The sequence below is a fragment of the Citrobacter sp. Igbk 14 genome, assembly GCF_028069825.1.
Classification (GTDB): domain Bacteria; phylum Pseudomonadota; class Gammaproteobacteria; order Enterobacterales; family Enterobacteriaceae; genus Citrobacter.
Genome location: NZ_JANEWM010000008.1, coordinates 1 through 57,671, shown reverse-complemented (window position 1 = coordinate 57,671; position 57,671 = coordinate 1). Strand labels below are relative to the sequence as shown.

Genomic DNA, 57,671 nt, shown 5'->3' with positions numbered 1-57,671 from the left:
CTGCGCAATCTCAGCCGTCGGGGCAAATACCAGAACATTAATCTGTCGCTGCACGGCGGCGAGATAGTTTCCATTGTGGGTCTGCTGGGTGCCGGACGTACCGAACTCTGTCTGAGCCTGTTCGGCATGACGCATCCTGAAAGCGGTGAAATCCGCATTAACGGCCAACCAGTCCGGCTTAACAATAACCATGATGCGATTAAGCACGGAATCGGCTACGTCTCTGAAGATCGCCTGACGCAGGGGCTTATCATGGAGCAGTCGATCTATGACAACACCATCGTCACGGTATTTGACCAACTGCACACCCGCAGCGGCCTGCTCGATCATCGCAAAGCGCAAAAGCTGGTCGCTGACCTGATCCGCGAGCTGAACATTAAAGTCTCCGATCCACATCTGCCGGTTAAAACACTTTCTGGTGGTAATGCCCAGCGTATCGCCATTGCTAAATGGGTGGCGACCAATCCGCGCATCCTGATCCTCGACTCGCCTACCGTTGGCGTGGACATTGCCAACAAAGAAGGCATTTATCAGATAGCCCGCGATCTGGCGGAACAGGGAATGGCGGTACTGATGATTTGCGATGAAATCCCGGAAGCGTATTACAACAGTCATCGTGTGCTGGTGATGCGCCGCGGCAAACTGGTGGCGGAATTTAATCCTCATCACTGCCGTGAAGAGGAGATTGCTGAAGTAGTCGAGGTAATCAATGAATAGTCTGCGTCTCTCCCGTTTAATCGGGCAACATGAATTCTGGCTGGGCCTGCTGGTCGTGGCGCTCGCCGTCGGGCTGAGCGTCAGCACCGACGAGTTTTTGTCGCTGGGGAACCTGACGGATGTGGCCACCAGCTACGCGATTCTTGGCATCCTTGCCTGCGGTCTGTTTGTGGTACTGATTTCCGGCGGAATCGACATCTCCTTCCCGGCGATGACCGCCATTGCCCAATACGCGATGGCCAGTTGGGTGATCGGCCACGGCGGCAACTTCGCACTGGCGCTGGCGATTGCGGTTGCAGTGGGTCTGCTGCTCGGACTCATCAACGGTTTCCTGGTCTACTGGCTGCGCGTTCCGGCGATCATCATTACTATCGCCACATTGAACGTTTATTACGGCCTGCTGGTTTACACCACTAAAGGCACCTGGCTGTATGGCTTCCCCGACTGGTTTATGAACGGCATTAACTGGTTCTCGTTCACCGCAGCGGACGGTTACGACTACGGTTTGACCCTGCCCTTGCTGTGTCTGGCTGCGGTGATCATCTTTACCGCCGTACTGATGAACTATACCCGTCTTGGCCGTCAGGTTTACGCCATGGGCGGCAACCGTGATGCGGCCTCGCGTCTGGGACTGAACCTGCTGAAACTGCATTTCTACGTCTATGGCTACATGGGCATTCTGGCGGGCGTTGCCGCCGTGGTGCAGGCACAAATCACTCAGTCTGTGGCCCCCAATTCACTGCTTGGTTTTGAGTTGACGGTGCTGGCGGCGGTGGTGCTCGGCGGAACCAGTATGAGCGGCGGACGCGGTACGTTAACCGGAACCCTGCTCGGCGTGGTCCTGCTGGCCTTCTTACAAAACGGCCTGACGCTGCTCAGCGTCTCCTCTTACTGGCATACCGTGTTCAGCGGCGCCATTATCCTGGTCAGCATCAGCGCCACGGCCTGGAACGAAAAACGCAAACTGGCAAGGGAGCTTTGAGATGAAAACAATCGCCAGATTTTTACCCGGTGATGCCATCATTCGCCTGCAATGCGTCATTATTGTGGTCGTCGCACTGGTCTTCTCGGCCCTGCTCGGCAGCCGTTTTTTCAGCGTCGCTAACTTCCAGTCCATCGGTTCGCAGTTACCGATCCTCGGCATGCTGGCCCTGGGGATGGGCATGACCATGCTGACCGGCGGCATTAACCTGTCGATTATTGCCGGGGCGAACGCCTGCTCGCTGGTGATGGCGGCGATTATCGTCACCCATCCGGATAACCCTCTGTTTCTGGTGCTGGCACTGCTGGCAGGCGCTGCCGTCGCGGTTGCCATTGGTACCCTGAACGGTGCGCTGATCGCCTGGGTCGGTGTATCCCCCATTCTCGCCACGCTCGGCACCATGACGCTTATCTCCGGGCTGAATATTCTGCTGTCTAACGGGACGGTCATCTCCGGCTTCCCGACGGCGATTCAATATCTTGGCAACGCAACGATTGCCGGGGTTCCGGTGGCGCTGTTGCTCTTTTTCCTCGTGGCGATCCTGCTGTGGGTACTGCTCGAACACACCACATTAGGGCGCAGCCTGTATCTCGTCGGCTCCAATGAACAGGCAACCCGCTACAGCGGCGTGAATACCCTACGAGTACAAATTTCCGTGTACGTCATTTCGGCACTGCTCGGCTGGGTCGCCGCCATTCTGATGATGGCGAAATTCAACTCGGCGAAAGCCGGATACGGCGAATCCTACCTGCTGGTCACCATCCTTGCCTCCGTACTCGGCGGCATCAACCCGGATGGCGGCTTCGGGCGCATTATCGGCCTGGTGCTGGCACTTATCGTGCTGCAAATGCTGGAAAGCGGTCTTAACTTGCTGGGGGTCAGTAGCTATCTGACGATGGCGCTGTGGGGCGCGGTGCTGATCCTCTTTATCGCATTACAGAATCGTAAAGCCTGATTTCAGGAGAAAAAATTATGGCAAGTTACTTTATTGGTGTGGATGTCGGAACCGGAAGCGCCAGAGCAGGCGTATTTGATCTTAACGGCAGGATGGTCGGTCAGGCCAGTCGGGCCATCGAGATTTACCGCCCGCAGGCCGATTTTGTTGAGCAGTCCTCCGATAACATCTGGCAGGCAGTGTGTAACGCGGTTCGCGATGCCATCAACCAATCAGATATCAACCCGATTCAGGTGAAAGGGTTAGGCTTTGATGCAACCTGTTCTTTGGTGGTGCTGGATAAAGAGGGTAACCCCCTGACCATCAGTCCCTCCGGACGTAGCGAACAGAATATCATTGTGTGGATGGACCACCGCGCCATTACCCAGGCCGACCGCATCAACGCCCTGCATCATCGGGTGCTGGACTACGTCGGCGGCATTATTTCTCCGGAAATGCAGACGCCAAAACTGCTGTGGCTGAAACAGCATATGCCCAATACCTGGGCCAATGCAGGTTACTACTTTGATTTGCCAGACTTCCTCACCTGGCGTGCGACCGGAGACGACACGCGTTCGCTGTGTTCAACGGTCTGCAAATGGACCTATATGGGCCATGAAGACAAATGGGATGCCAGCTACTTCCGCCAGATCGGGCTGGAAGATTTACTGGAGCACGATGCGGCCAAAATTGGCCGCTACGTAAAAACCATGGGTGAACCGCTCGGTCATGGGCTGTCAGCACGCGCCGCCAGCGAAATGGGGCTGATTCCTGGGACCGCGGTCAGCGTATCGATCATCGATGCGCACGCTGGCACCCTCGGCACACTCGGCGCCTGCGGCGTTTCCGGCGAAGTGGCGGATTTCGACCGTCGTGTCGCACTGATTGGCGGCACCTCCACGGGCCATATGGCCATTTCCAAAGAGCCGCGTTTTATCAGCGGCATTTGGGGTCCTTACTACTCAGCGGTGCTGCCGGAATACTGGCTCAACGAAGGCGGGCAGTCGGCTACCGGGGCGTTAATTGACCACGTTATTCAGTCGCATCCGTGCTATGAAACACTACTGGCGCAGGCGAAGTCCCAGGGACAAACCATTTACGAAGTGCTGAATGCACTGCTGCGTAAAATGGCCGGTGAGCCGGAAGATATCGCGTTCCTGACCCGCGACATGCATATCCTGCCCTATTTCCACGGCAACCGCTCACCGCGCGCCAACCCAACGCTCACAGGGGCGATCACCGGGCTGAAGCTATCCCGCACGGCGGAAGATATGGCGTTGCAGTATCTGGCGACTATCCAGGCCATTGCCCTGGGGACACGTCATATTATCGAAACGATGAATCAAAGTGGTTACACCATCGATACCATTATGGCCAGCGGCGGCGGTACAAAGAACCCGATCTTCGTTCAGGAACATGCCAACGCCACGGGTTGCGCAATGTTACTGCCAGAAGAGAGCGAAGCCATGCTGCTGGGTGGCGCGATGATGGGCACCATCGCGGCAGGTGTTTTTGACACCCTCCCGGAAGCCATGTCGGCGATGAGTCGTATTGGTAAGACGGTCACCCCACAAACTAACCGTATTAAGCAGTACTACGATCGCAAATACCGGGTATTCCACGAGATGTATCAGGACCACATGAAATACCGCGAGCTGATGCAGGAGGACGCATGAGTAACTCCTGGTCTCAGGCCACCAGCGTATTTCAGCTCTATAGCGATGCCCTGGCGAGTCTGGGGCAGCATCTGACTGAACCTGTCTGGCAGTCGTTGATGGCGGAGCTACGCGGTTGCCGGGGGAAAATCGTCGTCACCGGCGTGGGCACCTCCGGCATTGCCGCGCGTAAAGTGGCGCATATGCTTGCCTGCGTGGAACGTCCAGCGATTTACCTCAATGCCACCGACGCCGCACATGGCGACCTGGGGTTTTTACGCGCCGATGATCTGGTCATCATGCTGTCACGCGGGGGCAATTCGGATGAGCTCACCCGGCTGCTACCCGGACTGGCAGCGAGAAATGTGCCCATCCTGAGCATCACTGAAAACGCCGCTTCAGCCATTGCTAAAGCATCGAGACTGGTGATTTCCACCGGCGTACAGCGCGAAGCCGATCCGCTAAACATGCTGGCGACCACGTCAATAATGCTGGTACTGGCAATCTTTGACGCCGCCTGCGCCTGCCTGATGAGCGAAAGCGGCTACTCAAAAGAGACGCTGTTATCTGTGCATCCAGGCGGTGATGTGGGATTAACGCTGAGCCGTGGGCAGGCGTGATGGAGAACATGTGATTCCGGCTCAGGGTTCCGTTCACCTCAGCGCTATGACTTTCAGCTATATCCTTTTTGCTGTTCAAACATGTTCAAATAAAAATACAGATGGTCAGGCGGGGCTGGTCCGGCTGAAAATTGCCGACGTGTTTCCGTAAGGCCGGGAGAGCCAGCATGGATGCTGGCTCAGGGCGCGCTCTACAGGGACGTTACATCGCGCCCGGCCCGGTAGCCTGGAGGAATAAGCGGAGGGAACCGCGGAGCGGCAATTTTCCCGCCTGGAGCCGGGATTGTTAAGGGTGCGGCGATAGCACCCTTAACACGTTCACTGGCGTTCAGTGTACAGAAAAGCGATGAACATGAGGTGAACGGAACCCTTTCTCTGAGAAAGCATATTCATATGCTCAGCCAACATATGTTAATGCCGAAGCGTTAACAGGGCGTCATTGCGCAATCTGCCGATTTTTATATATCTAAACAAAAGATAAAACAGTGAAAAAGCGGATTAACGCGCTGCGTTCAACTACCGCTATCTGTTCCGCACGTTAAAAATTCTGTGACGCTCTCCAGCATTCCTGGCGGAAAGCATTCCATTCTCCATTTCAATAAGCAAACTTTAGCTATTCTTATCAAACATACTTACGGGAGATCCTACAGATGATGTCAACGCTTGCTCCGCCATCTGTACTATCCGCTCCCCAGCGCCGTTGTCAGGTGCTTCTGACGCTTTTCCTGCCAGGGCAAGTTGCCACTGCGCAGACTTTCAGCACGCTGAACGGGGTCGATGATGCCACGGTTCGGGAAGATATTATCGGTGCCGGACTCGAAATCCAGCGCTATCACCGACTCGCCATTACCACCGCTCAGAATGGACATTATGCAATAGAAGGAACCCCGCTCAATCAGCGTCTGTGCCTGTTACAGTGGCTGCGCCGTGGCCTGCGGATTTGTCCAACATTTATTGCCCAGCAGTTTACCCCGGCGTTAAAAATGGAACTTAAGCAACGTGGTATTGCGCGAACGCTGTATGACGACACCAATCTGCATGCGCTGATCAACCTGTGTTCCCGACGCTTGCAGAAGCCGTTTGAGTGCCGTGATATCCAGTTCCTGCGGCTTTATTTACAGTACTGCCTGCTACAGCATCACGCAGGGATCACCCCGGAGTTTAATCCTCTGCAACAACGCTGGGCGCAAGCTTGTGCCGAATACCCACTCGCTGAGGAAATAGGCCGCCACTGGCAACGGCACGTTATGCAGAGTGCGCCGCTGGGGGAATCGCTGTTTATGGCGCTGCTGTTTTCGATGATCCGCATCCCCGACCCGATTCGTGATAACCACCAACAGGATCGTCGTCTGCGCCTTGAGATTGCCCGGTTAGTGCTGCGTTTTCGTGAATATGGCAACGTCCGCTTCAGCGATGAACAGGGGCTAAATGACCAACTGTATGTACATCTGGCTCAAGCACTGAACCGCAGTCTGTTCGCCATTGGTATTGATAACACCCTGCCGGAAGAGTTCAGTCGGCTGTATCCCCGGTTAGTACGCACCACGCGTGAAGCGTTACACGGATTCGAAGAGGAATACGATGTGCGTTTTTCCGAGGAAGAGACCGGGCTGGTGGCCGTCATTTTCGGCGCCTGGCTGATGCAGGAAAAGGATTTACACGAGAAGCAGATAATCCTGCTGACCGGCAATAACGAACAACGTGAGGCACATATAGAGCAACAGCTGCGGGAACTGACGCTGCTGCCGCTCAATGTAAAGCATATGCCAATGCAGGACTTTCAAAAAGAAGGTTCACCGCGTGGTGTGGCGCTGATTATTACACCGTACACCACGCCGCTACCGCTGTTTTCACCACCGTTGATTCATGCGGACCTGGCGCTTACGCAACATCAGCAGCAGCAGATCCGCAAAATCCTCGAATCATGATGCCGCTGGTTGCGCCACCACTTTTGGTCGCAGGACAATCGCGGGAAGCGCCACCAGCGCCATCACCCAGAATACGCCACTGCCCAGATTTTGATACAGGTAGCCGGCGAACACGGTCATGATGGCGATACTCCCCCCCATCGCCACCGCGGAATAAACCGCCTGCAAACGAATGACTTCGCTGCCCTGTCGCGTCGCGATATAGCGCATCGCCGCCAGGTGACAGACGGTAAATGTGCCGCAATGCAGGATCTGCACCACAATCAGCCACGGCAGTTCGGTACTCCAGCCCATCAATCCCCAACGCACCACGCCGCAAACGGCAGAGAGCAGCAGCAGATCGCGAGCGCTAAAGCGGCGGAATAGCTTGTGGCTGAGCGCAAAAATAATCACTTCCGCCACCACGCCGAGCGACCATAAGTACCCTACCGCCGAGGCAGAATATCCAGCCGACTGCCAGTAGAGGGCGCTAAAACCGTAATAGGCCGCATGAGCCCCTTGCAGCAGGCTTACGCAGGCGAGAAAACGCCAGCTTTGGGCTATCAACGTGCGCCAGGCCGGCCATCCCGCACTCTCCTGCTGACGGTTTTCCCCCGCAGGCTGAACGCTCGGGCGGATCATCATCCCCAGCAGCATCGACGCGACCCCAAGCGACAACAGTACAAGGATCATCCGGTAATCAAACAGGCTCACCAGTTTACCGGTTAGCGCGGAGCCGATGACAAATGCCACGGACCCCCACAGGCGCACCCGACCATAATCCATGGTTATTTGTTTTTGCCAGGTGTTGGCCAGCGCGTCGGTCAGCGGCACCAGCGGTGAGAAAAACAGGTTAAAACCGACCATCACCACCATCAGCCACGCCACGTTAGTGCCCGCCCAGAAAGCCAGCGCAAAGACCAGCGTCAGGAGCGCCAGGATACGCAAAGCAGAGATCAGGCGAGAGGGATCACTCACGCGCGGCGCAATCAGCAAACTCCCCAGAAAACGAGCAATCAGCCCAGCGCCCAGCAGCACACCAATGGTTTCCGGCGTCAGCCCCAACCCTTCGAGCCAGACGCTCCAGAAAGGCAGAAAAATACCGTAGCTAAAGAAATAGGTGAAATAACTGAGCGCCAGCCAGCGCGTGGAATGCAGAGCCATGAATCCCTCCCGTTTGGAGGCGATAGTCTGGCGACAAACGCAGGCTGGCGCAAGAGAGCATTAACAGACAAATAACATGATTTTCGCCCTATTCGATACAAATTTGCAGCGAAAAATGGCAACGTTCCCCCTGAGCCAGAACCTGCAATCCCGGCTGTCCCTGCATGTGGTGGGCTTTTACCGGATGCGTCTGCGGCTCAAGACACAAGAACGACTCACCCGACATTCTGAACAGCATCAACCATGGAGTTTGCGCTAAAATCGTGACCTTTATCACATCGCGTTGAATGACGGCCCGCCCACTCCAGCCCGAATAGCCAACGTTGAGCCGCTGATGGGGATTGGCTATCTGTATGTGGAATCACAACTGAGCGAACAGTAACGATTACTCCGTCAGACTCACCTCTAAACGTCCCTGTACCGTGGCGATAAAATCAGCAAGCGCGGGTTTTATCGTCCCCTTTTTCCACGCCATCAGCAGTGAAATGGTCGGGATATCGCCGACAATTGGCCGGAAAACCACCTGACCGGTATTAAAATTATTCATATAACCGGGTATCAAAGTTACCCCCAGTCCCATACCGACCAGGTTCATGGTCACCAGAATATTGGTAGCCATCTGTACAATATTGGGCTGGCTTTTTTGCTGCTGGAACCAGTTTTTGACAATCATCGCTAACGCACCGGAATAAGCAGGATCGGTGCTGACAAAATTTACACCGTTCAGTTGCTGTGCCGATATTGCCTTTTCACTGGCTAACGGATGGTTAGCCGGTAGCACCACCACCAGCGGCTCATGGAAAAGTTCCAGATAGTCCAGTTCCGGGCTGTAAACCGGATGGCGCATTAAGCCCACATCCAGCTCCCCACGCAGGATCTTCTCTTCCTGTTCCGTAGTTATCAGACTCACCAATTCAATGTGTGTATCCGGTTGTTTTAAACGAAACAAAGGCAGCACCTTAGGCAGCAGATTTACCTCTGCTGAAGGAACAAAACCAATTGTAAAATGCTTATCTTCCTGCACCGTTTTACGGGCGCGAATTTTCGCGCTCTCCGCCTGTTCGAGGATAGCCAGCGCATCCTGTAAAAAGCACTCTCCCGCCGCTGTCAGAGCCACTTTTCGCTTATCGCGTACCAGCAACGGAACACCCACACAGGCCTCCAGATCGCGGATCTGGCTGCTCAACGACGGCTGAGAGGTATGCAGCTTTTCTGCCGCACGGGTGAAATTCAGCGCCTGAGCCACCGCGACAAAATAGCGTAAGTGCCTCAGTTCCATGCCCTTCTCCTTGTTATCGAAAAAATGTCTCAACTGGTAGAAATTTACTATTTCACAGATTGATAACTAACCAGCAACATCCTTATGGCACAAAAAAAGAAGGTCAATACATCTTAGCTTTCAGGATTAAAAAATATGACCACACCCTCAAATTTAGACATCTACCAACTGATTGATACCCAAAACGGTCGCGTAACGCCACGGATTTATACCGACCCTGAAATTTACCAACTGGAGCTGGAACGGATCTTCGGACGCTGCTGGTTATTCCTCGCGCACGAAAGCCAAATTCCAAAACCGGGTGACTTTTTTAACACCTACATGGGCGAGGATGCGGTCGTGGTGGTGCGTCAGAAAGACGGCAGCATCAAAGCCTTTCTCAACCAATGCCGCCACCGCGCAATGCGGGTCAGTTACGCCGACTGCGGTAACACCCGTGCCTTTACCTGCCCATATCACGGCTGGTCATACGGTATTAACGGCGAGCTCATCGATGTCCCGCTGGAGCCGCGCGCCTACCCACAAGGGTTGTGCAAATCCCACTGGGGGCTGAACGAAGTGCCATGCGTCGAAAGCTACAAAGGGCTGATTTTCGGTAACTGGGATACCACCGCGCCGAACCTGCGCGATTATCTCGGCGACATCGCCTGGTATCTGGACGGCGTGCTGGATCGCCGCGAAGGCGGCACTGAAATCGTCGGTGGTGTACAAAAGTGGACTATTGACTGTAACTGGAAATTCCCCGCCGAGCAGTTTGCCAGCGACCAATATCACGCCCTGTTTAGCCATGCATCTGCCGTTCAGGTACTGGGCGCGAAAGATGACGGCAGTGATAAACGCCTGGGGGACGGACAAACCGCCCGTCCGGTGTGGGAAACCGCCAAAGATGCGCTGCAATTCGGTCAGGACGGTCACGGCAGCGGATTTTTCTTTACCGAGAAACCCGATGCCAACGTCTGGGTCGACGGTGAAGTCTCCAGCTACTATCGCGATACCTATGCAGAGGCCGAACAGCGGCTGGGCAAAGTTCGCGCTCTGCGACTGGCGGGCCATAACAATATCTTCCCAACGCTGTCATGGCTAAACGGTACTGCCACGCTGCGTGTCTGGCATCCACGTGGACCCGATCAGGTAGAAGTGTGGGCATTTTGTATTACCGATAAGGCCGCTTCAGATGACGTCAAAGCGGCATTTGAAAACAGCGCTACCCGTGCCTTCGGCCCGGCTGGGTTCCTTGAGCAGGATGATTCAGAAAACTGGTGTGAAATTCAAAAGCTGCTGAAAGGCCACCGGGCGCGCAATACCAAACTGTGTCTGGAGATGGGATTGGGCCAGGAAAAACGCCGTGAAGACGGTATTCCGGGGATCACCAACTACATCTTCTCAGAAACCGCCGCCCGCGGCATGTACCAGCGTTGGGCCGATCTGCTCAGTAGCGAAAGCTGGCAGGAAGTGCATGAGAAAACCGCCGCTTACCAGCAGGAGGTGATGAAATGAGTACCTTAGTCTCCCTGGAGCTTCATCATCGCATTGCGCAGTTTCTCTACCATGAGGCCAGCCTGCTGGATGACTGGAAGTTTCGCGACTGGCTGGCACAACTGGACGACGACATTCGCTACACCATGCGTACCACAGTCAATGCCCAGACCCGCGATCGTCGCAAAGGCGTGCAGCCGCCGACGACGTGGATTTTCAATGACAACAAAGATCAGCTTGAGCGCCGGATCGCCCGCCTCGAAACCGGTATGGCCTGGGCGGAAGAGCCGCCATCGCGCACTCGTCATCTGATCAGCAACCTGCAGATCAGCGAAACGGGCCAACCCGACGTGTTCGCGGTGCGCCTTAACTACCTGCTGTACCGCGCGCAAAAAGAGCGAGATGAAACCTTTTACGTTGGCATGCGCGTAGACAAAGTACGCCGTCTGCCGGGTGATGAGTGGCGTTTACTGGAGCGTGAGATCGTGCTGGATCAGGCGGTGATCACCTCCCATAACCTGAGTGTACTGTTCTGATGAGCCGTATTTATGCCTGCCCCGTAGGGGATTTGCCGGAGGGTGAAGCTCTCCGGCTCGACACGTCGCCCGTCATCGCGCTGTTTAACGTCGGCGGCGAGTTTTATGCCATTAACGATCGCTGCAGCCACGGCAATGCCTCGATGTCGGAAGGTTATCTGGAAGACGATGCCACCGTGGAATGCCCGCTGCATGCGGCCAGTTTTTGTCTGAAAACCGGCAAAGCGCTATGCCTGCCCGCCACCGATCCGCTGACTACCTATGCCGTGTATGTGGAAGGTAGTGATGTGTTTGTTGATATTCCCGGAGGGGCCTGATGAGCGATTTACGCGACAACATCATCTTTATTACTGGCGGTGGTTCTGGCCTCGGTCTGGCTCTGGTCGAACGCTTTATCGAAGAAGGTGCAAAAGTTGCCACGCTGGAACTGTCGACAGCCAAGGTCGCCAGCTTGCGCCAGCACTTTGGCGAACACGTGCTGGCGGTAGAAGGGAATGTCACCTGTTATGCCGACTATCAGCGGGCGGTGGATCAGATCCTCACGACGTTCGGCAAGCTGGACTGCTTTATCGGTAATGCCGGGATTTGGGATCATAATGCTTCGCTGATCAGTACCTCCGCCGAGGCGCTGGAAAGCGGCTTTCATGAGTTGTTCAACGTTAACGTGCTGGGCTATCTGCTGGGTGCGAAAGCCTGCGCACCGGCACTTATTGCCAGCGAAGGCAGTATCATTTTTACCCTTTCCAATGCCGCATGGTATCCCGGCGGCGGCGGCCCGTTGTATACCGCAAGCAAGCACGCCGCAACCGGACTCATTCGTCAGTTAGCCTACGAATTAGCACCGAAAGTTCGTGTCAACGGCGTAGGGCCGTGCGGTATGGCAACCGACCTACGCGGCCCGCAGGCGTTGGGTCAGAACGATACATCAATTATGCAATCACTGACGCCGGAAAAAATCGCCGCTATCCTGCCGCTGCAGTTTTTCCCTGATCCGGCAGATTTTACCGGTCCATACGTGATGCTGGCATCAAAGCGCAATAACCGTACGTTGAGCGGCGTGATGATCAATGCCGATGCTGGTCTGGGTATTCGCGGTATTCGCCACGTTGCCGCCGGACTGGATCTCTGAGGAGGCGTTATGCACAACAAAATTATTGCTATCGTCGGCGGTGGACAGGCCGCAGCGATGGCGGCGGTAGCACTGCGCCAGCAAGGGTTTGACGGCGAGATACATCTGTTCTCCAATGAGCCGCATCTGCCGTACGAACGCCCTCCATTGTCCAAAGCCATGCTACTGGACGACACCCCACAGCTACAGCCGGTACTCAACGCGGCCTGGTGGCAGGAAAATAATGTTCATCTGCATCTGAACGTGACTATCCAGACGCTTGGTCGCCAGACACATCAGCTCGAGCTGGCTGACGGCCAGGTTTATCCGTGGGATCAGCTACTGATTGCCACGGGAGCGGCTGCCCGCCCTCTTCCACTGCTGGATAAACTGGGCGATCGCTGCTTTACCCTGCGCCACGCAGACGACGCGACTCGTCTGCGAGATGCATTACTCCCCGGTAAATCGATTGTGATTATCGGGGCGGGCACCATTGGTCTGGAACTGGCGGCCAGTGCGACCCAGCGCGGCTGCCGGGTAACGGTAGTGGAGCAGGCTCCAACGGTGATGGGCCGCAATGCGCCTGCCCCAGTGCGTGACTATCTGCTAGCACGCCACCAACAGGCGGGTGTGCAGGTACGGCTCAACAGCACCATCGAGCACGTCGAAAGCGGTGAGTTACTTACCCTGACGCTGCAAAATGGTGAAAGCGTCACTGCCGATGCGGTGATCTACGGAATTGGTATCGTGGCGAATGACGCACTGGCCCGCGATGCAGGACTGGAGACGGCGAACGGCATTATCGTTGATACCGCTTGTACCACCTCCGATCCGGCGATTTTTGCTGCCGGCGACGTGGCACTGACGTGTCAGCCCGACGGTTCGTTGGCGCGTGTCGAAAGCTGGGAAAATGCCAATATCCAGGCACAAATTGCCGCTGCCGCAATGCTCAATTTACCGTTGCCGGAGAAGACATCTGGCTGGTTCTGGACTGACCAATACCAGGATAATTTGCAGTTTATTGGCGAAATGCAGGGAGATAGCTGGCTTGTGCGCGGTGATGCTGATGCGCAGAAAGCGATATGGTTTAACCTGCAGGATGGCGTGATAGTCGGCGCAGTAACGTTGAATCAGGGACGAGAAATACGTTTATTGAGGAAATGGATTCAGGCCAGGAAAAAGCCGCCAATGGCGGCTTTAGTCGATGAAGCAATCGTGCTTAAGTCGATATAACGGCTGGAGGATGCTGCGTTTATCCGGCCTACAAATCACTCGTATGTAGGCCGGATAAGGTGTTTACACCGCCATCCGGCAATCCGTATTACTTACGCGTAAACCGGGAAGCGTGCACAGATATCCAGCACTTTACCTTTCACACGCTCAATAACAGCTTCGTCATTGATGTTGTCCAGAACGTCACACATCCAGCCAGCCAGTTCTTTCACTTCTGCTTCTTTAAAGCCACGACGAGTCACAGCCGGAGAACCAATGCGGATACCAGAAGTCACAAACGGGCTCTTCGGATCGTTCGGCACGCTGTTTTTGTTAACGGTGATGTTAGCACGGCCCAGCGCGGCGTCAGCTTCTTTACCAGTCAGGTTTTTATCAACCAGATCCAGCAGGAACAGGTGGTTTTCAGTACCGCCAGAAACCACTTTGTAACCACGGTTCAGGAACACTTCCACCATCGCTTTGGCGTTTTTAGCAACCTGCTGCTGGTAAACTTTGAACTCTGGCTCCATCGCTTCTTTCAGCGCTACCGCTTTTGCCGCGATAACATGCATCAGCGGGCCGCCCTGCGCGCTTGGGAACACCGCGGAGTTCAGTTTTTTGTACAGCTCTTCGTCACCGCCTTTCGCCAGGATCAGGCCGCCACGTGGACCCGCCAGGGTTTTGTGGGTGGTGGTGGTCACAACGTGTGCGTGTGGAACCGGGTTCGGGTAAACGCCTGCGGCAATCAGACCCGCAACGTGCGCCATGTCAACGAACAGGTATGCGCCGATGCTATCAGCGATTTCGCGCATTTTTGCCCAGTCAACCACACCGGAATAAGCAGAGAAGCCACCGATGATCATCTTCGGTTTGTGCTCTTTGGCCTGCTTAGCCATATCTTCATAGTCAATTTTACCGGACTCATCAATACCGTAAGGGATGATGTTGTACAGTTTGCCGGAGAAGTTTACCGGGGAGCCGTGAGTCAGGTGGCCGCCTTGTGCCAGGTTCATACCCAGAACGGTATCACCCGGTTGCAGCAGTGCGGTATAAACAGCGAAGTTAGCCTGAGAACCTGAGTGCGGTTGGACGTTAGCGTAATCAGCGCCAAACAGCTCTTTCGCGCGGTCGATCGCCAGTTGCTCAACGATATCAACGTATTCGCAACCGCCGTAATAGCGCTTGCCCGGATAACCTTCAGCGTATTTGTTGGTCAGCTGAGAACCCTGTGCCTGCATCACGCGCGGGCTGGTGTAGTTTTCGGAGGCGATCAGTTCGATGTGCTCTTCCTGACGTACTTTTTCCTGCTCCATAGCCTGCCACAGTTCGGCATCATAATCGGCAATGTTCATTTCACGCTTTAACATCCGCATCTCCTGACTCAGCTAACAATAGAATTTCGGCCTAAAAAGGTTGTCCCTAGGACTTCGGCCAACAGTATAACCGAATCATTCTTCGATAACAGGTCTTGACAAAGGATTTTACGCAAACGATTACCTTCGCGGTACACAAGGCTTTTTGGAACAAAGCTCTGCTGAATTTCAACGGATTTCTTTTCAGGTTTGTGATGCAGATTTTTCACGTTGTAACCTTTACAACGCAAAGTTACAAAGAACCATTTACAATGCAGGGGTATTTTTTATAAGATGTATTTGACATACATCATTAAAGTCTCAGATAAAGGAAGACCGTATGCTTGACGCACAAACCATCGCTACAGTGAAAGCCACCATTCCCTTGCTGGTTGAAACAGGTCCGAAACTGACCGCTCATTTCTACGATCGCATGTTTACGCATAACCCAGAGCTGAAAGAAATTTTCAACATGAGTAACCAGCGTAATGGCGATCAGCGCGAAGCGTTGTTTAACGCCATTGCCGCGTATGCCAGCAATATCGAAAACCTGCCAGCGCTACTGCCAGCGGTCGAGAAAATCGCCCAGAAGCATACCAGCTTCCAGATTAAACCCGAGCAGTACAACATCGTGGGTGGTCATCTGTTGGCAACGCTGGATGAAATGTTCAGCCCAGGCCAGGAAGTGCTGGATGCGTGGGGCAAAGCGTATGGGGTGCTGGCTAACGTCTTTATCAACCGTGAGGCGCAAATCTACAGCGAAAATGCCAGCAAAAATGGCGGCTGGGAAGGCACCCGTCCTTTCCGCATCGTGGCCAAAACCCCGCGTAGCGCGTTAATCACCAGCTTTGAGTTTGAACCGGTCGACGGCGGTGCGGTCGCAGAATACCATCCGGGGCAGTATCTGGGCGTTTGGCTGAAGCCAGAAGGCTTCCCACATCAGGAGATTCGTCAGTACTCACTGACTCGTAAACCGAACGGCAAAGGCTACCGTATTGCCGTTAAGCGTGAAGAAGGTGGTCAGGTCTCAACCTGGTTGCACAACCACGCAAATGTGGGTGACGTTGTTCATTTAGCTGCACCTGCTGGCGATTTCTTTATGGATGTCGCCACCGATACTCCTGTGTCTCTGATTTCCGCAGGCGTCGGTCAGACCCCAATGCTGGCCATGCTGGACACGCTGGCAAAAGCGAATCATACCGCGCAGGTTAACTGGTTCCACGCGGCTGAAAACGGCGACGTGCATGCCTTTGCCGATGAAGTGAATGAACTAGGCAAAACGCTGCCACGCTTTAGCGCACACACCTGGTATCGTGAGCCAACCGAAGCCGATCGTGCGAAAGGTACGTTTGACAGTGTTGGGCTGATGGATCTGAATAAACTGGAAGGCGCTATCAGTGACCCGGCGATGCAGTTCTACCTGTGCGGCCCGGTTGGCTTTATGCAATTTGCTGCAAAGCAACTGGTCGGTCTGGGTGTGAAAAACGAAAACATTCATTACGAATGCTTCGGCCCACATAAAGTCTTGTAATTAAGTCAGTGAGTAGGCCGGATAAGGCGTATACGCCGTCATCCGGCAATCACGCTGCCTGATGCACTACGCTTATCAGGCCTACAAATTAACGGCGCGGCTTAGATTGCCGCGTCGTCTTCTTCGCCAGTACGGATACGAATAACACGCGCCACATCGAAGACAAAAATCTTACCGTCGCCGATTTTGCCGGTCTGGGCAGTACGAATAATCGTGTCGACACAGGTATCGACAATATCGTCGGTCACCACGATTTCAATTTTTACCTTCGGCAGAAAATCCACCATATATTCCGCGCCACGGTACAACTCGGTGTGGCCTTTCTGACGGCCAAATCCCTTCACTTCTGTCACTGTCATACCGGTAATGCCGACTTCTGCCAGCGCTTCGCGGACATCGTCCAGCTTGAAGGGTTTAATAATCGCATCAATTTTTTTCATGCTATTCCTTGAAAAGGTCGCCTGTCTTTTGATCAAATAAAGCTAACATAATCCGCAGATTTATTCTTTGAAATCGTTTGCATCAAGTTCATGACGAGAGAGCAACTTGTAGAATTCTGTGCGATTGCGTCCCGCCATTCGTGCAGCATGGGTAACATTGCCTTTGGTGATTTGCAGTAGCTTACGCAAGTAGTTGAGCTCAAACTGATTGCGCGCTTCAACAAAGGTTGGCAGCGCCGTATTTTCACCTTCCAGTGCCTGCTCTACCAGCGCGTCACTGATCACCGGCGAAGAGGTTAACGCCACGCACTGTTCAATCACGTTGACCAACTGACGCACGTTGCCCGGCCAACTGGCGGTCATTAAACGTTTCATCGCATCAGTCGAAAAAGCACGGACAAACGGTTTGTGCCGTTCGGCTGACTGACGCAGCAGATGGTTTGCCAGCAGTGGTATATCTTCTGTACGCTCGGCCAGCGCCGGGATCTTCAGACTTACCACGTTGAGACGGTAATAGAGATCCTCACGAAATTCGCCCCGCGCCATGGCTTTGGGCAGGTCGCGGTGCGTTGCAGAAACAATCCGCACATCAATGTCGATATCACGATTGCTACCGAGCGGACGAACTTTACGCTCCTGCAATACGCGCAGCAATTTAACCTGTAACGGCGCGGGCATATCGCCTATTTCGTCGAGAAATAACGTCCCGCCTTCTGCTGCCTGAAACAAACCTTCACGATTACTCACCGCTCCGGTAAAGGCACCGCGCGCATGACCAAAAAGCTCTGATTCCAGCAGTTGTTCCGGCAACGCCCCACAGTTTATGGCGATAAAGGGCTTGTGGCTGCGCGGACTGGCGTTGTGAATCGCCTGGGCAAACACCTCTTTCCCGGTGCCGCTCTGCCCGTTGATCAATACGCTGACATCCGATTGCGCGACCATCCGCGCCTGTTCTAACAAACGCAGCATTAACGGGCTACGGGTAACAATTGATTCGCGCCAGCTATCATCAGTAGCAGGCGCGGACTGTTCCAGCGCACCGTCAATCGCTTTGTATAGCGCGTCTTTATCGACCGGCTTGGTGAGAAAGCTGAAAACGCCCTGCTGCGTTGCCGCGACAGCATCGGGAATAGAGCCGTGCGCAGTCAGGATAATGACCGGCATCCCCGGCTGCACTTTCTGGATTTCAGTGAACAGCTGCATGCCGTCCATTTCATCCATGCGCAGGTCGCTAATCACCAGATCCACTTTTTCACGATTCAGTACCCGTAATCCTTCCTGCCCACTTTCTGCAGTTACGACGCTGTAACCTTCACTGGTCAGCCGCATACCGAGCAATTTCAACAGCCCCGGATCGTCATCGACGAGCAGCAGATGCGCGGGCTTGCGGCTTATCATGGCGTGACCTCCCCATCATCAGGCGTCGTGAGCTTATCAGTACCGTGCAACGCATCGGGATTGTAGCTGCCGGCAGGTTTACGGGTGGACAGTTGTCGTTCAATATCGGTCAGGTTTTCCAGCTTACGGGTGGTGAGATCGAGCTGGCTCTGCAAATTCTGTTGCTGTTGGCGCAGCGCATCAAGATCGCTGTCAGATGACTGCTGAAGTTTACTGTAGCGCATACGTTCTTCTGCAAGCTGTAACTGCAGCGTTTGACTACTGCGCCAGACCTGATAAAGCGGACGGACCTGGGCCGGAATTTGCGGGCTTAGCGCATCCAGACGGGTCATTATTTCACGCCTTTCAGGCGGTGTAATGTGGGCGCCATCAAGCAGGATCCCACGCTTAAAAGCACCCTGCCAGGTATCCGTGAGTTGGGTACTGGCTTCACTGCGTGCCTGAACAGGCATCAGGCGATCGGCACAATCCATGGTTCGCAGCCAGTAGAGCGGGTTGGTATCTGTGGACTGGCCCGATAGCGACCAGATATCCGTACATTCGGTGGCAAGGTAATCAGCGAGTTGATGCGGCGGGATTTTCTCCTGCGAAGGATCGCCGATAATGTGATTCACCGCGTTGGGAACGCAGCCGACCAGCGCCAGGCATGGCAGACTTGCGAGTAAGACGCGGCGAATAAAATCTCGTTTAAGCATTCGGGCAACAACGTGTGGCATACTCACCAGACTTAGGTTCATTTTAGTGGTTTTTCGATGCAGATAGCGGCAGTTCTATGCGGAAACAAACGCTTTGCGCATGCTCATCAACCAGATACAGTTTTCCCCGCATACGGCGGATACAGTCTCTGGCGATGCTCAGTCCCAACCCGCTTCCTTTGACTGCCCCTTTTCGCTGATGGCTACCCTGGAAAAAAGGTTCGAAGATCATCGCCTGTTCTGCTTCTGGAATCGGTGTGCCGGTATTTATGACATCAATGTATACCGTCGAGCCATGCAAACTGCTGCGGATCCAAATGTTACCGGATTCAGCGCCATAGTGCACCGCATTGGAATAAAGATTGTCCAGCACGCTCATTAACAGCATGGGCTCGGCCAGACAAGCGTTCGCCGCCAGCGCAACATCAGTATGTATCATTTTGGCGCGAGCGGGCAGGCTATGTGCTGAAACAACACTTTCCACCAACGGCGCGATTTCTACGCGCTCAAGTTCTACTTCGTCATCCGCCAGCTTGCGGTTGTAATCAAGCAATTGCTCAATCAGCTTTTGTAGATTACGGCTACTGTCATCCAGAATACCGACCACCTCTTTTTGCTCGGGAGTGAGCGGTCCAACTACCTGATCGGCCAGCAACTCCGTGCCTTCACGCATACTTGCCAGCGGCGTTTTCAGTTCATGTGAGAGATGGCGTAAAAACTGATGTCGCTGTGACTCAAGCCAGGAAAGGCGCTCGCTCAACCAGATTATGCGCTGGCCAACGGAACGCAGTTCCCGGGGGCCTGTAAACAATACGCTATCGCCCAGTGAGCGACCTTCCCCCAGACGATTAATCATCCGTTCAATACCCTTCACCGGGCCGATAATCATACGGGTAAACAGCAGTACCATCGCCAGACTAACGAGAAACAGTACCAGCGCCTGCCAGCCAAAGAACTGACCACGTTCGGCAATTTCTTGTTGTAACTGCTGACCGCGCGAGAAGACCACGGTACGGGTGGCCTGCACCATGTCGGTATTCGCATTAGCGAAGGCTTCCAGACGGGCTGCCGCCTGGCTGTCAGGACCGCTGTTATTACACTGCAGTTGGGCGAGATCGTTGAGATCCTGCCGTAACGCCTGGTAGAGCTTATTGTCCGGCAACACGCCCGCATGCGCGTCCAGCATGTCGCTATAACGCTTACGCTGGCTCTGGTAAACCTTTGCCAGCGTCGGATCATCCAGCACACAATACTGTCGGTAGCTACGCTCCATCTCCAGCGCGGCATTGGTCATCGCCTCGCTGCGTCGGGCATCAATGAGCGTGGTTCTGTTAGTCAGCGCCGCCTGAGCGCTCAGGGCGTTCAGACTCTGCCACGCTTGCCAGGCCAGTACGAGCAAAGGGAGCAGGATCAGCAAAAATGCCAGCGTCACCAGCTGACGTAAGGATCGAGGGAAAACAGACCAGCGCTTCAAGGCGTTACTCTCAATGGACGGGAATAAGACGATGCTAACTGAGGGGAACGTCAGATACAACAAAGCCGGGATTAACCCGGCTTTGTTATGGAATAAGGCGGTGCCTAACTCGACGTTTCGCCCGAAGGTAGATATGAGCTTCGCTAATATCAGATGTTGGACGGCAGGCACCTTGTTGTGCGTCATTCGAAGTTTATGTAGCACGTCCCGAAGGGGCTGACATAAGAAGGTGAATGAGCCACTGGTTAATATTATGCAGCATCTGTGCCAATATTCAAAACACTTTATTAACACAATGATAAATATAAGAAATATGAATAATTGTGTAAAAATAAGGATTGAGTGTTTTTTGTGCACTCTGTCGCTAATAAGCAACACTCGCTGCACTTAAAAATAAAATCATTATAGATCAAATTATTAAGTGTCTCTTTTTGGCGACAGGCCAACCCTGACAATGTCGGGATTTCCCGACACTTTAATTTTTCGGCATAAGCGCTGAGTTTATTGCCGGATGGCGGCGTAAACGCCTTATCCGGCCTACAAGCGCCCTTCCCCGTAGGCCTGATAAGCGCAGTGCCATCAGGCAGCCGGATGGCGGCGTAAGTGCCTTATCCGGCCTACAAGCGCTCTTCCCCGTAGGCCTGATAAGCGCAGCGCCATCAGGCGCTCTGTATCCTGGCGACAAAAAAGCCCCTCGAGAGGGGCTTCATGATGTTCGACCAGATTAACCGAGCTGTTTACGCGCATTACGGAAGATGCGCATCCACGGGCTGTCCTCGCCCCAGTTTTCCGGGTGCCAGGAGTTGCTCACGGTACGGAATACACGTTCCGGGTGTGGCATCATAATCGTTACGCGACCATTTTCAGTGGTAACAGCAGTGATACCGTTTGGAGAACCGTTCGGGTTAGCCGGATAGGTTTCGGTCACCTTACCGAAGTTATCAACGTAGCGTAGCGCCACCAGCCCTTTGCTCTCCAGCCCAGCCAAATGCGCATCGTCACGCACTTCTACGCGACCTTCGCCGTGAGAAACCGCGATTGGCATCTGTGACCCCACCATACCCTGCAGCAGCAGAGACGGGCTTTGTGTCACTTCGACCAGGCTGAAACGCGCTTCAAAGCGATCGGAGTGGTTACGCACAAAGCGCGGCCACAGGTCGCTTCCAGGGATCAGCTCGCGCAGGTTAGACATCATCTGACAACCGTTACACACGCCGAGTGCCAGCGTTTGCGGGCGATGGAAGAAGGTTTCGAACTCATCACGTACCCGATTGTTGAACAGAATCGACTTCGCCCAACCTTCCCCTGCCCCAAGCACATCACCGTAAGAGAAGCCACCACAGGCCACCAGCGCCTGGAAGTTACCCAGACCAATACGACCGCCCAGCAGATCGCTCATATGCACGTCGATAGCGTCAAAACCCGCACGGTGGAAAGCTGCCGCCATTTCTACGTGGGAGTTAACGCCCTGTTCGCGTAGCACGGCAACTTTTGGACGCGCACCGGTAGCGATATACGGAGCCGCAATATCTTCGTTGATATCAAATGACAGTTTAACATTGAGGCCAGGATCGGCATCGTTGGTTTTAGCATTGTGTTCCTGATCGGCACATTCCGGGTTGTCGCGCAGACGCTGCATCTGCCAGGTTGTTTCCGCCCACCACATACGCAGGGTAGTACGGCTTTCGCTAAACACCGGCTGACCTTGAGCGGTCAGGGTGAAACGATCGCCGGCTACCGCCTGACCGAGATAATGTACGCAATCAGCCAGACCGTTCGCCGCCAGAATTGCTTCTACCGCGTCACGGTCAGCAGCGCGAATCTGAATGACAGCCCCCAGCTCTTCATTAAACAGCGCCGCCAGATGATCATCGCCCAGAGTACCGATATCTGCTTCAACGCCGCAGTGACCGGTAAAGGCCATTTCTGCCAGCGTAACCAGCAGACCGCCGTCGGAGCGGTCATGGTAAGCCAGCAGCTTACGTTGTGCGACCAACGCCTGAATGGCGTCGTAGAAGCCTTTCAACTGCGTTACATCGCGCACATCGGCAGGTTTGTCGCCCAGTTGACGGTATACCTGTGCCAGCGATGTCGCACCCAGCGCATTGTGACCAAGGCCAAGATCAATCAGCAACAGCGCATTGTCTTCAGTAGACAGTTGCGGCGTGATTGTATGGCGCACGTCTTCCACGCGAGCAAAGGCAGTGATCACCAGTGACAGCGGGGAGGTCATTTCACGCTGCTCGTTACCTTCCTGCCAGCGGGTTTTCATCGACATGGAGTCTTTACCCACCGGGATAGTCAGGCCAAGCGCCGGACATAACTCTTCCCCGACAGCTTTTACCGCTTCGTACAGCCCGGCATCTTCACCGGGATGGCCAGCAGCCGCCATCCAGTTTGCTGACAATTTGATACGTTTGATATCGCCAATCTGCGTGGCCGCAATATTGGTTAGCGCTTCACCGACGGCCAGACGCGCAGAGGCGGAAAAGTCCAGCAGCGCGACAGGTGCGCGTTCACCGATAGACATCGCTTCGCCATAGTAGCTATCCAGACTGGCGGTAGTGACCGCACAGTTCGCTACCGGAATCTGCCACGGACCAACCATTTGGTCACGCGCCACCATCCCGGTGACAGTACGGTCGCCGATGGTAACGAGGAAGGTTTTTTCGGCGACAGTCGGCAGGTGCAGCACACGGTTTACCGCGTCAGCAATCGTAATATGCTCACGTGTCAGCAGCTCGCCTTTGGCTTTCAGCGTTTGTACGTCGCGGGTCATTTTCGGCGTTTTACCCAGCAGAACGTCCAGCGGCATGTCAATCGGCTGGTTGTCGAAGTGGCTATCGCTCAACGTCAGGTGTTGTTCTTCGGTGGCTTCACCAATCACCGCATAGGGGGCACGCTCGCGCTTACACAATTCATCAAACAGCGGCAGTTGATCGGCGGCCACCGCCAGCACATAGCGCTCCTGAGATTCGTTACACCAGATTTCCAGCGGGCTCATACCCGGTTCATCACTCAGGATATCGCGCAACTGGAATTTGCCGCCGCGTCCGCCGTCGCTGACCAGCTCCGGCATGGCATTAGACAGGCCACCCGCACCAACATCGTGGATGAACAGGATCGGGTTAGCGTCCCCCATCTGCCAGCAACGGTCGATAACTTCCTGGCAGCGACGCTCCATTTCCGGGTTGTCGCGCTGTACAGAAGCGAAATCAAGATCGGCATCAGACTGGCCGGAAGCCATAGATGATGCCGCACCACCGCCCAGGCCGATGTTCATCGCCGGACCGCCGAGGACGATCAGCTTCGCGCCGACGACGATCTCGCCTTTCTGCACGTGATCTTCACGGATATTGCCGATCCCACCCGCCAGCATGATCGGTTTGTGGTAACCGCGCAGCTCTTCACCGTTATGGCTGTTCACTTTCTCTTCATAGGTGCGGAAGTAGCCCGTCAGCGCAGGACGACCAAATTCGTTGTTAAACGCAGCACCACCCAGTGGACCTTCGGTCATAATATCCAGTGCGGTGACAATACGGTCCGGCTTGCCAAAATCTTCTTCCCACGGCTGTTCAAAGCCCGGGATACGCAGGTTGGAAACGGAGAAACCCACCAGTCCAGCTTTCGGTTTCGCACCGCGCCCGGTTGCGCCTTCATCGCGAATTTCACCGCCAGAGCCCGTTGCGGCACCTGGCCACGGCGAGATTGCCGTCGGGTGGTTATGGGTTTCAACCTTCATCAGGATATGAGCAGGCTCCTGATGGAAATCGTAGCGACCGGTCTGGTGGTCAGCAAAGTAGCGACCCACTTCAGAACCTTCCATCACCGCTGCGTTATCTTTATAGGCAGACAGGACGTGATCCGGCGTGGTTTCAAAGGTGTTTTTGATCATCTTGAACAGCGATTTCGGCTGCTGCTTACCGTCGATCACCCAGTCGGCATTAAAAATTTTATGACGGCAGTGCTCGGAGTTGGCCTGTGCAAACATGTACAGTTCGATGTCGTTCGGGTTGCGTCCCAGCTTAGTGAACGCATCTTGCAGATAGTCGATTTCATCCTCTGCCAGCGCAAGACCCAAACGCAGGTTAGCGTCAATCAACGCCTGGCGTCCTTCACCCAGCAGGTCAACGCTGGAAACCGGCGCAGGCTGGTGATGAACAAACAGTTTTTCAGCATCGCTCAGCGCAGAGAAAACCGTTTCCATCATGCGGTCATGCAGAATATTGGCAACCGTCAGCCACTGCTCAGCAGTCAGCGTGGAGGCCTCAACATACCAGGCAATGCCACGTTCCAGGCGGCTAATCTGTTGCAGGCCGCAGTTATGGGCAATATCAGTCGCTTTAGAAGACCACGGGGAGATGGTACCCGGGCGAGGCGTGACCAGCAGCAGTTTGCCTTCAGGGGCATGACTGTGAAGAGCAGGACCATATTTCAGCAGACGTGCAAGTTGCGCGCGCTCGTCCTCATTCAATGGTGCATTCAGATCGGCAAAATGGACGTACTCGGCGTAAATATTGTGGACCTGGAGGTTGGCAGCCTGAAAACGTGCCAGCAGTTTGTTAATACGGAATGCAGACAGTGCAGGTGAACCACGCAGAATTTCCATCATAAGTCTCTCGTCTTCTAAGCTTTCGGTGTGCCCAAGTGGGGGAAACGGGCGTCATTATAAAGAATCTACCGCGCCGACGAAACCGTTTGCGTCGAAATAAAATCACGACCTTGTCTTATCATCAAATGCGGTCTGTTTTCTGAATAAGTTGCCAACTGACGCAAGTTTAAGCAAAATGCCGCTCATTAATGACTAATTCACTTCTTAATCAATACAACAGCACGCAGAGACAACGTACGGTTCAGAGAATTAACTAATTGAAAAAATTAAAGATTAATTATCTGTTCATCGGTATTTTGACGCTGTTGTTGGCAGCGGCCCTCTGGCCATCCATCCCCTGGTTCGGTAAAGCCGACAATCGTATCGCCGCCATTCAGTCGCGGGGAGAGCTGCGCGTCAGTACCATCGACTCGCCGCTCACTTACGCCACGCTTAATGGGAAAAAGTTTGGACTGGATTACGAACTGACCAAAGCCTTCGCCAACTACCTGGGTGTGAAGCTGAAAATCACCGTACGCCAGAACATCAGCCAGCTTTTTGACGACCTGGATAACGGGAATGCCGATCTGTTAGCCGCGGGTCTGGTGTATAACAGCGAGCGCGTTAAAAATTATCAGCCGGGTCCGACCTACTATTCCGTATCGCAACAACTGGTGTATCGGGTTGGGCAATATCGCCCTCGCAGCCTTGCCAGTGTGACCGAAAATCAGCTGACCATCGCCCCGGGACACGTGGTGATAAACGACCTCCAGCAGTTAAAAGAAAAAAAATATCCGGACCTGAGCTGGAAAGTTGATGAGAAAAAGGGCACCACTGAACTGCTTGATGATGTCATCGCCGGTAAGCTGGACTATACCATCGCGGATTCCGTCGCCATCAGCCTGTACCAGCGTGTACACCCTGAGCTGGCCGTCGCGCTGGATGTCTCCGACGAACAGCCGGTGACCTGGTTCAGCCGTCTGGACGATGACAATACGCTGTCCGCTGCCCTGCTGGATTTCTTCAATACCATGAATGAAGACGGCTCGCTTGCGCGGCTGGAAGAAAAGTACCTTGGGCATGGCGATGATTTTGACTATGTTGATACCCGCACCTTCCTGCGTGCGGTTGATAGCGTGTTACCGGATCTGAAGCCACTTTTTGAGAAATATGCGCAGGAAATAGACTGGCGACTGCTCGCGGCAATCTCTTACCAGGAATCACACTGGGACGCGCAGGCAACCTCCCCGACCGGTGTACGCGGTCTGATGATGCTGACCAAAAATACTGCCCAGAGCCTTGGGCTCACTGATCGTACCGATGCCGAACAGAGCATCAGCGGCGGCGCGCGATATTTGCAGGACATGATGAGCAAAGTGCCGGATACCGTCCCCGAAGGAGAACGTATCTGGTTTGCACTCGCCGCTTACAATATGGGCTACGCACATATGCTGGATGCGCGGGCGCTGACGGTAAAAACCAAAGGCAACCCGAACAGTTGGTCCGATGTAAAACAACGTCTGCCGCTGCTCAGTCAAAAGCCGTATTACAACAAGCTGACCTATGGCTATGCACGCGGTCACGAAGCCTACGCCTATGTGGAAAATATCCGTAAGTACCAGATAAGTCTGGTGGGATACCTGCAAGAGAAAGAAAAGCAGGCGATTGAAACACAGCGACTGGCACAGGATTACCCGGCGGTATCACCCACAGAACTGTTAGGCGAGGAGAAGTTTCCGCTGGCGGCATTCCTGTCTCAGACCTCATCAAGCTATCTGTCGCACTCCCCTTCTCTGCTATTTTCGACGCAGAAAAAAGAGCAGAAGTAGTCTTTGAAGGGAATTAGCGCAACACCCTCAGGCAATCAGATCGGTATTCACACGTTGGAGGATTTTTTCAGGGCTTTAATTTCCTGACGACGCATACGGAAAAAATCGCTGAGCAACGTGGCGCATTCATCGCGTAACACGCCTTCAGTCACGTCAACCCGATGGTTCATGCCTGGATGATGCAGTACGTCCATTAACGAACCCGCCGCCCCCGTTTTCGCATCGCGCGCACCAAAAACTACCCGGCCAATACGGCTGTGCACCATCGCACCAGCACACATGACGCACGGTTCCAGTGTGACATACAACGTTGCATCCAGCAGACGGTAGTTTTGTAGCACCAGACCGCCCTGACGCAACGCCATGATTTCAGCGTGGGCAGTAGGATCATGATGGCCAATCGGCCGATTCCAGCCTTCGCCAATAACGCGGTTGTTGAGTACCAATACTGCACCCACCGGGACTTCACGCTCATCCCAGGCGCGCTTAGCTAACGTTAAAGCGTGGCGCATCCAGTATTCGTGGCTAAATTCAACATCAGACAAAGGGGTAACTCCAGTAATAAAAAGCGGACGCATTATACCCGTCATACTCCAAATTGCATGCGCGTTCGCTATTCGAGTTGTTGCAGTTCCCCGCGCGGCGTGACGCGCCAGCGATGCTGGCAAAAAGAGAGTAGTGGATTGTCCTGCTTACTGTCGCTGTAACCGCTGTATAGATGCAACGGCGCGCCAATCTGCTGTTCCAGTTGCGCCACTTTTTCATGTCCCAGGCAGCGTAACGGCAATACCCAGCCACCGTATCCACGCGCCATTTGACTGGCGATCAGATTAACACGCGGCAGCCACGGCGTATCGAAGTAAACCTGCTCTACCAGCGACTGCGGGGAACCGGTGATAAGCCAAATATCAGCATCGGAGCTTAACAAGTACGTCGTCAGACGCTGCTGCACGACAGGAAATGCCGTCACATGACCGCGAAACCAGCGCACAAAATCGGCCTGATGTGCCTTCAGGCGCGTTTCACTGCGACCAAAAGTACAGCCCCACAAGAGCAGGCTCATGGGCCAGCGAGCAGCGCGCCCTTTAATTAACATTGCCAGCGCAATAATCGGCAACAGAGGCAGCACCAGCAACGCATTTAGCGGTTGGCGACGCAACAGAAAACGTAAGAAACTGCCGAACATATCCTGCTGGTGTAACGTGCCATCCAAATCAAAAAAAACAACGCGACGCTGGTGACTGGTCAAACCTTATTCCTCTGGATCGTTGAACCCCAATAGCCAGGTAAACAGGAACCCGGAAATTACCGCTACCAGATAGCCTAACAGATAGAACATCACTTTTCCGGCAACAATCGTCAGTGCCAGCGGCAATCCCGAGATGCCAAAGGTGATGACCGTCGCCACTTTCCAGTAGCTGATCAGCGCCCCACCAACTGCACCACCGAGACAGGCACCGATGAACGGCTTGCCTAATGGCAATGTCACACCAAAAATCAGCGGTTCGCCAATACCCAGCAATCCGACCGGCAGCGCGCTTTTAATCACTTTTTTCAGCCGTGCGTTACGGGTTTTCATCAGTACCGCAATAGCTGCACCGATTTGCCCCACTCCGGCCATCGCCAGAATAGGAAAGAGTGCGTTATACCCGTGCGCCTGTACCAGCTCTACATGGATAGGGACCAATCCCTGATGGAGTCCGGTGAGAACCAGTGGCAGAAAGGTGCCTGCCAGCACCGCACCCACCAGGAAGCCACCGCGATCGATAGCCCAGGAAGCGCCATGGGCAATGGATTCGGCTATCCAGCCACCAAGCGGTTGCAGCGCCACAATGGCGATGGTCCCGGTAATAAGAGTGGTCAGTAGTGGATTAAGGATCAGTTCAAGAGACTCCGGCAGCACTTCGCGGAATTTACGCTCAATCCAGCACATTAGCGCTACCACCAGCAGCACCGCGATCACCCCACCGCGTCCCGGCTGCAAGGCCTCGCCAAACAAGGTAATTTGCGCCAGTTGCGGGCTGGAGAGAATGCCGGCCATCACGCCCCCCATCGCCAGCGAACCACCAAATACTTTGGCAGTATTCACCCCGACAAGGATGTTCATAATGGCAAACACGGCGCTACCGAAAATGCCTAACAGTCCCAACATATTCGGATAGTGGGTAGCCAAGTCCCCCACGATGTCCGGACGTTTGAGGATGTTAATGATACCGGTAATCAAACCGGAGGCGATAAACGCCGGAATAAGCGGGATAAAAACGTTAGCCAGTTTACGCAGCGCGTCACTCATCGGCGCTTTGTACTTCGCTTTGGCCTCTGATTTTGTCCGCTCAATATCCCCCACATTGGAACGTTCGCCGCCATCGGCAATCAGGGAACGCATGGCATCGACCACTTTCGCGGCTTTGCCCGGACCAACAATAATCTGGTGCTGCGCCCCCTGCTTCACGTAGCCGCTAACGCCCGGCAGTTGCTTGAGTCGGGAAATATCGAGCTGAGCGTCATCCTGTACTTCCACTCTGACGCGCGTCATACAGTTTTCCAGGCGCAGAATATTTTTCTCTCCGCCCACACCCAGCAGAATATCGCTGGCAAGCACCGCCGTTTTATCCATATCAGCCTCTTAGTGTTCTAACGCCGCGCGTAAAAAACCCTGATGTGCAGCCAGTTTTTCCCGGGCTGAAGTAGCATCGAGACCAGTTAGAGCCATCAAAATGGCGGGCTTAACATCAAAATCGGTCTGTTTCAGCAGAGCTTGCGCCTGGTCATACGCAATACCGGTGGCTTCCACGACCATGCGACACGCCCGGTCTACCAGCTTAACGTTGGTCGCTTTCATATCCACCATCAGGTTCTGATATACCTTGCCAAATTTCACCATTGCACCGGTAGAAATCATATTGAGCACCAGTTTTTGCGCAGTACCGGACTTCAGTCGCGTTGAGCCTGTCAGGGCCTCCGGGCCAACAACCGGTGATATGGCGATGTCCGCTTCACGCGCAATGGGGGAATCCGGATTACAGGAAATCGCCACCGTGGTGCAGCCTACGGAACGAGCATATTGCAAGCCGCCAATCACATAGGGTGTACGCCCGGATGCCGCCAGACCAACCACTAAATCCTGTACCGTAAGGTTGAGCGAACGAAGATCATCTTCACCCAGCTGCGGGTTATCTTCTGCACCTTCAACGGCCTTCAGCAATGCCCCCGGACCGCCGGCAATCAGGCCAACAACCCGTCCATGTGGTACACCAAAAGTCGGTGGGCACTCAGACGCATCCAGTACACCAAGACGCCCGCTGGTGCCCGCCCCCATGTAGATAATCCGTCCACCCGCTTTTAACGCGTCAGCCGCCGCATCGACCGCAAGCGCAACTTCAACCAGAGTTGCTTTTACAGCAGCGGCTACCAGCGTATCCTGTTGATTAAAACGATGAACCAACTCAAGCGTGGATAACGCATCAAGATCCATAGTCTGAGGATTGCGGCTTTCTGACACTAACGCACCGAGATTCATTTTTTGTTCCTTAGGAATTTTTAATTCATATTAATCCGTTATAATGGAATATAATATTCACCCAGGCGAGTGAAATTTTGTTTTGTAATCGCCATCACGTTTTCGCCAGGAGACAGCATGAACTGTTTGATTCGCATTCGTCAGCGTTACCCGGACCTCGCGCAAAGTGATAAAAAACTTGCGGATTACCTCCTCGCACAGCCGGATACTGCGCGTCATCTCAGTTCACAGCAACTCGCTTTTGAAGCGGGCGTCAGCCAGTCCAGCGTCGTGAAGTTCGCACAAAAAATGGGGTTTAAAGGGTTTCCCGCACTGAAACTGGCGATCAGCGAAGCACTGGCCAGTAATCCCAATCCCCATTCTATCCCAGTGCATAATCAGATCCGCGGCGACGACCCAATGCGTCTGGTTGGTGAAAAACTGATTCAGGAGAACGTTGCGGCCATGCACGCCACACTGGATATCAACAGCGAAGAAAAGCTGATGGAAAGCGTTGCCTTGTTACGCTCAGCCCGACGCATTGTCCTGACCGGAATTGGTGCCTCTGGGCTGGTGGCACAGAATTTTGCCTGGAAACTGCTGAAAATTGGTTTTAACGCGGTAGTGGAACGCGATATGCACGCACTGCTGGCAACGGTACAGGCGCTTTCGCCGGGCGATCTCCTGTTGGCGATTTCCTATACCGGGGAACGTCGTGAACTCAACCTGGCTGCGGATGAAACATTGCGCACCGGTGCCAAAATTCTTGCCATCACCGGATTTACACCCAATGCCCTGCAACAGCGAGCAAGCCATTGCCTGTATACGATTGCCGAAGAACAAGCGACGCGCAGCGCAGCAATTTCATCGACGCACGCACAGATGATGCTTACAGATTTATTGTTTATGGCGCTGGTTCAGCAAGATTTAGAACATGCTCCGGAACGAATTCGCCACAGTGAAGCGCTGGTAAAAAAACTGGTCTGAACAAAGAATGCGCGTATAATGCCCGCCCGATTTGTGATGTTTTGAGAGTTTCCTGATGGCCCTGTTAATCACTAAAAAGTGTATCAATTGCGATATGTGCGAACCCGAATGCCCGAATGAGGCGATTTCGATGGGTGAGAGCATCTACGAGATTAACAGCGACAAATGTACAGAATGCGTAGGCCATTACGACACACCAACCTGTCAGAAAGTGTGTCCGATCCCCAACACAATTTTGAAAGACCCGGCACATAGCGAAACCGAAGAACAGCTGTGGGATAAGTTTGTATTGATGCATCACGCGGATAAACTATAGCCGCGTCGCCATCCGGCGATGAAGCCTGATGGCGCTAACGCTTATCAGGCCTACCCAGCACCTGTAAAAAACGCATAACCCGTAGGCCGGATAAGACGCCTCGCCATCCGGCAACGTCCTGAAACTAGCTTTCGATAATCACCGTGGCACAAGCGTAGTGCCGTTCATCGGCCAGCGTTACATGCATATGCGCGACACCCAGTTTTTCCGCCAGTTTTAACGCCTCCCCCCATAACCGCAGACGCGGTTTACCGAGTTCATCGTTGAAGACTTCAAACTGATTAAACGCCAGCCCATTGCGAATGCCGGTACCGAAGGCTTTTGCTGCCGCCTCTTTTACCGCAAAGCGCTTTGCCAGAAAACGCACCGGTTGCTGATGCGTTTCCCAGATGGCCCATTCGTTGTCACTCAGGACCCGTCTGGCCAGGCGTTCGCCGGAGCGGGAGATCACCGCCTCGATCCGCGCAATCTCCACGATATCTGTGCCTAAACCCAGAATCGCCATTAGCCACGCGCTTCCAGCATCAGACGTTTCATTTCCACTACCGCGTCCTTCAGCCCGCTCATCACCGCACGTCCGATAATGGCATGCCCAATGTTTAGTTCGTGCATTTCCGGGATCCGCGCAATGGCTTTAACGTTATGGTACGTCAAACCGTGACCGGCATTCACCTTCAGGCCCAGACTGGCAGCAAAAGTCGCCGCTTTAGCAATACGCGCCAGTTCACTCGCCTGTTCAGCATCGGTTTTCGCATCAGCATAGCAACCGGTATGAATCTCAATGAACGGAGCGCCCACGTCGGCAGCCGCTTTAATTTGTTCTTCATCCGCATCGATAAACAACGAGACCAGAATTCCGGCATCAGCCAGTCGCTTGCAGGCATCGCGCATTTTGTCGCGCTGCCCCGCAACGTCAAGCCCCCCTTCCGTCGTGACTTCCTGACGTTTTTCCGGCACCAGGCAGCAAAAATGCGGCTTCGTCTCTACGGCGATAGCCAGCATTTCTTCGGTTACCGCCATTTCCAGATTCATGCGCGTATCCAGCGTCTGGCGCAGAATACGTACGTCGCGGTCGGTGATATGGCGACGGTCTTCACGCAGGTGTACGGTGATGCCATCCGCGCCAGCCTGTTCAACGATAAACGCTGCCTGAACCGGGTCCGGGTATGCGGTACCACGAGCATTACGTAAAGTGGCAATGTGGTCAATGTTGACGCCTAACAGTAATTCAGCCATGACAATCCTCGTTATTTTATTTTCGCTTCGGCAGAAACTGCCGGAATAATTCGCGGCTCTTTAAGGGCTTACCACCAAGATACGGCTTTAAGGCCATACGGGTAAAGCGTTTCGCAGCACGCAGCGTGTCAGCATCAGGAAATTCACGCGATTCAAGTGCTTTCAGATGGCGTCCGGTAAAGGTGCTGTTATCGATAACAACACTGGCGATAAATCCTTTTTCTTCCCGATAGCGGTAGGTCATGGTGTCATCTACCGGCTCGCCGCTGCCCGCACAGTGGGTGAAATCCACGCCGTAACCCAGGTGGCCCAGTAAGGCCAGTTCAAAGCGACGCAGTGCCGGCTCTGGCGAACCTGTCGCGCCAGCCAGTGCCTGAATGCAGTTCAGGTAGTCGAAAAAGAGTTCAGAAAAACGGGTTTCATACTCAAGCACACGCGAGATGAGTTCATTGATGTACAGGCCGCTGTACAACGTGATACCGCTAAGGGGGAGTGCCAGAGATACGGCTTCCGCACTGCGCAAGGTTTTCACCTCACCGCGGCCGCCAAAGCGAAGTAACAGCGGGGTAAAAGGCTGGAGTGCGCCTTTCAGGTTGGAACGTTTAGAACGTGCGCCTTTGGCGACAAGGCGCACGCGGCCAGACTCTTCCGTGAAGACATCCAGCACGAGACTGGTTTCGCTCCACGGGCGGCTATGCAGGACAAAAGCGCGTTGCCATCCTTCCATCATACCCGCCGTCTTTCAAGCTGCAGGTGCGTTGGCTGCGCCCGTTCACCCCAGTCACTTACGAGAGTAAGCTCCCGGGGATTCGCGGACTTGCCGCCTTCCTGCACCTCGAAAGCCATAGAGTATTAAAACTACTGGTCGTCGCCGTAACCGAGACTGCGCAGCGCGCGTTCGTCATCGGCCCAGCCGGATTTCACTTTCACCCACAGTTCGAGGTGAACAGGCGCTTCGAACATTTCCTGCATGTCTTTACGCGCTTCGATGCCGATGGTTTTGATTTTGGCGCCTTTATTACCAATTACCATCTTCTTCTGCCCTTCACGCTCAACGAGGATCAAACCGTTGATGTCGTAACCGCCGCGCTCATTAGAAATAAAACGCTCAATTTCGACGGTGACAGAATAAGGCAGCTCAGCACCCAGGAAACGCATCAGTTTTTCGCGGATGATCTCAGAGGCCATAAAACGCTGAGAGCGATCGGTGATGTAATCTTCCGGGAAGTGATGAATCGCTTCCGGCAGATGTTTACGCACGATGCCCGCGATAGTATCGACATTCAGTCCAGTTTCGGCAGACATCGGGACGATATCGAGGAAATTCATCTGGCTTGCCAGGAACTGCAGGTGTGGCAACAGATCGGCCTTCTCCTGGACGTTATCTACTTTATTCACAGCCAGAATAACCGGAACCTTACCGTCACGCAGTTTGTTGAGTACCATCTCGTCGTCCGGCGTCCAGCGTGTGCCTTCCACGACAAAAATGACCAGCTCAACGTCACCGATAGAACTGCTTGCCGCTTTGTTCATCAGACGGTTGATGGCACGTTTCTCTTCCATATGCAGACCCGGGGTATCAACATAAATTGCCTGATACGCGCCTTCGGTATGGATGCCAACAATACGGTGACGAGTTGTCTGTGCCTTACGTGAGGTAATAGAAATCTTCTGCCCAAGCAGATTATTCAACAGGGTGGATTTGCCAACGTTCGGGCGACCGACGATGGCAATAAATCCGCAGTAAGTTTTCTCTTCGCTCATTCCAGCTCCAGTTTTTTCAACGCCTGTTCGGCGGCAGCCTGCTCAGCCTTACGACGGCTCGAACCTGTGCCAACCACCGGTTCACTCAGGCCGCTGACCTGGCAGTGGATTGTAAATTCTTGATCGTGCGCTTCGCCACGGACCTGCACCACCAGATAAGACGGCAGCGGCAGGTGGCGACCCTGCAAATATTCCTGCAAGCGCGTTTTCGGATCTTTTTGTTTGTCGCCCGGACTAATTTCGTCCAGACGCGTTTGATACCAGTTCAGGATCAGCTGTTCAACCGTCTGAATATCGCTGTCGAGGAAGACCCCACCGATCAACGCTTCGACGGTATCCGCCAAAATTGATTCGCGACGAAAACCGCCGCTTTTCAATTCACCCGGCCCCAGGCGTAAACATTCACCGAGGTCAAATTCACGGGCTAATTCAGCCAGCGTATTTCCACGCACCAGCGTGGCGCGCATGCGGCTCATGTCACCTTCATCCACACGCGGGAAACGGTGATACAGCGCATTCGCAATAACAAAGCTCAAAATAGAGTCGCCTAAAAATTCTAAACGCTCGTTATGTTTGCTGCTGGCACTACGGTGAGTTAATGCCTGCTGCAACAGCTCCTGATGATTAAAAGTGTAGCCCAGCTTCCGTTGAAGCCGATTAATTACGATGGGATTCATGCGATACCAATAAATGAATGCGTCAACAATTCAGCACACGAAACAGACCTGATATACACCCGTCATTAGAGAGACCAATGCTGTTTCGTGTGCCGTGGCAACCTGACGGTGCCAACCTAAAACTTCGGGGGAATATTCTATACACAACGACAAGGGATGTCGTTAGTCTGAGGGAATTAATCCAAGAAATAATTCACGCTGTCGTTATTAAGACGACAGCGTGAACAATTATCAGCAATTAGTGGATACCACCAATGCGGCTCAAACGAACGCCGGTTGGCCACTCACCTTCTTGTTTGTCGAAACTCATCCAGATTGCGGTCGCTTTACCTACCAGATTCGCTTCCGGTACAAATCCCCAATAACGGCTGTCCGCGCTGTTGTCACGGTTATCACCCATCATGAAGTAATGCCCCGGTGGAACGATCCAGGTGGCTAACTGCTGACCCGGCTGACGGTAATACATCCCCACCTGATCCTGCGCGATTGGCACCATCAGAATGCGGTGTGTTACCTCACCCAGCGTTTCTTTACGCTCGGTCAGGCGAATGCCGTTGTCTTTCGTTTCGTTCAGCGGAACCTCAAAGAAACCGCTGGTCGCTTCCCCGCCGTTACGACGAGCAAACGTCTGCACAAAATCGCTTGGCTGAACATCGGAATAGGTTACCGGCAGCGCGTTCTCACAAGCCTGACCAGAACTGCATCCTGGCTGAATAGTGACCTCTTTCGCCACCGGATCGTACGTCACTTTGTCTCCCGGTAAACCGACAGCACGTTTGATGTAGTCCAGACGTGGATCTTCCGGGTATTTAAATACCACGATGTCACCGCGTTTCGGGTGGCCTGTTTCGATTAGCGTTTTCTGATAAATAGGATCTTTAATTCCGTAGGCAAATTTCTCTACCAGAATAAAATCACCAATCAACAGTGTTGGCATCATCGAACCCGACGGGATCTGGAATGGTTCATAAATAAATGAGCGCACCACCAGCACAATAGCCAGTACCGGGAAAACGGATGCACCGGTTTCCAGCCAGCCCGGCTTAGGGGCCACTTTTTTCAGCGTCGCTTTATCCAGTGAATCGCCTGCAGCGGCCTGTGCCGCAGCCTGGCGCTCCCGGCGTTTTGGCGCGAAGACAAACTTATCTACGCACCATAAAATGCCCGTCACCAGTGTGGCAATCACCAGAATCAGGGCAAACATGTTCGCCATGCCAACTCCTTAAGATTATTTGCTGTCTTTACCGACATGCAGAATAGCGAGGAAGGCTTCCTGCGGCAGTTCGACGTTACCGATCTGCTTCATTCGCTTTTTACCCTCTTTCTGTTTTTGCAGCAGCTTTTTCTTACGGCTGATATCACCACCGTAGCACTTAGCCAGAACGTTTTTACGCAGCTGTTTAACCGTTGAACGCGCAATGATGTGCGTACCAATGGCCGCCTGAATTGCGATATCAAACTGCTGACGTGGGATCAGATCTTTCATCTTCTCGACCAGTTCACGGCCGCGGCTCTGGGAGTTATCGCGGTGAGTAATCAGCGCCAGTGCATCGACGCGTTCGTTGTTGATGAGAACATCAACACGTACCATGTCGGAGGCCTGGAAACGTTTGAAGTTATAATCCAGCGACGCGTAGCCACGAGAGGTCGACTTCAGACGATCGAAGAAGTCGAGGACCACTTCTGCCATTGGAATTTCATAGGTCAGCGCAACCTGGTTACCGTGGTAAACCATGTTGGTCTGTACACCACGCTTCTCGATACACAGCGTAATAACGTTGCCGAGGTATGCCTGCGGCAGCAGCATATGACATTCAGCAATCGGCTCGCGCAGTTCGTAGATGTTGTTCAGTGGTGGCAGCTTGGACGGGCTATCGACGTAGATAGTCTCTTTCGCGGTGGTTTCCACTTCGTAAACTACGGTCGGCGCGGTGGTGATCAGATCAAGATCGTATTCACGTTCCAAACGCTCCTGAATGATCTCCATGTGCAGCAGCCCCAGGAAGCCACAGCGGAAGCCGAAGCCCAGCGCGGTAGAACTTTCCGGTTCGTAGAACAGGGAAGCATCGTTCAGGCTCAGCTTACCAAGCGCATCACGGAAGTTTTCGTAGTCGTCGGAGCTGACCGGGAACAGACCCGCGTATACCTGCGGCTTCACTTTTTTAAAGCCAGGCAGGGGTTTATCCGCCGGGTTACGCGCCAGTGTCAGGGTATCGCCTACCGGTGCACCGAGGATGTCTTTAATGGCGCAAACTAACCAACCTACCTCGCCACACTTCAGTTCGGTACGGTCAACCTGTTTCGGCGTAAAGATACCCAGGCGGTCGGCGTTGTAGACCTGACCGGTACTCATCACTTTGATTTTGTCGCCTTTACGCATGGTACCGTTTTTAATACGGACCAGCGAGACCACACCGAGATAGTTATCGAACCAGGAGTCGATGATCAACGCCTGTAACGGGCCTTCCGGGTCACCTTCCGGCGGCGGAATATCACGTACCAGACGTTCAAGAACGTCGGTCACGCCAACACCGGTTTTCGCCGAGCAACGGACAGCGTCAGCCGCATCGATGCCGACGATATCTTCAATCTCTTCCGCCACACGCTCTGGATCGGCGGCTGGCAGGTCAATTTTGTTCAGTACCGGCACCACTTCCAGATCCATTTCCATGGCGGTATAGCAGTTAGCCAGTGTTTGCGCTTCAACACCCTGCCCGGCATCAACGACCAGCAGTGCGCCTTCACAGGCAGCAAGCGAGCGAGAAACTTCATAAGAGAAGTCAACGTGGCCCGGGGTGTCGATAAAGTTAAGCTGGTAGGTTTCACCATCAGATGCTTTGAAATCGAGCGTCACGCTCTGCGCTTTGATAGTAATACCGCGCTCACGCTCAAGATCCATCGAGTCGAGAACCTGCGCTTCCATTTCACGGTCAGACAGGCCACCGCAGATCTGGATAATACGGTCAGACAGCGTCGATTTACCGTGGTCGATGTGAGCTATGATTGAAAAGTTACGTATGTTCTTCATATAGTGTAATTATTGTGCCTTACGCCTGCCTGGGCAGGCTCTGAGAAGTCGCTGTTCTGAGCTTAACGTCTGTTTTAGTGAAACGCCGCATTCTACACTACATCGCCGAGGCGAGGAAATGTTCATAGAGCAAGGATAGCGGGAACTGGAAACAACTTTGCAAAGTCAGTGAAACTTTCGCCGGATGGCGGCATAAACGCCTTATCCGGCCTACTTCTGCATCTGAGGACGCTGTAGGCCTGATAAGCGCAGCGCCATCAGGCAAAGATATCACTGCTGGGTTTCGACGCGAATAAGATCGGGCGGGAGAGCAACGTTGAGAATAACCGGTTGCCAGGCTTCGCGCTCAGCAAGCTTACGGGAATATCCTCGCGCAATCAGGAATCCCCCCACGCCGCCCAGTATCGCCCCGCTGAGTGCGGCGATATCGCTGCCAAACAGCACCTGAAACAGCGCAGCAAAAATAAAGAGTCCCGCCAGCGGAGACATATACACTAGCATCGCCGAGCCTAACAGACTCCCTTCGGCAATACCCAGTTCAACTTTTTGCCCTGGCGTCAGCGGTTCATCGCTGGGTACCACGATAGTATGCGTTGTTTGCGGCCCCAGTTTGTTCAGCACACGACTGCCGCATCCAGCCCGCGACGCGCAGCTGCTACACGATGCTTTAACATCGCAGCTGACCGTCGCCAAGCCATTTTGCCAGGAAACAACCGTTGCCCATTCTTTAATCATTGCGCGGCCCTGAACTTAATATTGTCCGCGATACGCTTTGCCGTTTGCGGCGGGAGCTCGCCCACAATGGTGATTTCGGCGTTATCCCGCACGGTAGTACTGACCGTTCGGCGTCCGGTGCGCAGCAGTTGATCGGCGCTGTTTTGCGACGCGCGGTTCACGTTCACAGAAAAACTGAACAGGCCATCAGAATACAAGCGCGATTCAATCGGCATGTTATCCATTGTCGGCAGTGGACGTCGGCTGCTGGAGACTTCACTGAATCCTTGTGGTAACCACGATGGACTCCAGTTGAAGTTAGTTTTCTCCCCCGCTGGAACAGACAGTAACGGCGGAAGATTTGCTTTCGCCAGCGTCTGCATGCTGTCGCTAACCCCGTTATTGACGGTAAAGGCGATAACGCGGAATTGTTCAAGCGTTTCGCCATCCCGATCGAGGAGATCGACACGCATTGGCAGCTTAGTTTCGGTGTCCATCCAGACGATGTAGCTGTAACGCGTACCGTCACGCGCGACCACGCGGATAACTTCACAGAGTCGGTCTGCAATACGCGTGCGGCCTACCGCGATAAAATCATAGTAGGGAGCAAGACGTTTAAAGTCGGTGTAAATCAGGGATGGCAGAGAATCAACGATATAGTCGCCATTCAGCGTGAATGGTTCGAGTCCCGGCTCAAAGTAACTGATTTCGTTGCCACGTTGCACCACTTCCCGGCGCGGTCCATCCATTTGCAACAACTGTGCAAGAGGGCGGTTGTCCTGGCGGGCATGGCGATAACGTAGGGATTCAACGCCCTGTTTATTGATGCTGACAAATGACAGCTCATAGGTGAGCGACTGGCTGGCCAGATTCATCTGCTGCAACAACGCCCCGGACGCAGGATTGGCCGAGGCGTTTACAGAGAAGAACAGGCTACCAGCCACAAGTGACATGGCAAACCAAAGTTGCTTCATTACTGCGATTGCGTTCCTAAAGTTTGAATTCCTGGCACCTGGACAGCGGCTTGCTGTGTTTGCGCCTGCTCAAACTGAAGCTGTTCGGAGTGCAGTCGACGTTGCAGTTCGTAATCTTGCAACATGGCATTAATACGACGACGCTGCTCCTGTACCTGCTGTTGCTGACCGCCGCTGGCAGTCGCGTCAGAAGGTACACCCAGGCTCACCGGACTGGCTTTACCCATCATCGGTAATGTATTAAATACCGGCGTTTCGGGCTGCTGGGACGTTTCAGATTGTCCATTATAGTGCTGGACGCCAACAATAACTGCAAGTGATACACACGCGGCTACACCCATTTGGGTAAGCTGCGCGGCCCACGGACGCATTTTCTTCCAGAATGGCATTTTCTGCCACTGATGCGGTGCTGGCTGGGCCTCAGGGATCAATGGCGCCGCCTGACGTACTGGCTCATCTGCGATGGCAGCCATTACGCGGTCGGAAATATCGAAATGGAGAACGTCGGCGGTATCACCTCGCATAGAATCGCGAATCAGGTGATAACTCTCCCAGGTTTTTTGCATTTCCGGGTCATGAGTCAGCTCTTTGAGTAACTCAGTGTCCAGCGTTTCGCCATCCATTAAAGCGGAAAGTTTTTCTTTCTGCATGCCTAATACCTTTTCCAGTATCCCGCTATCGTCAACGCCTGATAAGCGGTTGAACTTTATTATCAATAGCTTCCCTCGCTCGGAAGATACGTGAACGCACCGTACCCACCGGACAATCCATGATAGCGGCTATCTCTTCATAGCTCAGGCCATCCAGCTCCCGCAAGGTTATTGCCATGCGTAAATCTTCCGGGAGGGACTCAATAGTTCGGAAAACTATCTGTCTCAGTTCTTCTGACAACATTAAGTTCTCAGGGTTCGAAATTTCTTTCAGTGCTCCGCCACTTTCGTAATTTTCTGCTTCAATCGCATCTATATCACTGGAAGGTGGACGACGCCCCTGAGCGACCAGGTAATTCTTCGCTGTATTGACTGCAATACGATACAGCCAAGTATAAAAAGCACTATCTCCCCGGAACGAATCCAGCGCACGATAGGCCTTGATAAATGCTTCTTGTACAACATCGGGAACATCGCCCGAAGGTACATAGCGGGAAACCAGACTCGCCACTTTATGCTGGTAGCGAACCACCAGTAAGTTAAAGGCTTTCTGATCTCCCTTCTGGACCCGTTCAACCAGGACCTGGTCCGTTAACTGCTCGCTCATCCGAGGTAAAGTCTCCCCAAACCAAATTTCCACGCGCTTTCGAAACGCCACTCCATAAGCTTCACTATGAGCAAGCAAAAGCTTAGAGTGCTCAAGTTTCGTAAAGTTCCGTTACGCATTTGTTTTTGTTTGTCATGTTGTAGACAGGTCTTATCTCTCATTATAAGTCTACATAACCCGATCAACGCACTATCTGTATAGAAATGCCCATTTCACCGCTTGCAGAGTAACCCAACGGCCACTTTATTTCACCTCATAATCTGATGCTAACGGCCTGCTTCACAAAATATTTTTGCTCTTTCACTCATCCACATGCCCTTCCTTTGTGTTTAGCCATTGCAACACAGTTAAAAATAAAACGTGCAGTATCGCGCAATGTGGTGCTATGGTGACCAAACACTGTTTAGTAAATTAAACAAAAATCATGAATACGACTCCTGAATTATCCTGTGACGTGCTGATCATTGGCAGCGGGGCTGCCGGACTCTCACTGGCGCTACGCCTGGCTGAAAAACATCAGGTCATTGTCCTGAGCAAAGGGCCGGTTAGCGAAGGCTCGACATTTTATGCTCAGGGTGGCATCGCCGCCGTTTTTGATGAAACCGACAGCATTGACTCCCACGTTGAAGACACGCTGATTGCAGGAGCCGGTCTTTGCGATCGTCATGCCGTTGAGTTTGTTGCCAGCAACGCCCGTTCGTGTGTCCAGTGGCTGATTGATCAAGGCGTCTTATTTGATACTCAGGTTCAGCCCAACGGCGAAGAAAGCTATCACCTGACCCGAGAAGGCGGCCATAGCCATCGGCGGATCCTGCATGCGGCAGATGCCACCGGTAAAGAGGTCGAAACCACGTTGGTCAGCCAGGCGCAAAGTCATCCGAATATTCGGGTACTGGAGCGCAGTAACGCCGTGGACCTGATCATCTCAGATAAAATTGGTCTGCCGGGGACACGCAGGGTTGTTGGAGCATGGATTTGGAACCGGAATAAAGAGGCTGTTGAAACCTGTCATGCGAAGTCAGTCGTGCTGGCTACCGGCGGTGCTTCTAAAGTGTATCAATACACCACCAACCCGGATATTTCCTCCGGTGATGGGATAGCCATGGCCTGGCGTGCGGGTTGCCGCGTTGCCAATCTCGAATTTAACCAGTTTCACCCAACCGCGCTGTATCATCCACAAGCGCGCAATTTTCTGCTGACCGAAGCGCTGCGCGGCGAAGGCGCGCACCTGAAACGCCCGGATGGCTCACGCTTTATGCCCGACTTTGACAAGCGCGGCGAGCTGGCCCCGCGTGATATTGTCGCCCGTGCCATCGACCATGAAATGAAGCGTTTGGGTGCTGACTGCATGTTCCTCGACATCAGCCATAAACCCGAAGAATTTGTCCGTCAGCATTTCCCGATGATTTATGAAAAACTGTTAGGCCTGGGTATTGATCTGACCAAAGAGCCGGTCCCCATCGTCCCTGCTGCACACTATACCTGCGGCGGTGTAATGGTTGATGACTTTGGCCGCACAGATGTCGACGGTTTATATGCAATCGGTGAGGTGAGCTATACCGGTCTGCATGGTGCCAATCGCATGGCGTCGAACTCGCTGCTGGAGTGTCTGGTGTATGGCTGGTCTGCAGCGGAAGATATTGACCGCAGAATGCCCTATGCCCGCGGCGTTAACGCCCTCCCAAGTTGGGATGAAAGTCGGGTAGAAAACCCGGATGAATTGGTTGTTATCCAGCATAACTGGCATGAGTTACGGCTATTTATGTGGGATTACGTCGGCATCGTGCGTACGACCAAACGTCTGGAGCGTGCGCTGCGACGTATCACGATGCTACAGCAAGAAATCGACGAATATTACGCCCATTTCCGCGTGTCGAATAATTTGCTGGAACTGCGCAATCTGGTGCAGGTAGCCGAGTTAATTGTACGCTGTGCGATGATGCGCAAAGAAAGTCGGGGCCTACACTACACGCTGGATTATCCAGAGCAGCTTCCTGAATCAGGCCCGTCCATTCTCTCGCCGTTAAACCATCACATAAACAGATAAAATGCCTGGGTCAGCGCCGTGTAGCCTTCAGAATAACGCTGGTCTGACCCACGGATAACCAGCCTGTCGCTAAAGCACTCCCCGGCCTGCGGGGAGAATGCCAACAAAACCCGATGTGGTAACCGGGCTTCCGTTTCGGCGACATCCGTACGCAGACGCAAATGCCAGCCCATACTTAATGCCTGCTGGGTAAACGCGTTGCCAATTTGCTCCGGCAGCACCACACAAAAAAAACCTTCTTCGGTAATGCTGTCAGCCGCCAGCGTGAGCAACGCTTGGTGATCGAGCGTGGTGGTATAGCGTGCCTGCTCGCGCTGCGGTGTAGCACATTCCACGCCCTGTTCATAATAGGGAGGGTTGCTGATAATCAGGTCAAAACGTACGGTCTGACGCGGAACCCATTGCTGAGCATCCTCTGAATGTACCCTCACACGATGCATCCACGGAGATTGCGCAATGTTTTCCTGCGCCTGCTGCGCAGCATCAACATCAAGCTCCACGGCGTCAATGATGACGTTTTCATCAGTGCGCTGGGCCAGCATCAGCGCCAGCAGGCCGCTCCCGGTACCAATATCCAGGATCCGCTTTACGCCAGCCACAGGAGCCCAGGCACCCAATAAAATACCGTCCGTTCCGACTTTCATTGCACAACGATCGTGTGCCACAAAAAACTGCTTAAAAGTAAACCCATTACGCCGAAGTACGGATGTAGACTGAGGCATGAAGAACAACCTTCCTGGGAAAAAAACGATAACATAGGATAAAAACAATACCTGAGAAGGTATATCCATACAAACAGATGAAGATTGCAGCCGTAACGTCTATAATCAGCGCCCCACTCAGAGGTAGAACATGACTGTAACGACTTTTTCCGAACTTGAACTCGATGAAAGCCTGCTGGAAGCCCTCCAGGAAAAAGGTTTCACTCGCCCGACCGCCATTCAGGCTGCCGCCATTCCGCCTGCGCTCGATGGCCGTGATGTACTCGGTTCTGCGCCGACAGGCACCGGTAAAACGGCGGCATATTTGCTGCCAGCGTTGCAGCACCTGCTCGACTTCCCGCGCAAGAAATCCGGTCCGCCGCGCATTTTAATCCTGACACCGACGCGCGAACTGGCGATGCAGGTTGCCGAACACGCCCGTGAGCTGGCAAAGAATACGCATCTGGATATTGCTACCATTACCGGCGGCGTGGCTTACATGAACCACATGGAAGTCTTTAGCGAAAACCAGGACATCGTGGTCGCCACCACGGGTCGCCTGCTGCAGTACATTAAAGAAGAAAACTTCGACTGTCATGCGGTTGAGACACTGATCCTCGATGAAGCAGACCGCATGCTGGACATGGGCTTTGCCCAGGACATCGAACATATCGCCGGTGAAACCCGCTGGCGTAAGCAAACTATGCTGTTCTCCGCCACGCTGGAAGGCGACGCGATCAAAGATTTTGCCGAGCGTCTGCTGGAAGATCCGGTCGAAGTCTCCGCGGATCCGTCCACCCGCGAACGCAAGAAGATCCATCAGTTTTACTACCGTGCCGATGATATCGAGCACAAAACTGCCATGCTGATCCATCTGCTAAAACAGCCGGAAGCGACCCGCTCAATTGTCTTTGTCCGTAAACGCGAACGTGTGCACGAGCTGGCAGGTTGGCTGCGCCAGGCTGGCATCAATAACTGCTATCTCGAAGGCGAGATGGTGCAGATTAAGCGTAACGAAGCGATCAAACGCCTGACCGATGGTCGCGTGAACGTGCTGGTAGCAACTGACGTTGCCGCACGCGGGATCGATATTCCTGACGTCAGCCACGTGTTTAACTTCGACATGCCGCGCAGTGGCGATGCCTATCTGCACCGCATTGGTCGTACCGGTCGTGCCGGGCGTAAAGGCACTGCGATCTCTTTGGTTGAAGCGCACGACCACCTGCTGCTTGGCAAAGCGAGCCGCTATATTGACGAACCACTGAAGGCACGCGTCATCGACGAACTGCGTCCAACCACGCGCGCGCCAAGTGAGAAATCAAACGGTAAACCATCCAAGAAAGTGCTGGCGAAACGTGCAGAGAAAAAAGCAAAAGAGAAAGAGAAGCCGCGGGTGAAAAAACGTCACCGCGACGCCAAGAATATCGGCAAACGTCGTAAACCGAGCGGAGCTGCTACCCAGCAGTCCGACAAAGAGTAAGCAGAATGCCGGGCCAGTCAGCCCGGCATTTTTTCATGTACAGCAAAGCTCTCTGTAATACATTCCATAAAAACCCGCATCGCCGGGCTAACGACTTTTCCGGCATGATGTGCGCACAATGCGGTAATCAGTTCAGGCTTTTCACTGAACGGCAACTCGATTAATTCTCCCGAGTGTAATTCCTTCTCAACGGTAAACCGCGGTAAAAAACTGACACCAAGATTCGCAGAGACACACTGCTTGATGCTTTCGATACTCCATAGCTCAATAGTATTCTCCAGCGTAATCTGTCGCTTACGCAGCAGACTTTCAAAACGCTGTCTAAAAATACATTGTGGTTCATTAATGATAAAACTGCAGGGAATATGCTGATTATACTGAGTGAAATCAACATCCTGAAGAACCGGAGAGGCCACCAGCGCCAGTGACTGTTCACCCAGTGACAGCATCTCAAGCGCATCATCATTTCCCACCCGATAAAACACCCCCAGATCTACCTCATCACCCAGCAGAGCATCACGAATGACATAACAATTGAGCGATTGTAGGGACAACCGAACATTAGGAGCGCGTTGTTTAAAGCGCTGTAAAACCTGCGGCATTTTATAGGCCAGCAGCGTTTCTCCGGTTGCGACGCGGAGATCGCCGCTCGGCTGTGCATCTTGTTGCGCCGTCTGACGTATCGATGCCATCACGCGAGTCAGGTCATGTATATGTGGCATCAGCCGTTTCCCCTCACTGGTGAGACACATCCGCCGGCCAATTTTTTCGAATAACTGTATTGAGAGTTCTTGTTCAAGCTGTTGAATATGAAACGTTACGGTTGATTGCGTACAGCAAAGCTTTTGTGAAGCCCGAAGGAATGAGCCCTCTTCCACTACCGTTTTTAGCGTAATAAACCGACGTAAATCCATCCTCACCAACCTATCGAAATTATCGAATTCAAGATGCAAAAACATTCATTTTTTTAAATGTTGTGTCTCGGGTACTGTCTGCTAAAACAGAGGAGATAACAAGTGACACCCATGCTTTTAAGTGCATTCTGGACCTATACACTGATTACTGCGCTAACACCCGGCCCGAATAATATCCTCGCGCTCAGTGCGGCGACATCACATGGCTTGCGTCAGAGCACGCGTGTTCTGGCCGGAATGAGTCTGGGCTTTTTAATCGTCATGCTGCTGTGCGCCGGTATCTCGTTTTCGCTGGCCGTCCTGGATCCGGCTATCATTCATTGGCTGAGTTGGGCAGGGGCAGCCTACATTTTATGGCTGGCCATGAAAATCGCCACCAGCCCAGCCTCAAACGATAGTCTACAGGCGGAACCGATTAGCTTTTGGGCGAGTTTTGGTTTGCAGTTTGTGAACGTCAAAATCATTTTGTATGGCATTACTGCGTTATCCACGTTTGTGTTGCCATATACCCAGGATGCTTACTGGTTGATTGGTGTCAGTATTCTGCTGGCGCTGATTGGAACATTTGGCAATGCCTGCTGGGCGCTGGCTGGTCATCTTTTTCAGCGTATCTTCCGCCACTATGGACGGCAGCTGAATATCGTTCTGGCACTACTGTTGGTTTATTGTGCGGTGAGGATTTTTTACTAACGGATGTGAAAAGGCGGAAGATGCACTAACATCTTCCGCCTTTTGATTTTCTGCTAATCGGGGTTACTCCCCGCGAGCCTTACAGGCTCTCAGTAAAGGTACGAGCAATAACGTCGCGCTGCTGTTCTGGGGTCAGAGAGTTGAAACGCACTGCATAACCAGAAACACGGATGGTCAGCTGCGGATATTTTTCTGGATGCTTAACCGCATCTTCCAGCGTTTCGCGACGCAGAACGTTCACGTTCAGGTGCTGACCACCTTCCACGCGGACTTCCGGCTGTACGTCAACCGGTACTTCACGGTATTCGATTTCGCCCAGTTTGCTGACGGCAACGACTTCATCAGCATTGAAACCTGCTTTCGCAACGATGCAGCGTGCTTCGCCTTTTTCGCTGTCCAGCAGCCAGAAAGAGTTCAGCAGGTCGTCGTTTGCAGCTTTAGTAATCTGGATACCTGTAATCATGTTGATGCCTCCCCGGCAAAATTATTTGATTTCGGTTGGCCTCATCCGGCCAATTGGTAAAACCATTGTTGCTTGAGTGTATATATACCCCTCACACACCCTTGAATCTTTGATTTAAATCAATAAAAACCACACATGAAAAGTGGTGATAGGTGGATTTTATTGTTTTACATCAACTTACACCATGTGCGCAGGTAAACTTTTTACATAAATTTTCAACTATCTTTAAGGGGTAGCGCTTTGAGAAACGTGCAGAATTTTGCGCCGTTGAAAGAAGCAGTTAAGCTATGGGGATTGAAAAAATCGCAGGAGAGCGAGATGGCCACCGAATTAACCTGGCACGATGTGCTGGCTGAAGAGAAACAGCAGCCCTATTTTGTGAACACGCTGCATACCGTTGCCGGCGAACGCCAGTCAGGTATGACAATTTATCCGCCACAAAAAGATGTGTTTAACGCTTTTCGCTTTACTGAGCTTGGCGACGTTAAAGTTGTCATTCTGGGACAAGATCCATACCACGGTCCAGGGCAGGCCCATGGTCTGGCTTTCTCTGTACGTCCAGGCATCGCCACTCCGCCGTCATTACTGAACATGTATAAAGAGCTGGAAGCCACCATCCCGGGATTTACCCGTCCGACACATGGATACCTGGAGAGTTGGGCTCGTCAGGGGGTGCTGCTACTGAACACCGTTCTCACCGTTCGGGCGGGTCAGGCGCATTCGCATGCCAGCCTGGGTTGGGAAACCTTTACCGATAAAGTCATTAGCCTGATTAACGAACATCGTGAAGGCGTTGTTTTCCTGCTTTGGGGCTCTCACGCCCAGAAGAAAGGGACCATTATTGATGCACAGCGCCACCATGTGCTGAAAGCGCCGCACCCGTCCCCCCTTTCTGCCCATCGCGGTTTCTTTGGCTGTAATCACTTTGTACTGGCAAATGAATGGCTGGAACAACGGGGAGAAAAGCCGATTGACTGGATGCCGGTATTGCCGGCGGAGAGCGAGTAAAAAAATGCCAGCGAATCGCTGGCATTTTTATTATCAGGCTTTGTTCTGACGCCACCACTCCGCGAGCAGCACACCTGTCGCAACGGAGACGTTAAGCGTTTCTACGTTGCCAGTACCGTCAATCGCCACGCACAGATCGTCTGCTGAGCAAGCTGCTTCTGGCAAAGCTTCACGCTCGCGGCCTAACACCAGCACCATTTTTTCTGGCAGCGTGGTGTTAAATAGCGGCTTACCTTTGTCGCTTGAGGTCATGACGACGGTGTAACCCGCCTGGCGGAAATCATCCAGCACATCCACAATACTGTCGCCAGTAATGGGTTGTACATGCTCAGCACCACCTTCAGCGGTACGGATAGCCGCACCTGATTCCAGTAATGCTGCGTCCTGTACTACTACGCCTTTTACGCCGAAGTGCGCACAGCTACGCATCATACCGCCCAGGTTATGCGGGTTTGCGATATCTTCCAGCGCCAGCACACAATCCTGCGCTCCGGCCTGAGCAACCCACTGCTTAACGGTAGTACCGTTACGTTTTTTGATCAGGAAGCAAACACCGCCATGGTGCTCAGTACCAGACGCTTTCGCCAGTTCGGCCTCATCAACCACGTGATAGGCTTTGCGGTTTGCAGCCATCCAGCGCAATGCTTCTTTGAATCGCGGGGTGACGCTCTGAATAAACCAGGCGCGGACGATGGCGTCCGGGCGGCTCTGGAACAGCGCCTGACACGCATTTTCGCCATAAACACGGGTTTCTTCCGCGCGCTGACGACGCAGTACTTCAGGATCGATAAAGCTCTTACCGCTGATGCCACCATGATCGGCTTTATCCGCAGTGTCATCATTCGGTGCGCGGGATACGGTACGCCACGGTGAATCTTCACGTCTGCGATCGCGTTCTACATCACGGTCACGACCACGTTCACGACCGCGTTCACTGTTCGGACCCTTTCTGTCATCACGGGCAGGGCGACGACCGCCTTCGGCTCGGGAAGTACCGGGGCGACCGCCGCCTTTGCCAGTACGTGGATTTTGGGTGCGTTTATCCGAGTCATCGTCACTGCGGACGTACATCACTTTGACCTTGCCGTTTTTGTTCTTCAGTTCGTCGCTCATGTTTTTCTCCACCTGCTCTGCGCGAAGCGCGCAGATTACCCGATGTGCACGTCGTTAGCCATTATTTCATTTAAAAGCTAATGACTATTGTACTCATTGAATAAAACGCATTGTTGTTTAAAACAGTCTCTCCGATAATATGTAACATAATAGAAACATACTGGCGTCATTGCCGCGAAGTCCACCCTACTCATCCAGAGGTTAGTTATGAATACCGTTTGTACCAGCTGCCAGGCTATCAACCGCATTCCCGACGATCGTGTTCAGGAAGCGGCCAAATGCGGACGCTGTGGTCACGACCTGTTTGACGGGGAGGTGATCAATGCGACCGGTGAAACGCTGGATAAGCTGCTAAAAGACGATCTTCCGGTGGTAGTTGATTTTTGGGCACCATGGTGTGGCCCGTGCCGTAACTTCGCACCTATTTTTGAAGATGTCGCGGAAGAGCGTAGCGGTAAAGTGCGCTTTGTTAAAGTGAATACGGAAGCCGAACGCGAACTCAGCGCACGTTTCGGTATCCGCAGCATTCCGACCATCATGATCTTCAGGAAGGGTGAAGTCGTCGATATGCTGAATGGCGCAGTACCCAAAGCCCCGTTTGATAGCTGGCTTAACGAATCATTATAATCTCTGCGGGGCGCATCTTGTGCCCCGTTTTCACCTCTGCGACAATAGCGTTTTTCAACGTGTTTCCTCATGACCGATAACGCTGTTCTTCAGTTACGCGCTGAGCGCCTCGCGCGCGCCACACGTCCTTTTCTTGCCCGAGGCAACCGCATTCGTCGCTGTCAGCGTTGTCTGCTACCGCTGAAACTCTGCCTGTGCGCAACATGGGTGCCTTCTCAGGCCAAAAGCCGTTTTTGTCTGATGATGTTCGATACCGAACCGATGAAGCCCAGTAACACAGGACGCTTGATTGCCGATATTTTACCCAATACTGCGGCTTTTCAGTGGTCTCGTACCGAACCACCGCAGGAACTGCTTGATCTGGTGCAACATCCTGATTATCAGCCAATGGTCGTTTTCCCCGCGTCTTATGCCGGTGAAGAACGTGAAGTCATTTTCACACCGCCAGCCGGTAAACCACCATTGTTTATCATGCTTGATGGCACCTGGCCGGAAGCACGTAAAATGTTCCGTAAAAGTCCCTACCTCGACAACCTGCCGGTGATCTCCGTCGATCTATCGCGCCTTTCCGCATACCACCTGCGCGGGGTGCACGCCGAGGGACAGTACTGCACTGCCGAAGTCGCCATTGCCTTACTGGATTTGGCAGGGGATACGCAAGCGGCTGAAGGCTTAAGCGCTCACTTCACGCGCTTTAAAACACGCTACCTGGCAGGAAAAACTCAACATCAGGGAAGCGTCACAGCAGACTCAACAGAAAGCGTTTAAAATCATTCGGTCACTGGAGTCATTAAGGAAGCCGATATGAGTCAACGTGGTCTGGAAGCGCTACTGCGACCGAAATCCATTGCCGTGATTGGGGCATCAATGAAGCCCAATCGAGCAGGATACCTGATGATGCGTAACCTGCTGGCAGGCGGGTTCAACGGCCCCGTTTTACCAGTGACCCCCGCCTGGAAAGCTGTGTTGGGCGTACTGGCCTGGCCCAATATTGGCAGCCTGCCTTTTTCTCCTGACCTGGCCATTTTGTGTACCAATGCCAGCCGTAATCTGGCGTTACTGGAAGCACTGGGCGAGAAAGGCTGCAAAACCTGCATTATTCTCTCGGCTCCCGCGGTGCAACATGCTGAACTGCTGGCCTGCGCATCACGTTATAAAATTCGTCTACTGGGCCCTAACAGTCTCGGGCTTCTGGCCCCCTGGCAGGGACTTAACGCCAGCTTCTCCCCCGTTCCGATTAAGCGCGGTAAGCTGGCTTTTATCTCTCAATCCGCCGCTGTATCCAATACCATACTCGACTGGGCACAGCAGAGAGAAATGGGCTTTTCTTACTTTATCGCACTGGGCGACAGCCTGGATATTGATGTTGATGAACTACTCGACTACCTGGCGCGCGACAGCAAAACCAGCGCGATATTGCTCTACCTCGAACATTTAAGCGATGCCCGGCGTTTTGTCTCCGCTGCGCGCAGCGCCTCGCGTAACAAACCTATTCTGGTGATTAAAAGTGGCCGTAGCCCCGCAGCACAGCGTTTACTGCATACCAGTTCCGGAATGGACCCAGCCTGGGATGCGGCGATTCAACGTGCTGGTTTATTGCGCGTACAGGACACTCATGAACTTTTCTCGGCGGTCGAAACCCTGAGCCACATGCGCCCACTACGTGGCGACAGACTGATGATCATCAGCAATGGGGCCGCTCCCGCGGCGCTGGCATTAGATGAACTGTGGTCGCGAAACGGTAAGCTGGCCGCGCTGAGTGAGGAAACCTGCCAGAAATTACGCGATGCCTTACCTGCTCACGTGGATATCGCCAACCCACTGGATCTGCGTGACGATGCCAGCAGCGAACACTACGTTAAGACACTGGATATTTTACTCGCCAGTCAGGATTTTGACGCACTGATGGTCATTCACTCACCCAGTGCGGCAGCCCCCGGAACCGAGAGCGCACAGGCGCTAATTGAAGCCGTCAAACACCATCCGCGAGGTAAGTTCGTCTCCTTGCTGACCAACTGGTGCGGCGAGTTTTCATCCCAGGAAGCTCGCAGGTTGTTTAGTGAAGCCGGATTACCCACCTATCGTACGCCGGAAGGTACCATTACGGCCTTCATGCACATGGTCGAATATCGGCGTAACCAGAAGCAACTGCGAGAAACACCAGCCCTACCCGATAGCCTGACCGCCAACACCGCCGAGGCGCATAATCTGTTACAGCAGGCGATTGCTGAGGGAGCAACATCGCTGGATACCCATGAAGTACAGCCGATTTTGCAAGCCTATGGTTTACACACTTTACCAACCTGGATCGCCAGCGACAGTGCGGAAGCCGTACACATTGCAGAACAAATCGGTTACCCGGTAGCACTGAAGCTTCGCTCTCCTGATATCCCACATAAGTCAGAAGTTCAGGGGGTTATGTTGTACCTGCGTACGGCAACAGAAGTGCAGCAGGCCGCGAATGCGATTTTTGATCGGGTAAAAATGGCCTGGCCACAGGCACGTATCCACGGTTTGTTAGTACAAAGTATGGCTAACCGCGCTGGTGCTCAGGAGCTGCGCGTCGTCGTCGAACATGACCCTGTGTTTGGCCCACTGATTATGTTGGGTGAAGGCGGAGTTGAGTGGCGTCCTGAAGAGCAAGCAGTTGTCGCATTGCCGCCACTCAACATGAACCTGGCGCGTTATCTGGTGATCCAGGGGATCAAAAACAAAAAGATCCGCGCCCGCAGCGCACTACGTCCACTGGATATCGCCGGGTTAAGCCAGCTTCTGGTGCAGGTCTCCAACCTGATCGTCGATTGTCCGGAAATTCAGCGACTGGATATCCATCCTCTGCTGGCCTCTGCAGGGGAATTTACTGCACTGGACGTCACACTGGATATTGCCCCTTTCACGGGCGATAACGAAAGCAGGCTGGCGGTACGCCCTTATCCCCATCAGCTTGAAGAGTGGGTCGAGATGAAAAACGGCGAGCGCTGTCTGTTCCGCCCTATTCTTCCGGAAGATGAACCCTATCTGCAGCAGTTCATTTCACAGGTGACGAAAGAAGATCTTTACTATCGCTACTTCAGCGAGATCAACGAATTCACCCATGAAGATTTAGCTAACATGACGCAGATCGACTACGATCGGGAAATGGCCTTTGTGGCCGTGCGTTGTCGTGATAACCACGAAGAGATCCTCGGCGTGACACGGGCTATCTCCGATCCGGATAATATCGATGCGGAATTTGCCGTACTGGTTCGTTCAGATCTCAAAGGGCTGGGTTTAGGTCGTCGGTTGATGGAAAAGTTGATTGCATACACTCGAGATCACGGACTTAGACGTTTAAATGGTATTACGATGCCAAACAATCGTGGGATGGTCGCCCTGGCCCGAAAACTCGGGTTTGATGTCGACGTCCAGCTCGAAGAGGGAATTGTTGGGCTAACGCTGAATCTGGCCCAATATGAGGAATCGTGAGTAAGGTACTGGAAATGTTGACCACATTCATGGGTACTGGTGGTATCATTGCCCGCTTATGTCGTCTGCAAAGCACAGAGGACCCTTCAATGAACAGAGAAGAAATGCACTGTGATGTTGTCAAAATTTAAGCGTAATAAACATCAACAACACCTTGCCCAACTACCTAAGATTTCTCAGTCAGTTGATGATGTAGATTTCTTTTATGCTCCCGCAAATTTCAGGGAGACTCTGCTGGAGAAAATAGCCAGCGCGACGCGACGGATCTGCATTATTGCGCTGTACCTGGAACAGGATGACGGCGGTAAAGGCATACTCGACGCGCTCTATGCGGCAAAGCGGCAGCGTCCTGAACTGGATATTCGGGTGCTTGTCGACTGGCATCGAGCCCAGCGTGGACGCATTGGTGTTGCGGCATCCAATACCAACGCTGACTGGTATTGCCGCATGGCGCAAGAAAACCCTGGTATCGATATCCCTGTCTACGGCGTGCCAATTAACACCCGCGAAGCGCTTGGTGTTCTGCATTTTAAAGGCTTTATCATTGATGATAGCGTCCTGTATAGCGGGGCCAGTCTGAACGATGTTTACTTACATCAACATGATAAATACCGCTATGACCGCTATCAGCTGATTCGCAACGCGAAGATGGCCGATATCATGTACGAGTGGGTTACTCAGAACCTGATGAATGGGCGCGGCGTTAATCGTCTTGATGATATCCATCGTCCTAAAAGTCCGGAAATTAAAAACGATATCCGCCTGTACCGTCAGGAATTGCGCGATGCCTCCTTCCATTTCCAGGGAGATGCGGATAATGAGCAACTGTCGGTCACGCCGCTGGTTGGGCTCGGTAAATCCAGTCTGTTAAATAAGACTATTTTCCACCTCATGCCCTGTGCGGAGCACAAACTCACCATTTGTACGCCTTATTTCAACCTGCCAGCCATCCTGGTACGCAATATCATTCAACTGCTGCGCGAAGGCAAAAAGGTCGAGATCATTGTCGGCGATAAAACGGCTAACGACTTTTTCATTCCGGAAGATGAACCCTTTAAGATCATCGGCGCGCTGCCCTATTTATATGAAATTAATCTGCGCCGTTTCCTGAGCCGGCTACAGTATTACGTGAATACCGATCAGCTCGTCGTACGCTTATGGAAAGATGATGACAACACCTATCATCTGAAAGGTATGTGGGTTGATGATAAATGGATGCTGCTCACCGGCAATAATCTTAACCCCCGCGCCTGGCGGCTGGATTTGGAAAACGCCATTCTTATCCACGATCCCCAGCAGGAACTGACTCCCCAGCGTGATAAAGAGCTGGAGCTTATCCGCACGCACACCACCGTCGTGAAACACTATCGCGACTTGCAAAGTATTGCTGACTATCCGGTGAAAGTGCGTAAGCTTATCCGTCGATTACGCCGTATTCGAATCGACAGATTAATCAGCCGGATTCTGTAATCAAAACCCCGTCCAGTGACGGGGTTTTTCCTATGGAGGTAACGGTGCGCCTGTGTATTCTTGCCAGTGTTTTGCTTCTTTCCGGTTGTAGCCACATGGCTAACGACAGCTGGAGTGGGCAAGACAAAGCTCAACACTTTATCGCCTCGGCCATGCTTGCCGCAGCGGGGAACGAGTATGCACAGCATCAGGGAAACAGTCGCGATCGTAGCGCAGCTATCGGTTTGATGTTCTCTGTCAGCCTTGGGGCATCAAAAGAGCTGTGGGACAGCCGCCCCGCTGGGAGCGGCTGGAGCTGGAAAGACTTTGCCTGGGATGTGGCGGGCGCATCAACCGGCTATGCCGTTTGGCAACTGGCACATCATTAGAGGCGTAAGCCTTTTCCCTTACTGTGTAACATCAGCGAAACCAGGAATGCGACCACCGCCATCGCAGTGACATACCAGAAGAATGACGTTTCCATGCCGACAGATTTTAGGGATAACGCGACATATTCAGCCGAACCCCCAAACAGGGCATTGGCTACCGCATACGACAATCCCACCCCCAACGCACGGACCTGCGCTGGAAACATCTCTGCTTTCAGTATCCCGCTGATGGAAGTATAGAAACTGACGATCAACAAGGCGCACATCACAAGAACAAATGCCACAAACGGAGAACTCACATTTTGCAGCGCAGACAGAATAGGTACAGTGAAAATCGTCGCCAGCGCACCAAAACATAGCATTGAAGTCCGTCGGCCTATTTTATCTGACAACGCACCGAACAGCGGTTGTACCAACATAAACACGCACAATGCGGCCGTCATAATGCCGCTGGCCACGTTGGCATGCATACCCGCCGTATTAACCAGATATTTCTGCATGTAGGTCGTAAACGTATAAAAACACAGAGAACCCGCGGCGGTAAAGCCAAGTACCATGACAAAGGCTTTGCGATTACGCCACAACCCTTTCAGAGACCCCGCTTCTTTCAACGCACGGACATCCTGTTTTGATGTTTCATCCAGTTGACGACGCAGCCACAATGCCACAATCGCCAATACAGCGCCCAGCGCAAACGGAATACGCCAGCCCCAGGCTCTGAGCGCAGAATCTTCCAGGGTTTGCTGTAATATGACCACAACCAGCAATGCCAGTAACTGCCCGCCGATTAATGTCACGTACTGGAATGAAGCATAAAAACCTTTCTTACCTTCAACGGCTACTTCACTCATGTAAGTCGCGCTAGTACCGTATTCCCCACCAACGGACAGCCCCTGGAATAATCTGGCCAGCAGTAATAGTGCGGGAGCCCAGGTGCCGATCGTCTCATATCCAGGCAGACAGGCGATCACCAGCGATCCCATGCACATCATGCAGACAGATAACAGCATGGACTTTTTACGTCCGTGTTTATCTGCAATACGACCAAAAAGCCATCCTCCGATTGGCCGCATCAGAAAGCCTGCAGCGAAAACTCCGGCGGTTTGTAACAATTGAGTGGTGGTATTTCCGGAAGGAAAAAAGATGTGGGCAAAATAAAGGGAACAGAAAGAGTAGATATAGAAATCAAACCATTCAACCAGATTCCCTGACGATGCACCAACAATTGCCCATATACGACGCCGGGTGTCGCCATCTGCCAGCGCCCCGTTCTCAGTTACACTGCTATCAGCCATTAGAATTGTACCCCTGCCAGGATCTTATGAATCTATCAATGATGTTTTGCGTCTGTTTTAGTAAATTAAATGTTATATAGTTGTTATAATTTATTATGAGAGATAGATCACGATTTTAATTAGCAGGGAAAGGATTAAGAAATGTTCGGGGGAAGAGAACCTGGTTGGCTGTCAGAAATAGCACAGGCCTTTGTTGGCCGGATAAAGCGTTCACGTCGCACCTGGCGATGTGCCACCGGGAATGTCTGATGGTCCAGACAGTTGTAGGCCGGATAAGGCGATACGCCGCATCCGGCAAAATGCCGTCGGGAGTGCCTGATGCGCTGCGCTTATCAGGCCTACAACATACATTCAGTCCGGTGCATCCGGCGGTTTTCACCCCGCACAGACGCAAAAAAGCCCGTCCGTCAGGATGGGCTTCTTCACTTATTTGATGCCTGGCAGTTTATGGCGGGCGTCCTGCCCGCCACTCTCCGGGCCGTTGCTGCGCAACGTTCAAATCTGCTCCCGGCGGATTTGTCCTGCTCAGGAGAGCGCTCACCGACAGACTGCAGATAAAACAAAAGGCCCAGTCTTTCGACTGAGCCTTTCGCTTTTATTTGATGCCTGGCAGTTCCCTACTCTCGCATGGGGAGACCCCACACTACCATCGGCGCTACGGCGTTTCACTTCTGAGTT

The 57,671-nt window shown here is 53.2% G+C and carries 53 protein-coding genes, 1 rRNA gene and 2 pseudogenes (1 of these 56 running past the window's edge); 24 read left to right on the top strand and 32 right to left on the bottom strand.

Annotated features, from left to right (window positions below):
- The 6 genes from NNN64_RS05040 to csiE form a co-directional block, all read left to right on the top strand.
- A protein-coding gene (locus NNN64_RS05040) for a sugar ABC transporter ATP-binding protein (protein ID WP_271440684.1) crosses the window boundary here: on the top strand, window positions 1-717 show its end. It extends 792 nt beyond the left edge of the window; 717 of the gene's 1,509 nt are visible here — the last part of the coding sequence; the start codon falls outside the window, past its left edge; it ends in the stop codon at window positions 715-717.
- Window positions 710-1,699, top strand: coding sequence for an ABC transporter permease (locus tag NNN64_RS05035; RefSeq protein ID WP_271440683.1), 990 nt, complete (start codon window positions 710-712; stop codon window positions 1,697-1,699). The genes NNN64_RS05040 and NNN64_RS05035 overlap by 8 nt, the downstream gene beginning before the upstream one ends.
- Before the next feature lies 1 nt (window position 1,700).
- Window positions 1,701-2,654: an ABC transporter permease gene (locus NNN64_RS05030; protein WP_271440682.1), complete on the top strand. Its 954-nt coding sequence runs from the start codon at window positions 1,701-1,703 to the stop codon at window positions 2,652-2,654.
- A gap of 17 nt (window positions 2,655-2,671) precedes the next feature.
- Entirely contained in the window at window positions 2,672-4,309 is a 1,638-nt protein-coding gene (locus NNN64_RS05025; protein WP_271440681.1) for an FGGY-family carbohydrate kinase, read from the top strand.
- Window positions 4,306-4,908 (top strand): KpsF/GutQ family sugar-phosphate isomerase, encoded by a 603-nt coding sequence (locus tag NNN64_RS05020; RefSeq protein ID WP_271440680.1) that lies wholly within the window; start codon window positions 4,306-4,308, stop codon window positions 4,906-4,908. The genes NNN64_RS05025 and NNN64_RS05020 overlap by 4 nt, the downstream gene beginning before the upstream one ends.
- Before the next feature lie 650 nt (window positions 4,909-5,558).
- Complete coding sequence (csiE, locus tag NNN64_RS05015; RefSeq protein WP_271440679.1) at window positions 5,559-6,836, top strand: stationary phase inducible protein CsiE; 1,278 nt, start codon at window positions 5,559-5,561, stop codon at window positions 6,834-6,836.
- Here the strand turns inward: csiE and NNN64_RS05010 are convergent.
- From NNN64_RS05010 to hcaR, 3 genes and pseudogenes are all read right to left on the bottom strand, one after another.
- Window positions 6,831-7,979 (bottom strand): 3-phenylpropionate MFS transporter, encoded by a 1,149-nt coding sequence (locus NNN64_RS05010; RefSeq protein WP_271440678.1) that lies wholly within the window; start codon window positions 7,977-7,979, stop codon window positions 6,831-6,833. The genes csiE and NNN64_RS05010 overlap by 6 nt on opposite strands.
- Window positions 7,980-8,067: 88 nt before the next feature.
- Window positions 8,068-8,307 (bottom strand): annotated as a pseudogene (locus tag NNN64_RS05005) (aldose 1-epimerase); the annotation flags it as partial.
- A 57-nt stretch (window positions 8,308-8,364) separates the two neighbouring features.
- The gene (hcaR, locus tag NNN64_RS05000; RefSeq protein ID WP_271440677.1) at window positions 8,365-9,258 is read right to left on the bottom strand and encodes a DNA-binding transcriptional regulator HcaR; all 894 of its coding nucleotides are present in this window, start codon (window positions 9,256-9,258) and stop codon (window positions 8,365-8,367) included.
- A 135-nt stretch (window positions 9,259-9,393) separates the two neighbouring features.
- Here hcaR and hcaE point away from each other — a divergent pair, with 135 nt between their 5' ends.
- Genes hcaE through hcaD form a run of 5 tightly spaced genes read left to right on the top strand, consistent with a single transcriptional unit; the run spans window position 9,394 to window position 13,611 of the window.
- Window positions 9,394-10,755: a 3-phenylpropionate/cinnamic acid dioxygenase subunit alpha gene (hcaE, locus tag NNN64_RS04995; protein WP_271440676.1), complete on the top strand. Its 1,362-nt coding sequence runs from the start codon at window positions 9,394-9,396 to the stop codon at window positions 10,753-10,755.
- Window positions 10,752-11,270, top strand: coding sequence for a 3-phenylpropionate/cinnamic acid dioxygenase subunit beta (gene hcaF / locus NNN64_RS04990; RefSeq protein WP_271440675.1), 519 nt, complete (start codon window positions 10,752-10,754; stop codon window positions 11,268-11,270). The genes hcaE and hcaF overlap by 4 nt, the downstream gene beginning before the upstream one ends.
- A complete protein-coding gene (gene hcaC / locus NNN64_RS04985) occupies window positions 11,270-11,587 on the top strand; it encodes a 3-phenylpropionate/cinnamic acid dioxygenase ferredoxin subunit (RefSeq protein ID WP_202038039.1) in 318 nt (105 codons plus the stop codon). The genes hcaF and hcaC overlap by 1 nt, the downstream gene beginning before the upstream one ends.
- Window positions 11,587-12,399 (top strand): 3-phenylpropionate-dihydrodiol/cinnamic acid-dihydrodiol dehydrogenase, encoded by an 813-nt coding sequence (gene hcaB, locus NNN64_RS04980; RefSeq protein WP_271440674.1) that lies wholly within the window; start codon window positions 11,587-11,589, stop codon window positions 12,397-12,399. Before hcaC ends, hcaB begins: the two co-directional genes overlap by 1 nt.
- A gap of 9 nt (window positions 12,400-12,408) precedes the next feature.
- Entirely contained in the window at window positions 12,409-13,611 is a 1,203-nt protein-coding gene (hcaD, locus tag NNN64_RS04975) for a phenylpropionate dioxygenase ferredoxin reductase subunit (protein WP_271440673.1), read from the top strand.
- A gap of 92 nt (window positions 13,612-13,703) precedes the next feature.
- Here hcaD and glyA read toward each other — a convergent pair whose 3' ends face one another.
- Window positions 13,704-14,957 (bottom strand): serine hydroxymethyltransferase, encoded by a 1,254-nt coding sequence (gene glyA / locus NNN64_RS04970; protein WP_003835277.1) that lies wholly within the window; start codon window positions 14,955-14,957, stop codon window positions 13,704-13,706.
- Between the two features lie 325 nt (window positions 14,958-15,282).
- Between glyA and hmpA the strand changes: the two genes are divergently transcribed.
- The gene (gene hmpA, locus NNN64_RS04965) at window positions 15,283-16,473 is read left to right on the top strand and encodes an NO-inducible flavohemoprotein (RefSeq protein WP_271440672.1); all 1,191 of its coding nucleotides are present in this window, start codon (window positions 15,283-15,285) and stop codon (window positions 16,471-16,473) included.
- 101 nt (window positions 16,474-16,574) lie between these two features.
- Here hmpA and glnB read toward each other — a convergent pair whose 3' ends face one another.
- The 6 genes and pseudogenes from glnB to purL form a co-directional block, all read right to left on the bottom strand.
- Entirely contained in the window at window positions 16,575-16,913 is a 339-nt protein-coding gene (glnB, locus tag NNN64_RS04960; RefSeq protein ID WP_002914032.1) for a nitrogen regulatory protein P-II, read from the bottom strand.
- A 60-nt stretch (window positions 16,914-16,973) separates the two neighbouring features.
- Window positions 16,974-18,308, bottom strand: coding sequence for a two-component system response regulator GlrR (glrR, locus tag NNN64_RS04955; protein ID WP_305764056.1), 1,335 nt, complete (start codon window positions 18,306-18,308; stop codon window positions 16,974-16,976).
- Entirely contained in the window at window positions 18,308-19,027 is a 720-nt protein-coding gene (qseG, locus tag NNN64_RS04950) for a two-component system QseEF-associated lipoprotein QseG (protein WP_271440709.1), read from the bottom strand. The genes glrR and qseG overlap by 1 nt, the downstream gene beginning before the upstream one ends.
- Before the next feature lie 22 nt (window positions 19,028-19,049).
- The gene (qseE, locus tag NNN64_RS04945; RefSeq protein ID WP_271440708.1) at window positions 19,050-20,480 is read right to left on the bottom strand and encodes a two component system sensor histidine kinase QseE/GlrK; all 1,431 of its coding nucleotides are present in this window, start codon (window positions 20,478-20,480) and stop codon (window positions 19,050-19,052) included.
- Window positions 20,481-20,767: 287 nt separating this feature from the next.
- Window positions 20,768-21,067, bottom strand: a pseudogene (locus NNN64_RS23315) (hypothetical protein); the annotation flags it as partial.
- A 137-nt stretch (window positions 21,068-21,204) separates the two neighbouring features.
- A complete protein-coding gene (purL, locus tag NNN64_RS04940) occupies window positions 21,205-25,092 on the bottom strand; it encodes a phosphoribosylformylglycinamidine synthase (protein ID WP_271440671.1) in 3,888 nt (1,295 codons plus the stop codon).
- 257 nt (window positions 25,093-25,349) lie between these two features.
- Here purL and mltF point away from each other — a divergent pair, with 257 nt between their 5' ends.
- Window positions 25,350-26,900 carry a membrane-bound lytic murein transglycosylase MltF gene (mltF, locus tag NNN64_RS04935; protein WP_271440670.1) on the top strand — a complete coding sequence of 517 codons (1,551 nt, stop codon included), beginning with the start codon at window positions 25,350-25,352 and terminating at the stop codon, window positions 26,898-26,900.
- Between the two features lie 47 nt (window positions 26,901-26,947).
- Here the strand turns inward: mltF and tadA are convergent, their stop codons facing one another.
- Genes tadA through murQ form a run of 4 tightly spaced genes read right to left on the bottom strand, consistent with a single transcriptional unit; the run spans window position 26,948 to window position 30,420 of the window.
- Window positions 26,948-27,478: a tRNA adenosine(34) deaminase TadA gene (tadA, locus tag NNN64_RS04930; protein ID WP_271440669.1), complete on the bottom strand. Its 531-nt coding sequence runs from the start codon at window positions 27,476-27,478 to the stop codon at window positions 26,948-26,950.
- Window positions 27,479-27,513: 35 nt separating this feature from the next.
- A complete protein-coding gene (gene yfhb, locus NNN64_RS04925; protein ID WP_271440668.1) occupies window positions 27,514-28,149 on the bottom strand; it encodes a phosphatidylglycerophosphatase C in 636 nt (211 codons plus the stop codon).
- A gap of 3 nt (window positions 28,150-28,152) precedes the next feature.
- Entirely contained in the window at window positions 28,153-29,517 is a 1,365-nt protein-coding gene (locus NNN64_RS04920) for a PTS transporter subunit EIIC (protein WP_271440667.1), read from the bottom strand.
- Window positions 29,518-29,526: 9 nt separating this feature from the next.
- Window positions 29,527-30,420, bottom strand: a complete 894-nt coding sequence (murQ, locus tag NNN64_RS04915; protein ID WP_271440666.1) for an N-acetylmuramic acid 6-phosphate etherase — start codon at window positions 30,418-30,420, stop codon at window positions 29,527-29,529.
- A gap of 117 nt (window positions 30,421-30,537) precedes the next feature.
- Between murQ and NNN64_RS04910 the strand changes: the two genes are divergently transcribed.
- Both NNN64_RS04910 and NNN64_RS04905 read left to right on the top strand, forming a co-directional pair.
- Window positions 30,538-31,386 (top strand): MurR/RpiR family transcriptional regulator, encoded by an 849-nt coding sequence (locus NNN64_RS04910; RefSeq protein ID WP_048210891.1) that lies wholly within the window; start codon window positions 30,538-30,540, stop codon window positions 31,384-31,386.
- 55 nt (window positions 31,387-31,441) lie between these two features.
- A complete protein-coding gene (locus NNN64_RS04905) occupies window positions 31,442-31,702 on the top strand; it encodes a YfhL family 4Fe-4S dicluster ferredoxin (RefSeq protein WP_137383471.1) in 261 nt (86 codons plus the stop codon).
- A 124-nt stretch (window positions 31,703-31,826) separates the two neighbouring features.
- On the opposite strand, the gene acpS is transcribed toward NNN64_RS04905, so the two are convergent.
- The 12 genes from acpS to rseD form a co-directional block, all read right to left on the bottom strand.
- Window positions 31,827-32,207, bottom strand: a complete 381-nt coding sequence (gene acpS, locus NNN64_RS04900; protein WP_005130319.1) for a holo-ACP synthase — start codon at window positions 32,205-32,207, stop codon at window positions 31,827-31,829.
- Window positions 32,207-32,938: a pyridoxine 5'-phosphate synthase gene (gene pdxJ / locus NNN64_RS04895; RefSeq protein ID WP_137383470.1), complete on the bottom strand. Its 732-nt coding sequence runs from the start codon at window positions 32,936-32,938 to the stop codon at window positions 32,207-32,209. Before pdxJ ends, acpS begins: the two co-directional genes overlap by 1 nt.
- 16 nt (window positions 32,939-32,954) lie before the next feature.
- A complete protein-coding gene (recO, locus tag NNN64_RS04890; RefSeq protein ID WP_137383480.1) occupies window positions 32,955-33,665 on the bottom strand; it encodes a DNA repair protein RecO in 711 nt (236 codons plus the stop codon).
- 131 nt (window positions 33,666-33,796) lie between these two features.
- Complete coding sequence (era, locus tag NNN64_RS04885) at window positions 33,797-34,702, bottom strand: GTPase Era (protein WP_271440665.1); 906 nt, start codon at window positions 34,700-34,702, stop codon at window positions 33,797-33,799.
- Window positions 34,699-35,379: a ribonuclease III gene (gene rnc, locus NNN64_RS04880; RefSeq protein WP_003037579.1), complete on the bottom strand. Its 681-nt coding sequence runs from the start codon at window positions 35,377-35,379 to the stop codon at window positions 34,699-34,701. Before rnc ends, era begins: the two co-directional genes overlap by 4 nt.
- Window positions 35,380-35,617: 238 nt before the next feature.
- Window positions 35,618-36,592 carry a signal peptidase I gene (lepB, locus tag NNN64_RS04875; protein WP_048210888.1) on the bottom strand — a complete coding sequence of 325 codons (975 nt, stop codon included), beginning with the start codon at window positions 36,590-36,592 and terminating at the stop codon, window positions 35,618-35,620.
- Window positions 36,593-36,607: 15 nt separating this feature from the next.
- Window positions 36,608-38,407 carry a translation elongation factor 4 gene (gene lepA, locus NNN64_RS04870; RefSeq protein ID WP_005130327.1) on the bottom strand — a complete coding sequence of 600 codons (1,800 nt, stop codon included), beginning with the start codon at window positions 38,405-38,407 and terminating at the stop codon, window positions 36,608-36,610.
- 270 nt (window positions 38,408-38,677) lie between these two features.
- Window positions 38,678-39,142, bottom strand: a complete 465-nt coding sequence (rseC, locus tag NNN64_RS04865) for a SoxR-reducing system protein RseC (protein WP_202038023.1) — start codon at window positions 39,140-39,142, stop codon at window positions 38,678-38,680.
- Window positions 39,139-40,095 (bottom strand): sigma-E factor regulatory protein RseB, encoded by a 957-nt coding sequence (rseB, locus tag NNN64_RS04860; protein ID WP_048210886.1) that lies wholly within the window; start codon window positions 40,093-40,095, stop codon window positions 39,139-39,141. Before rseB ends, rseC begins: the two co-directional genes overlap by 4 nt.
- The gene (gene rseA / locus NNN64_RS04855; RefSeq protein ID WP_271440664.1) at window positions 40,095-40,745 is read right to left on the bottom strand and encodes an anti-sigma-E factor RseA; all 651 of its coding nucleotides are present in this window, start codon (window positions 40,743-40,745) and stop codon (window positions 40,095-40,097) included. Before rseA ends, rseB begins: the two co-directional genes overlap by 1 nt.
- 31 nt (window positions 40,746-40,776) lie before the next feature.
- On the bottom strand, window positions 40,777-41,352 hold the full coding sequence (rpoE, locus tag NNN64_RS04850) for an RNA polymerase sigma factor RpoE (RefSeq protein ID WP_003037573.1): 576 nt from the start codon (window positions 41,350-41,352) through the stop codon (window positions 40,777-40,779).
- Entirely contained in the window at window positions 41,349-41,513 is a 165-nt protein-coding gene (gene rseD / locus NNN64_RS04845) for a rpoE leader peptide RseD (protein ID WP_124022090.1), read from the bottom strand. Before rseD ends, rpoE begins: the two co-directional genes overlap by 4 nt.
- A gap of 263 nt (window positions 41,514-41,776) precedes the next feature.
- On the opposite strand from rseD, the gene nadB reads away from it, so the two are divergent.
- Window positions 41,777-43,399: an L-aspartate oxidase gene (gene nadB / locus NNN64_RS04840; RefSeq protein ID WP_271440663.1), complete on the top strand. Its 1,623-nt coding sequence runs from the start codon at window positions 41,777-41,779 to the stop codon at window positions 43,397-43,399.
- Here the strand turns inward: nadB and trmN are convergent.
- A complete protein-coding gene (gene trmN / locus NNN64_RS04835; protein ID WP_271440662.1) occupies window positions 43,384-44,121 on the bottom strand; it encodes a tRNA(1)(Val) (adenine(37)-N(6))-methyltransferase TrmN in 738 nt (245 codons plus the stop codon). The two genes, nadB and trmN, sit on opposite strands and share 16 nt — an antisense overlap.
- A gap of 130 nt (window positions 44,122-44,251) precedes the next feature.
- Between trmN and srmB the strand changes: the two genes are divergently transcribed.
- A complete protein-coding gene (srmB, locus tag NNN64_RS04830; RefSeq protein WP_271440661.1) occupies window positions 44,252-45,580 on the top strand; it encodes an ATP-dependent RNA helicase SrmB in 1,329 nt (442 codons plus the stop codon).
- 17 nt (window positions 45,581-45,597) lie between these two features.
- Here srmB and NNN64_RS04825 read toward each other — a convergent pair whose 3' ends face one another.
- A complete protein-coding gene (locus tag NNN64_RS04825) occupies window positions 45,598-46,494 on the bottom strand; it encodes a LysR family transcriptional regulator (protein WP_271440660.1) in 897 nt (298 codons plus the stop codon).
- Window positions 46,495-46,596: 102 nt separating this feature from the next.
- On the opposite strand from NNN64_RS04825, the gene eamB reads away from it, so the two are divergent.
- Window positions 46,597-47,184, top strand: coding sequence for a cysteine/O-acetylserine transporter (gene eamB / locus NNN64_RS04820; protein ID WP_271440659.1), 588 nt, complete (start codon window positions 46,597-46,599; stop codon window positions 47,182-47,184).
- Between the two features lie 79 nt (window positions 47,185-47,263).
- Here the strand turns inward: eamB and grcA are convergent, their stop codons facing one another.
- Window positions 47,264-47,647: an autonomous glycyl radical cofactor GrcA gene (gene grcA / locus NNN64_RS04815; protein WP_003037563.1), complete on the bottom strand. Its 384-nt coding sequence runs from the start codon at window positions 47,645-47,647 to the stop codon at window positions 47,264-47,266.
- A 318-nt stretch (window positions 47,648-47,965) separates the two neighbouring features.
- On the opposite strand from grcA, the gene ung reads away from it, so the two are divergent.
- Window positions 47,966-48,655: a uracil-DNA glycosylase gene (gene ung, locus NNN64_RS04810; RefSeq protein WP_271440658.1), complete on the top strand. Its 690-nt coding sequence runs from the start codon at window positions 47,966-47,968 to the stop codon at window positions 48,653-48,655.
- A 33-nt stretch (window positions 48,656-48,688) separates the two neighbouring features.
- Here ung and NNN64_RS04805 read toward each other — a convergent pair whose 3' ends face one another.
- Window positions 48,689-49,768, bottom strand: a complete 1,080-nt coding sequence (locus NNN64_RS04805; RefSeq protein ID WP_271440657.1) for a tRNA/rRNA methyltransferase — start codon at window positions 49,766-49,768, stop codon at window positions 48,689-48,691.
- A 207-nt stretch (window positions 49,769-49,975) separates the two neighbouring features.
- Here NNN64_RS04805 and trxC point away from each other — a divergent pair, with 207 nt between their 5' ends.
- From trxC to NNN64_RS04775, 5 genes are all read left to right on the top strand, one after another.
- Entirely contained in the window at window positions 49,976-50,395 is a 420-nt protein-coding gene (trxC, locus tag NNN64_RS04800) for a thioredoxin TrxC (RefSeq protein ID WP_137383461.1), read from the top strand.
- Window positions 50,396-50,464: 69 nt separating this feature from the next.
- Window positions 50,465-51,163 (top strand): tRNA-uridine aminocarboxypropyltransferase, encoded by a 699-nt coding sequence (gene tapT / locus NNN64_RS04795; RefSeq protein ID WP_271440656.1) that lies wholly within the window; start codon window positions 50,465-50,467, stop codon window positions 51,161-51,163.
- A 36-nt stretch (window positions 51,164-51,199) separates the two neighbouring features.
- Window positions 51,200-53,860: a bifunctional acetate--CoA ligase family protein/GNAT family N-acetyltransferase gene (locus NNN64_RS04790; RefSeq protein ID WP_271440655.1), complete on the top strand. Its 2,661-nt coding sequence runs from the start codon at window positions 51,200-51,202 to the stop codon at window positions 53,858-53,860.
- Window positions 53,861-53,974: 114 nt separating this feature from the next.
- Window positions 53,975-55,330: a CDP-diacylglycerol--serine O-phosphatidyltransferase gene (gene pssA, locus NNN64_RS04780; protein WP_271440707.1), complete on the top strand. Its 1,356-nt coding sequence runs from the start codon at window positions 53,975-53,977 to the stop codon at window positions 55,328-55,330.
- 32 nt (window positions 55,331-55,362) lie between these two features.
- Window positions 55,363-55,698: a YfiM family lipoprotein gene (locus tag NNN64_RS04775; protein WP_416348269.1), complete on the top strand. Its 336-nt coding sequence runs from the start codon at window positions 55,363-55,365 to the stop codon at window positions 55,696-55,698.
- Here the strand turns inward: NNN64_RS04775 and NNN64_RS04770 are convergent.
- Window positions 55,695-56,993, bottom strand: coding sequence for an MFS transporter (locus NNN64_RS04770; protein WP_271440654.1), 1,299 nt, complete (start codon window positions 56,991-56,993; stop codon window positions 55,695-55,697). The two genes, NNN64_RS04775 and NNN64_RS04770, sit on opposite strands and share 4 nt — an antisense overlap.
- 604 nt (window positions 56,994-57,597) lie before the next feature.
- Window positions 57,598-57,671: ribosomal RNA gene (rrf, locus tag NNN64_RS23310) — 5S ribosomal RNA — on the bottom strand; the annotation flags it as partial.

Excerpts from the sequence above, each read along its gene's own strand:
- ung (WP_271440658.1), top strand. The coding sequence starts at position 47,966 with ATGGCCACCGAATTAACCTGGCACGATGTGCTGGCTGAAGAGAAACAG.
- NNN64_RS04775 (WP_416348269.1), top strand. The coding sequence starts at position 55,363 with ATGGAGGTAACGGTGCGCCTGTGTATTCTTGCCAGTGTTTTGCTTCTT.
- NNN64_RS04905 (WP_137383471.1), top strand. The coding sequence starts at position 31,442 with ATGGCCCTGTTAATCACTAAAAAGTGTATCAATTGCGATATGTGCGAA.
- NNN64_RS04790 (WP_271440655.1), top strand. The coding sequence starts at position 51,200 with ATGAGTCAACGTGGTCTGGAAGCGCTACTGCGACCGAAATCCATTGCC.
- tapT (WP_271440656.1), top strand. The coding sequence starts at position 50,465 with ATGACCGATAACGCTGTTCTTCAGTTACGCGCTGAGCGCCTCGCGCGC.
- NNN64_RS04825 (WP_271440660.1), bottom strand. The coding sequence starts at position 46,494 with ATGGATTTACGTCGGTTTATTACGCTAAAAACGGTAGTGGAAGAGGGC.
- NNN64_RS04805 (WP_271440657.1), bottom strand. The coding sequence starts at position 49,768 with ATGAGCGACGAACTGAAGAACAAAAACGGCAAGGTCAAAGTGATGTAC.
- hcaR (WP_271440677.1), bottom strand. The coding sequence starts at position 9,258 with ATGGAACTGAGGCACTTACGCTATTTTGTCGCGGTGGCTCAGGCGCTG.
- NNN64_RS04920 (WP_271440667.1), bottom strand. The coding sequence starts at position 29,517 with ATGGATAAAACGGCGGTGCTTGCCAGCGATATTCTGCTGGGTGTGGGC.
- era (WP_271440665.1), bottom strand. The coding sequence starts at position 34,702 with ATGAGCGAAGAGAAAACTTACTGCGGATTTATTGCCATCGTCGGTCGC.
- murQ (WP_271440666.1), bottom strand. The coding sequence starts at position 30,420 with ATGAATCTCGGTGCGTTAGTGTCAGAAAGCCGCAATCCTCAGACTATG.
- NNN64_RS04910 (WP_048210891.1), top strand. The coding sequence starts at position 30,538 with ATGAACTGTTTGATTCGCATTCGTCAGCGTTACCCGGACCTCGCGCAA.
- pssA (WP_271440707.1), top strand. The coding sequence starts at position 53,975 with ATGTTGTCAAAATTTAAGCGTAATAAACATCAACAACACCTTGCCCAA.
- recO (WP_137383480.1), bottom strand. The coding sequence starts at position 33,665 with ATGGAAGGATGGCAACGCGCTTTTGTCCTGCATAGCCGCCCGTGGAGC.
- glnB (WP_002914032.1), bottom strand. The coding sequence starts at position 16,913 with ATGAAAAAAATTGATGCGATTATTAAACCCTTCAAGCTGGACGATGTC.
- hmpA (WP_271440672.1), top strand. The coding sequence starts at position 15,283 with ATGCTTGACGCACAAACCATCGCTACAGTGAAAGCCACCATTCCCTTG.
- NNN64_RS05030 (WP_271440682.1), top strand. The coding sequence starts at position 1,701 with ATGAAAACAATCGCCAGATTTTTACCCGGTGATGCCATCATTCGCCTG.
- lepA (WP_005130327.1), bottom strand. The coding sequence starts at position 38,407 with ATGAAGAACATACGTAACTTTTCAATCATAGCTCACATCGACCACGGT.
- srmB (WP_271440661.1), top strand. The coding sequence starts at position 44,252 with ATGACTGTAACGACTTTTTCCGAACTTGAACTCGATGAAAGCCTGCTG.
- trmN (WP_271440662.1), bottom strand. The coding sequence starts at position 44,121 with ATGCCTCAGTCTACATCCGTACTTCGGCGTAATGGGTTTACTTTTAAG.
- csiE (WP_271440679.1), top strand. The coding sequence starts at position 5,559 with ATGATGTCAACGCTTGCTCCGCCATCTGTACTATCCGCTCCCCAGCGC.
- rpoE (WP_003037573.1), bottom strand. The coding sequence starts at position 41,352 with ATGAGCGAGCAGTTAACGGACCAGGTCCTGGTTGAACGGGTCCAGAAG.
- NNN64_RS04770 (WP_271440654.1), bottom strand. The coding sequence starts at position 56,993 with ATGGCTGATAGCAGTGTAACTGAGAACGGGGCGCTGGCAGATGGCGAC.
- rseD (WP_124022090.1), bottom strand. The coding sequence starts at position 41,513 with ATGAGAGATAAGACCTGTCTACAACATGACAAACAAAAACAAATGCGT.
- purL (WP_271440671.1), bottom strand. The coding sequence starts at position 25,092 with ATGATGGAAATTCTGCGTGGTTCACCTGCACTGTCTGCATTCCGTATT.
- lepB (WP_048210888.1), bottom strand. The coding sequence starts at position 36,592 with ATGGCGAACATGTTTGCCCTGATTCTGGTGATTGCCACACTGGTGACG.
- rnc (WP_003037579.1), bottom strand. The coding sequence starts at position 35,379 with ATGAATCCCATCGTAATTAATCGGCTTCAACGGAAGCTGGGCTACACT.
- acpS (WP_005130319.1), bottom strand. The coding sequence starts at position 32,207 with ATGGCGATTCTGGGTTTAGGCACAGATATCGTGGAGATTGCGCGGATC.
- glyA (WP_003835277.1), bottom strand. The coding sequence starts at position 14,957 with ATGTTAAAGCGTGAAATGAACATTGCCGATTATGATGCCGAACTGTGG.
- rseA (WP_271440664.1), bottom strand. The coding sequence starts at position 40,745 with ATGCAGAAAGAAAAACTTTCCGCTTTAATGGATGGCGAAACGCTGGAC.
- pdxJ (WP_137383470.1), bottom strand. The coding sequence starts at position 32,938 with ATGGCTGAATTACTGTTAGGCGTCAACATTGACCACATTGCCACTTTA.
- hcaE (WP_271440676.1), top strand. The coding sequence starts at position 9,394 with ATGACCACACCCTCAAATTTAGACATCTACCAACTGATTGATACCCAA.
- grcA (WP_003037563.1), bottom strand. The coding sequence starts at position 47,647 with ATGATTACAGGTATCCAGATTACTAAAGCTGCAAACGACGACCTGCTG.
- NNN64_RS05035 (WP_271440683.1), top strand. The coding sequence starts at position 710 with ATGAATAGTCTGCGTCTCTCCCGTTTAATCGGGCAACATGAATTCTGG.
- rseC (WP_202038023.1), bottom strand. The coding sequence starts at position 39,142 with ATGATTAAAGAATGGGCAACGGTTGTTTCCTGGCAAAATGGCTTGGCG.
- hcaF (WP_271440675.1), top strand. The coding sequence starts at position 10,752 with ATGAGTACCTTAGTCTCCCTGGAGCTTCATCATCGCATTGCGCAGTTT.
- tadA (WP_271440669.1), bottom strand. The coding sequence starts at position 27,478 with ATGCGTCCGCTTTTTATTACTGGAGTTACCCCTTTGTCTGATGTTGAA.
- rseB (WP_048210886.1), bottom strand. The coding sequence starts at position 40,095 with ATGAAGCAACTTTGGTTTGCCATGTCACTTGTGGCTGGTAGCCTGTTC.
- NNN64_RS05025 (WP_271440681.1), top strand. The coding sequence starts at position 2,672 with ATGGCAAGTTACTTTATTGGTGTGGATGTCGGAACCGGAAGCGCCAGA.
- qseG (WP_271440709.1), bottom strand. The coding sequence starts at position 19,027 with ATGCCACACGTTGTTGCCCGAATGCTTAAACGAGATTTTATTCGCCGC.
- hcaC (WP_202038039.1), top strand. The coding sequence starts at position 11,270 with ATGAGCCGTATTTATGCCTGCCCCGTAGGGGATTTGCCGGAGGGTGAA.
- nadB (WP_271440663.1), top strand. The coding sequence starts at position 41,777 with ATGAATACGACTCCTGAATTATCCTGTGACGTGCTGATCATTGGCAGC.
- trxC (WP_137383461.1), top strand. The coding sequence starts at position 49,976 with ATGAATACCGTTTGTACCAGCTGCCAGGCTATCAACCGCATTCCCGAC.
- NNN64_RS05020 (WP_271440680.1), top strand. The coding sequence starts at position 4,306 with ATGAGTAACTCCTGGTCTCAGGCCACCAGCGTATTTCAGCTCTATAGC.
- NNN64_RS05010 (WP_271440678.1), bottom strand. The coding sequence starts at position 7,979 with ATGGCTCTGCATTCCACGCGCTGGCTGGCGCTCAGTTATTTCACCTAT.
- hcaB (WP_271440674.1), top strand. The coding sequence starts at position 11,587 with ATGAGCGATTTACGCGACAACATCATCTTTATTACTGGCGGTGGTTCT.
- hcaD (WP_271440673.1), top strand. The coding sequence starts at position 12,409 with ATGCACAACAAAATTATTGCTATCGTCGGCGGTGGACAGGCCGCAGCG.